Annotated in this window: 40 protein-coding genes and 1 tRNA gene (2 of these 41 cut by a window edge); 19 read left to right on the forward strand and 22 right to left on the reverse strand. The window is 56.9% G+C overall.

Translation table 11 applies throughout. The features are described 5' to 3' along the window. Together nadB and nadA are read right to left on the reverse strand one after the other, a co-directional pair. Positions 1-434, reverse strand: partial view of an L-aspartate oxidase gene (gene nadB, locus SPI05_RS08330; RefSeq protein WP_321077657.1) — the beginning only. The gene continues 1159 nt to the left of window position 1, outside the view; only the first 434 of its 1593 coding nucleotides appear in the window; it begins with the start codon at positions 432-434; its stop codon lies off the left edge, out of view. An 18-nt stretch (positions 435-452) separates the two neighbouring features. After that, positions 453-1442: a quinolinate synthase NadA gene (gene nadA / locus SPI05_RS08335; RefSeq protein ID WP_321077658.1), complete on the reverse strand. Its 990-nt coding sequence runs from the start codon at positions 1440-1442 to the stop codon at positions 453-455. A gap of 193 nt (positions 1443-1635) precedes the next feature. On the opposite strand from nadA, the gene SPI05_RS08340 reads away from it, so the two are divergent. Further along, positions 1636-1711 (forward strand) — tRNA-Thr (locus tag SPI05_RS08340). A 37-nt stretch (positions 1712-1748) separates the two neighbouring features. Here SPI05_RS08340 and SPI05_RS08345 read toward each other — a convergent pair. Continuing rightward, positions 1749-3341 (reverse strand): serine/threonine-protein kinase, encoded by a 1593-nt coding sequence (locus SPI05_RS08345; protein WP_321077659.1) that lies wholly within the window; start codon positions 3339-3341, stop codon positions 1749-1751. A 584-nt stretch (positions 3342-3925) separates the two neighbouring features. Between SPI05_RS08345 and SPI05_RS08350 the strand changes: the two genes are divergently transcribed. Together SPI05_RS08350 and SPI05_RS08355 are read left to right on the forward strand one after the other, a co-directional pair. After that, positions 3926-4912: a hypothetical protein gene (locus tag SPI05_RS08350; RefSeq protein WP_321077660.1), complete on the forward strand. Its 987-nt coding sequence runs from the start codon at positions 3926-3928 to the stop codon at positions 4910-4912. Then, positions 4905-5588: an ABC transporter ATP-binding protein gene (locus SPI05_RS08355; protein ID WP_321077661.1), complete on the forward strand. Its 684-nt coding sequence runs from the start codon at positions 4905-4907 to the stop codon at positions 5586-5588. The genes SPI05_RS08350 and SPI05_RS08355 overlap by 8 nt, the downstream gene beginning before the upstream one ends. 435 nt (positions 5589-6023) lie before the next feature. Here the strand turns inward: SPI05_RS08355 and SPI05_RS08360 are convergent, their stop codons facing one another. Further along, complete coding sequence (locus SPI05_RS08360; RefSeq protein ID WP_321077662.1) at positions 6024-7562, reverse strand: GntP family permease; 1539 nt, start codon at positions 7560-7562, stop codon at positions 6024-6026. A gap of 185 nt (positions 7563-7747) precedes the next feature. Here SPI05_RS08360 and tcuA point away from each other — a divergent pair, with 185 nt between their 5' ends. The 3 genes from tcuA (at position 7748) to SPI05_RS08375 (ending at position 11588) form a co-directional block, all read left to right on the forward strand. Continuing rightward, the gene (tcuA, locus tag SPI05_RS08365; RefSeq protein ID WP_321077663.1) at positions 7748-9178 is read left to right on the forward strand and encodes an FAD-dependent tricarballylate dehydrogenase TcuA; all 1431 of its coding nucleotides are present in this window, start codon (positions 7748-7750) and stop codon (positions 9176-9178) included. After that, positions 9165-10301: a tricarballylate utilization 4Fe-4S protein TcuB gene (tcuB, locus tag SPI05_RS08370; RefSeq protein ID WP_321077664.1), complete on the forward strand. Its 1137-nt coding sequence runs from the start codon at positions 9165-9167 to the stop codon at positions 10299-10301. Before tcuA ends, tcuB begins: the two co-directional genes overlap by 14 nt. A 168-nt stretch (positions 10302-10469) precedes the next feature. Then, on the forward strand, positions 10470-11588 hold the full coding sequence (locus SPI05_RS08375) for a sn-glycerol-3-phosphate ABC transporter ATP-binding protein UgpC (protein WP_321077665.1): 1119 nt from the start codon (positions 10470-10472) through the stop codon (positions 11586-11588). A 544-nt stretch (positions 11589-12132) separates the two neighbouring features. Here SPI05_RS08375 and SPI05_RS08380 read toward each other — a convergent pair. Next, entirely contained in the window at positions 12133-13635 is a 1503-nt protein-coding gene (locus tag SPI05_RS08380) for a helix-turn-helix domain-containing protein (RefSeq protein ID WP_321077666.1), read from the reverse strand. Between the two features lie 274 nt (positions 13636-13909). Here SPI05_RS08380 and aceA point away from each other — a divergent pair, with 274 nt between their 5' ends. Both aceA and aceB read left to right on the forward strand, forming a co-directional pair. Continuing rightward, a complete protein-coding gene (gene aceA / locus SPI05_RS08385; protein WP_321077667.1) occupies positions 13910-15199 on the forward strand; it encodes an isocitrate lyase in 1290 nt (429 codons plus the stop codon). Positions 15200-15301: 102 nt separating this feature from the next. After that, positions 15302-16933 (forward strand): malate synthase A, encoded by a 1632-nt coding sequence (gene aceB, locus SPI05_RS08390; protein ID WP_321077668.1) that lies wholly within the window; start codon positions 15302-15304, stop codon positions 16931-16933. Between the two features lie 95 nt (positions 16934-17028). Here the strand turns inward: aceB and SPI05_RS08395 are convergent, their stop codons facing one another. Both SPI05_RS08395 and SPI05_RS08400 read right to left on the reverse strand, forming a co-directional pair. Then, the gene (locus tag SPI05_RS08395) at positions 17029-29190 is read right to left on the reverse strand and encodes a cell wall-binding repeat-containing protein (protein ID WP_321077669.1); all 12162 of its coding nucleotides are present in this window, start codon (positions 29188-29190) and stop codon (positions 17029-17031) included. A 117-nt stretch (positions 29191-29307) separates the two neighbouring features. Beyond that, entirely contained in the window at positions 29308-30168 is an 861-nt protein-coding gene (locus tag SPI05_RS08400) for an exodeoxyribonuclease III (RefSeq protein WP_321077670.1), read from the reverse strand. Positions 30169-30246: 78 nt separating this feature from the next. On the opposite strand from SPI05_RS08400, the gene SPI05_RS08405 reads away from it, so the two are divergent. Both SPI05_RS08405 and SPI05_RS08410 read left to right on the forward strand, forming a co-directional pair. Beyond that, positions 30247-31731 (forward strand): glycoside hydrolase family 1 protein, encoded by a 1485-nt coding sequence (locus tag SPI05_RS08405; RefSeq protein WP_321077671.1) that lies wholly within the window; start codon positions 30247-30249, stop codon positions 31729-31731. Beyond that, a complete protein-coding gene (locus tag SPI05_RS08410; RefSeq protein WP_321077672.1) occupies positions 31728-33011 on the forward strand; it encodes an MFS transporter in 1284 nt (427 codons plus the stop codon). Before SPI05_RS08405 ends, SPI05_RS08410 begins: the two co-directional genes overlap by 4 nt. A 5-nt stretch (positions 33012-33016) precedes the next feature. On the opposite strand, the gene SPI05_RS08415 is transcribed toward SPI05_RS08410, so the two are convergent. Further along, a complete protein-coding gene (locus SPI05_RS08415; protein ID WP_321077751.1) occupies positions 33017-33844 on the reverse strand; it encodes an HAD-IIA family hydrolase in 828 nt (275 codons plus the stop codon). A gap of 198 nt (positions 33845-34042) precedes the next feature. Between SPI05_RS08415 and SPI05_RS08420 the strand changes: the two genes are divergently transcribed. After that, positions 34043-34921 (forward strand): SDR family NAD(P)-dependent oxidoreductase, encoded by an 879-nt coding sequence (locus SPI05_RS08420; protein ID WP_321077673.1) that lies wholly within the window; start codon positions 34043-34045, stop codon positions 34919-34921. Between the two features lie 50 nt (positions 34922-34971). Here SPI05_RS08420 and fbaA read toward each other — a convergent pair whose 3' ends face one another. Then, positions 34972-35997, reverse strand: a complete 1026-nt coding sequence (gene fbaA, locus SPI05_RS08425; protein WP_321077674.1) for a class II fructose-bisphosphate aldolase — start codon at positions 35995-35997, stop codon at positions 34972-34974. Positions 35998-36278: 281 nt separating this feature from the next. Here fbaA and SPI05_RS08430 point away from each other — a divergent pair, with 281 nt between their 5' ends. Continuing rightward, complete coding sequence (locus tag SPI05_RS08430) at positions 36279-37922, forward strand: methyl-accepting chemotaxis protein (RefSeq protein ID WP_321077675.1); 1644 nt, start codon at positions 36279-36281, stop codon at positions 37920-37922. A 145-nt stretch (positions 37923-38067) separates the two neighbouring features. Here the strand turns inward: SPI05_RS08430 and pyrE are convergent, their stop codons facing one another. Then, positions 38068-38637, reverse strand: a complete 570-nt coding sequence (pyrE, locus tag SPI05_RS08435) for an orotate phosphoribosyltransferase (RefSeq protein ID WP_295026191.1) — start codon at positions 38635-38637, stop codon at positions 38068-38070. 23 nt (positions 38638-38660) lie between these two features. On the opposite strand from pyrE, the gene SPI05_RS08440 reads away from it, so the two are divergent. Beyond that, complete coding sequence (locus SPI05_RS08440) at positions 38661-39353, forward strand: RNA methyltransferase (protein ID WP_321077676.1); 693 nt, start codon at positions 38661-38663, stop codon at positions 39351-39353. 48 nt (positions 39354-39401) lie between these two features. Here SPI05_RS08440 and SPI05_RS08445 read toward each other — a convergent pair whose 3' ends face one another. From SPI05_RS08445 to SPI05_RS08455, 3 genes are all read right to left on the reverse strand, one after another. Then, positions 39402-40352, reverse strand: coding sequence for a serine hydrolase domain-containing protein (locus SPI05_RS08445; protein ID WP_321077677.1), 951 nt, complete (start codon positions 40350-40352; stop codon positions 39402-39404). A gap of 24 nt (positions 40353-40376) precedes the next feature. Continuing rightward, complete coding sequence (locus SPI05_RS08450; protein ID WP_321077678.1) at positions 40377-41027, reverse strand: TetR/AcrR family transcriptional regulator; 651 nt, start codon at positions 41025-41027, stop codon at positions 40377-40379. A 186-nt stretch (positions 41028-41213) separates the two neighbouring features. Next, a complete protein-coding gene (locus tag SPI05_RS08455; protein WP_321077679.1) occupies positions 41214-43958 on the reverse strand; it encodes an ATP-dependent Clp protease ATP-binding subunit in 2745 nt (914 codons plus the stop codon). Positions 43959-44144: 186 nt separating this feature from the next. Between SPI05_RS08455 and SPI05_RS08460 the strand changes: the two genes are divergently transcribed. Beyond that, on the forward strand, positions 44145-44393 hold the full coding sequence (locus tag SPI05_RS08460; RefSeq protein ID WP_321077680.1) for an Rv0909 family putative TA system antitoxin: 249 nt from the start codon (positions 44145-44147) through the stop codon (positions 44391-44393). A 130-nt stretch (positions 44394-44523) separates the two neighbouring features. On the opposite strand, the gene SPI05_RS08465 is transcribed toward SPI05_RS08460, so the two are convergent. The 5 genes from SPI05_RS08465 to SPI05_RS08485 all read right to left on the reverse strand — a co-directional run bounded on the left by SPI05_RS08465 (position 44524) and on the right by SPI05_RS08485 (position 49603). After that, positions 44524-45087, reverse strand: coding sequence for a heat shock protein transcriptional repressor HspR (locus tag SPI05_RS08465; protein ID WP_282922299.1), 564 nt, complete (start codon positions 45085-45087; stop codon positions 44524-44526). An 8-nt stretch (positions 45088-45095) separates the two neighbouring features. Beyond that, the gene (locus tag SPI05_RS08470; RefSeq protein WP_321077681.1) at positions 45096-46199 is read right to left on the reverse strand and encodes a J domain-containing protein; all 1104 of its coding nucleotides are present in this window, start codon (positions 46197-46199) and stop codon (positions 45096-45098) included. 34 nt (positions 46200-46233) lie between these two features. Continuing rightward, positions 46234-47034 (reverse strand): nucleotide exchange factor GrpE, encoded by an 801-nt coding sequence (locus tag SPI05_RS08475; protein ID WP_321077682.1) that lies wholly within the window; start codon positions 47032-47034, stop codon positions 46234-46236. Beyond that, positions 47031-48905 (reverse strand): molecular chaperone DnaK, encoded by a 1875-nt coding sequence (gene dnaK, locus SPI05_RS08480; protein WP_321077683.1) that lies wholly within the window; start codon positions 48903-48905, stop codon positions 47031-47033. The genes SPI05_RS08475 and dnaK overlap by 4 nt, the downstream gene beginning before the upstream one ends. A gap of 407 nt (positions 48906-49312) precedes the next feature. After that, on the reverse strand, positions 49313-49603 hold the full coding sequence (locus tag SPI05_RS08485) for a hypothetical protein (RefSeq protein ID WP_321077684.1): 291 nt from the start codon (positions 49601-49603) through the stop codon (positions 49313-49315). 296 nt (positions 49604-49899) lie between these two features. Between SPI05_RS08485 and SPI05_RS08490 the strand changes: the two genes are divergently transcribed. Further along, complete coding sequence (locus SPI05_RS08490) at positions 49900-50562, forward strand: potassium channel family protein (protein ID WP_282922304.1); 663 nt, start codon at positions 49900-49902, stop codon at positions 50560-50562. 8 nt (positions 50563-50570) lie between these two features. Here the strand turns inward: SPI05_RS08490 and SPI05_RS08495 are convergent, their stop codons facing one another. Both SPI05_RS08495 and SPI05_RS08500 read right to left on the reverse strand, forming a co-directional pair. Beyond that, positions 50571-51746, reverse strand: a complete 1176-nt coding sequence (locus SPI05_RS08495; protein WP_321077685.1) for a DNA mismatch repair protein MutL — start codon at positions 51744-51746, stop codon at positions 50571-50573. A 22-nt stretch (positions 51747-51768) separates the two neighbouring features. Further along, entirely contained in the window at positions 51769-53139 is a 1371-nt protein-coding gene (locus SPI05_RS08500) for a TrkH family potassium uptake protein (RefSeq protein WP_321077686.1), read from the reverse strand. A gap of 314 nt (positions 53140-53453) precedes the next feature. Here SPI05_RS08500 and SPI05_RS08505 point away from each other — a divergent pair, with 314 nt between their 5' ends. The 4 genes from SPI05_RS08505 to SPI05_RS08520 all read left to right on the forward strand — a co-directional run bounded on the left by SPI05_RS08505 (position 53454) and on the right by SPI05_RS08520 (position 55526). Continuing rightward, on the forward strand, positions 53454-53675 hold the full coding sequence (locus SPI05_RS08505; protein WP_297589381.1) for a helix-turn-helix domain-containing protein: 222 nt from the start codon (positions 53454-53456) through the stop codon (positions 53673-53675). Positions 53676-53791: 116 nt separating this feature from the next. After that, entirely contained in the window at positions 53792-53890 is a 99-nt protein-coding gene (locus tag SPI05_RS08510) for a 30S ribosomal protein bS22 (protein WP_003792170.1), read from the forward strand. A gap of 79 nt (positions 53891-53969) precedes the next feature. After that, complete coding sequence (locus SPI05_RS08515; protein WP_321077687.1) at positions 53970-54797, forward strand: HAD-IB family hydrolase; 828 nt, start codon at positions 53970-53972, stop codon at positions 54795-54797. A gap of 51 nt (positions 54798-54848) precedes the next feature. Then, on the forward strand, positions 54849-55526 hold the full coding sequence (locus SPI05_RS08520; protein WP_321077688.1) for a histidine phosphatase family protein: 678 nt from the start codon (positions 54849-54851) through the stop codon (positions 55524-55526). A gap of 49 nt (positions 55527-55575) precedes the next feature. On the opposite strand, the gene SPI05_RS08525 is transcribed toward SPI05_RS08520, so the two are convergent. Together SPI05_RS08525 and SPI05_RS08530 are read right to left on the reverse strand one after the other, a co-directional pair. Continuing rightward, entirely contained in the window at positions 55576-57432 is a 1857-nt protein-coding gene (locus SPI05_RS08525; RefSeq protein ID WP_321077689.1) for an ABC transporter ATP-binding protein, read from the reverse strand. Next, positions 57432-57671, reverse strand: the end of a protein-coding gene (locus SPI05_RS08530) for an ABC transporter ATP-binding protein (protein WP_321077690.1). The gene runs 1506 nt beyond the window's last position; the window shows 240 of its 1746 coding nt (coding positions 1507-1746); the start codon falls outside the window, past its right edge; it ends in the stop codon at positions 57432-57434. The genes SPI05_RS08525 and SPI05_RS08530 overlap by 1 nt, the downstream gene beginning before the upstream one ends.

Here is a 57671-nt window from a genome sequence, read left to right on the forward strand (position 1 = left end):
TTTTTTGCCAGCGTAATCTCGATTTCATGGCCCGAAGCGTCTCCGTTGGAGTGCAGGATGCGCCGCGCGGAATGCCCCCCTTCCAGGTGCAGGTCGATTTCTCCGGCTGCGTTGCGGTCGAAGCGTGCTCCGATACGCATCATCCACTGCAGGGCTCGGGGGGCTTCCTGAACCAGGGTGCGCACCGCCGTCTGGCTACATAAGCCCGCCCCCGCCACGATGGTGTCTTCGTAGTGGGCTTCGGGAGTGTCTTGCCGGTCCCAAACCGCAGCCAACCCCCCTTGTGCCCAGTCAGTTGAGCTGGCGGTCAGGTCACTTTTCGTCACCAGTACGCAATCGACCCCGGCAAAAACCAGGTTGATGACGGCGCTCAAGCCCGCCGCTCCGGATCCGACTACCAGAACCGGGGTCGTCATTGTCCAGTTGACATCCATGGGAGTGCGTTCCGGCGTCTAGTGCTGCTGGGGTGAGGCGGTGTTGCCGATGGCAATCATGCGCTGCACGCTGGCTCGGGCGCGCGCGGCGATATCTTCGTCCACAAAGACTTCATCGCGGCCGTTTTCCAAGCAGCTGACTAAGTTTTCCAAAGTGGTTTGGTTCATATACGGGCAAGCAGCCTGGGGCATGACCGGTTCAAAAGTGACCTCTGGATTGGCTTTGCGCAGCGGGTGGAGCATCCCGACCTCGGTGGCGACCAGCACTCGCGAACCTTTCGGGGCCTTTTTCGCCTCCGAGAGCATTCCGCCGGTCGAAAGCACCTTCACTCGTTTCGCACTGAGTTTGCCGGCCTCGATGAGGTCCACCGCTGCCTGCGTACCGCCGCATTCGGGGTGAATGTAGACATCCGCGTCCCCCGCGGCGAGGATTCCTTGCATCAAAATGTCGGGGGTCATCGCGGCGTGGACATGGCAGGCCCCGTCCCAGGTCACCAGGTTTTTCCGGCCGGTCACGCGCCGCACGTGCGTCCCCAGGTTGCGGTCGGGACAGAACAGAATCTCGGTTTGCGCCGGAATCGAGTTCACCACGTCAATAGCATTGGCCGAGGTGCAGCACACATCGGTTTCCGCCTTCACCGCGGCGGTGGTGTTCACGTAACTGACCACGACCGCGCCGGGGTGTGCGGTTTTCCACTCCCGCAGCTGTTCGGCAGTAATGCAATCCGCCAGCGAACATCCCGCGGTGGCGTCAGGAATCAACACACGCTTTTGCGGGGAAAGGATCTTGGCAGTCTCCGCCATGAAGTGAACGCCGGCAAACACGATGGTGCCCTGCGGGGCTTCGGCAGCCAAACGTGACAAAGCCAGGGAATCCCCGGTGAAATCCGCCACGTCTTGAACTTCGCTCGATTGGTAGTTATGCGCCAAGATTACGGCGTCTTTTTCCTGAGCCAGCTGGCGAATACGTCGTTGGAGGGCTTGAGTTTCTGTGGCGTTTCGAGTCATGGTGATAGCTTTCCTTCCTCAAGTTTCCCGAATAGCTGGACGGGCACAGCTCCCGAAAAATTCGAGTCACTTTCGTATTAACATTGCTTCCGATTATAGAACCCTTTAAAACCGGCTTTTTCACCAGGGTGGGTGACCGGAAAAAAGAACTGGCTTTGTCGCGCGGGCGAATTTATGGGAAAATCGGAACACCGCCACTTTAGCTCAGTTGGTAGAGCACCCGCCTTGTAAGCGGACGGTCAACAGTTCGAGTCTGTTAAGTGGCTCCACTCTGTCGGCTCCTCTGGGGTAACTCTCAGTGACACCTCAGACCAGGATGAAAGCCGCGGTCGCTAGCCCCAACAGCAGCATCCCCAGGATGAGACGGCGCAACGGGGTGGGCAAGGCCGCCCGCAGCATTCTCCTGGCGCCAACCCGCAGCGGAGCGCTGAGCGGAATCCACCACGCCACCAGGAGCGCTACTCCGGACAGGACTTGTGCCACATACACCCTTTTTGGAACGATTGTTCCAAAGATGAGGATAGTGTCGGGCAGTTCGGTGGGCAGAGTAACCGTGTTATCGTACAGGATTTCCCCCGCCAGAAACAGCGCCGCCGCCACGATGACAGCAGCTGGTAGGGTGCTGGCCAGCCCTTTAATGAAGGCTGCTGGCAGGGACAGAATTATCCGGGTGGAACGCCAATGCCAGCCCGCCACCGCCGCTACCCAAAAGCCAATCACCGCGATGACTCCGGACACTGCTGGCTGCCCCGGAATCCATGCCGCCCAGGCCAGTGTGCCCGCCAATCCCAAAAAGGGCAACATGCCCGGAGCGGGCTTGGTTCCGGATTTCTCCTCCGTGACACCGGTGACGTCGGGCTCGGCAGTTGTTTGGGTAGCTGGTAAATCCGCGTCTCCCCAGGTATCGGCCACGCCGCCGGTTTCTTCCGCGGACCATTCCGGGGAGGATTCCACCCCGGCAGCGGGGATTTCTATCCCCGCAGGACTGTACCGACCATTCAACTCTTGAGGCATCACCGTGGTGTATCCCGATTCGTTCGGGATTGCCGGGGTCAAAAGCGCGGTCGCGGCGGTTTCCTCAGTGTCCACACCTACCTCTAGGGCGTGGAGTAGTTCGACAAAATCCGCGCTTCGCTGATTTTGCGGAGCCAAAACCCCACGAAAAACCTCCGCTAGGGGCTCCTCCAAACCACCCACGTCGGGATTTCCCGACAAAATCCGCGAGACAATGACCGTCGGCGAGCCGGTTCCAAAGGGGGGTCGTCCGGTCACCACAAACAGCAACAGTGCAGCTAAAGCCCACCAGTCGTCAGAGAAATCCGCTTTCTGACCCTCGATAATCTCCGGGGAGATAAACCCTGGGGTTCCCACCACCAAACCGGTTCGCGTCAGTCCGTCGGTGTTTTCCAAAACGGAAGAAATCCCGAAGTCAATGAGTACTGGACCATTCGGTCCAAGAATTACGTTAGCGGGCTTGATGTCACGGTGGCAAATGCCAGACTCATGAACCGCTCGCAAGGTGGAAGCCAACAAAGTCCCCAGTTCTAAAGCATCTTCACGCTGCCAAGCTCCGCCAGCTCGCACTTCCTCAGCCAAGGTCGGACCGGGGATATATTCGGTCACTATAAAAGCCTCAACCCCATCGACTTCCAAATCCATCACCGCAGCTACCCCAGGAACATTAACCCGCTGAAGAGCCAACGCCTCGGAACGCAGACGCTCTCGTGCATCCCCATCACGCTGCCCCAGGTCGGCGCCCGGTGCCAACAGTTTAAAAGCAACCGAGTTACCCCCACCGTCACGAGCCAGATAAACCGTGGCAGAGGCACCTGCCCCCAATTGACGCTCCAGGTAATAGCCGCCCAGCTCGCTTCCGCTCAAGTCCCGAGTGCTGCTCATGGTTCCAGCCTATCCAAACGAAGGAGCGCGAGAATTCACGAAACCACAAATCAGCCCGAAAGGCACATTCACAGAGACACTCGAACCGGCAACGGGGCGGCTCATGCTCGAGCTTGATTATTGCCCCGACTTGCAGAAAGGTTGGTTGAATGATTGTGAAAAGAAAGTGAAATGTTCTGCGTGGAAGGGGACAGGGTGGGTTAAACAGATCCTGGTGGACAACCTGGTGGAATGACAACTCGACGCCCACGTCCAGCTGCAGGGGAACAGACCAAATTGCAACCTGAAGTTGTATGATATGTTACACATCATCGCTCGCACAGCGTAAGGAGGTTTAATATGTGGTTTCTTCTCGGAGGTTTAGGCGGCATTATACTTTCGCTTATTAACCCAACACCCGCTTACTAAAGTGTTTGAGACACCTGCCGTAGAAGGAATTCTCACAGTATAATGTGTTTTAGGGGAGTATCTCCAGACCGGACTAGGTATTTATGCATGCTTTAGGTAGGTATATTAAGGCGCAAATATGTCTGCGACGATGGCTAGACCTACTTGGCAGGTCTAGCCTTGCTGCAGCTTTATTAGTGATGCTTTTAACTGCTATTATCCTGGTAATCAATGGTGTCAACCAGCTACAATTTCCAGATTCTTCATTTACGTTGCCGGTGGCGTATCTCATTTTTTTGTTTTTAGCTGTTGCTAATGTTTTTGGTTTTTGTGAAAATCTAGACACAAATGGTTTAAGAAGAACTCGTTTTTATAATTTCCGTTCTTGTGATTATTTAGGGCTGGCTTTATTGTATGGGTTTGTCCCATCTCTTACGGAGAGTGTTTGTTTGATAGTTCTTTTGTCTACGCCGTTTTCTTTTCAGCTAGTCTTTCTTTGTAGTTTTGTCCATGTATGGTTACTGTCAGCATTATTATTCTTGGTATACGTAAATATTTTTTACGGACGAAACTGGTTTTCAGTAGCGTTCATCCGTACGAGTTGCCCTATATATTTTTCAGGCGCCATCAGATTCTATCTGCTACGCAGCTTACGTCTACCCAGTCGACTCGGTTGGCTCCTGTTGGTTTGGGTTATTACGATTCCTCTCGGAGCTCTCTCAGTATATTTCCGTTTGCCTCACATATTTAGTTATTTACTGAGTCCGCTGATTACTGGAGGACTTTTGGAATATTTGCTACGTGCTGAATGGAGATTGTCGGCACGCCATACCTGGGATTTCTATGCCGTTACCTTTGCTACACGCGATCGAGAGAAGCTACGAATTATTCAGGGCGTGCTTGTATCCTATATGACCGCCACGCTTGTGGCTTCTTTGCTTGCTTTTCGTATCGGTTGGGTATCGACTGACACGATTCTGGCTTTAGCGTTGGTAGTGGCTTATGAGTTTTTTAACGCTTGGGCTTTGACACGTGTGCTAAGCAGTTTAGCGAGGCTGAAGCGCCGTAGCTTGAGCGATTTTCAGGTAGCATTGATGCTTGTTCTTGACTTGTTGCCGTTTTTAATTCTACTGCCGATGATTGTGCTCAAAATTCAGCGAAAGCCTTGGGAGAGCTATGCTTAAAGTTGCGAATCTTCAGTATCGTTATCCAAACGGTGCTGGGCTTGGACCAGTCAACTGCGAATTCAGCCAGGGAAGCATTTATGCTATTGTAGGACCCAATGGTGCCGGAAAGTCCACATTTTTCAGCATTCTGACAGGTCTTCTGCGTCCCCAGAATGGTGTCCTAACCGTGGATAATATATCTGGTTATCAGAGAATTCCCCTGCCACTGTTAGGATTTCTTCCGGAAAACAGTCTTCTGAACTCTCAGTTTACTTTGCGCCAATCACTACAATTTGATGCCGCCATGCGCAGTCAGCCTCTGAATGAGGCAGAGCTTGATAGTCGTTTGGAAATATTTAGCTGTCAGGATTTTGCTGATCAAAAAATCGGTTCACTTTCGCAAGGTATGGCTAAACGTGCAGCATTAACGCTCGCATTTCAATCCAAAGCGAAGATACTAGTTCTTGATGAGCCTCTCAATGGGATTGATACGCAAACATTGATTCAACTACGCCACCAGGTTCTCGCCGCTCGTCGAGCAGGCAAGACTTTGCTGATTTCCTCGCATATTCTGTCCTTTGTCGATGAAGTAGCCGACGAAATTCTGTTTCTCGGCAAAGGTAGCTTTGTGGCGAGAACGCAACCCCGCTACGGGGGAGCTGAACAGATTTATCGACAACTCTTTCTCAACTAGATCTTTAATGGTTGTTTAGCCTTGAAGAGGCTTCCTCCCAAGCCTGCATTTTCTCACGCAAAACATAAGGAGCAGAGTGATTACCAACTCCTGGAGCACAACTATGGCGAAAGATGGAACGAATCGTGTCCGTCGTGATGCGGGTGCTGACTTGCCTTGACTCTGCAGCCCCGTAACCATATGGCGCGAGAAACCCCAGCCGTGTATTTGCCGGGTCTTGAACGAGCACACGGTTGGCGGGTTTATTACTTCTGTGGCTATCGTCTGGTCAAAAAGCGACCGCCAAGTAGCCGAGCCTTGCATGACGAGGTTTTGGTTGGTGAGGTGCTCCGGGTTTCGAGGAAAATTATCAGGTTTGCAGGATACGCAAGATGTGGCACGCAGCTAGACGCTCCGACTGGAAGGTTGGCCGTGACCAGGCAACCACACCAAACTTCACACAAACAACAGGGACAGGAGGAAAGTAAAGATGAGGCCCAGCACCGACACGATGGTTTGGACGACCATATGGGTCTTGGTGGCTTGGGCAATCGTCATACCGAAGCATTCCTTAACAAACCAGAACCCCGAGTGATTCACCCAGTTCAACCCCACTGAACCAGAACCAATGGCGATGATAATCAAAGATACATAGGGTGCGGAATACCCGGTCACCAGCGGAGCCAGAATCCCGGTGGCAGAGACAATGCCGACCGTGGCCGAACCGGTACAGAAACTTAGTAGCAACCCCACAAACCAGCCCAAGAGTATCAAGTTGATGTGCAAGGCACTGGTGGCGTGGACGATAGCATCACCGATATCGGAATCTTTCAAAGCCTGGCTGAAGGCCCCGCCACCAGCGATAATCATCACGACGGTAGCCACTGCCGCCAGAGATTTCGTCACCGATTCACGCAGTCGATCCCCGTTCCACTTTTCTTGAATAGCCACCACCGCCCCAGTGAACAGCACCCCGATGAGCATGGCGATCACCGGCTGACCGACTACCCCCGCAAGGGTCTGAAAATGGCTGTTAGGCGCTACTATTTTCGTGATGGCTTCGATGAGCATCAACACCACGGGGAGCAAGACGCAGGTAATAGCCAGCGGTGTGGAAACTCCGGATTTTTTCGTCACGCTGGCCAAACCGCTATCAGCAGTCGCCGAAGTCTGCGACCAAGCACCCGGCCGTTGAGTAGGGGCATCTTTCGGAGCGCCGAAAGCATCAGGATTCGCGCCGTGATCAGTGGCCAGTTCCGCGAAAGAACCAGTACGTTTATAGACTTCCTCGGCCTGCTCGTAGGTGACACCGGCATATTGAGTCAGCAGGGAATCCGGCGGCTCCAGCTTGATACGAGGCGCAATGATGTTGGCATAAATCGGACCAGCCAAAATAACGGTGGGAATCGCACAAATTAAGCCCAGCACAATGGTCAGCCCCATATCCGCACCCAGGGCATTAACCCCGATAATCGGGCCGGGGTGAGGCGGCACCATCCCGTGCAAACAACACAGGGCGGCGATAGCGGGAATCAGAGTGCGCAAGTACCACTGCTGAGGTCGATTGTGCAAGACCTCCAGGCGAATCGCCACCGCATAAATAACCGGCATCAGCACTACCAGCCCGACTTCAAAAAACATGGGGATACCCAGAATGAACGCCACCAAGGTGATAATCCACGGAGCCATACGCGGCGAGGAATGCTCCAGCACAAAGTCGGCAATGTTCGAAACAGCTCCGGAATCGGCCAGGAGTTTACCGAGCATCGCCCCCAAGAACACCAGCACCCCCGTGTTGCCGAGAATGTGGCCCGACCCATCCATCAAAGTCTGGGGAATGTCTGCCACCGGCTCACCGGCCGCCAAGGCAGTGAGGAATGCCGTGATGTACAGCGCCAAAAAAGGGTGCATTTTCGTGCGCCAGTTAATCAGGAAAATCAGCAAGACGATAGCAGCGGCTAGAACACAGAGAAGGTAGATAGTGCGAGAATCCATATCAAGAGTATAGTCACGTCCAAATGAAAGTAAATAATCAGTAAGGTATACCTAAGTGATTGACAAACCATGATAATGAGCTTTATCCCAGGTCACGGATATTTTGACGCAATTAGTGTGAAATCAGAGTATAGTAAATGAAAATACTTGCTTAAGAAACTTAAAGCTCAACACGGGAGATGCGCATGGATAATCACTCCGGCACAGCCGCCACGCTACTGTCCGAGCCCTGGGACGTTATTGTTATCGGCGGGGGCAACGCTGCTGTAGTTTCCGCCATGTCCGCTCAGGATCAAGGCGCCAAAGTCCTCATCTTGGAACGCGCCGATATCCAGTTCCGAGGCGGCAATTCGCGCCACACCCGCAACATCCGCTGCATCCATTCCCAGGATTTCCCCTACAACACCGGCGCTTACACCCGGGACGAACTGTGGAAGGATCTCTGTTCGGTGGGAACCGGACCTTCCGATGAAGAAATCGCCTCCCTCACGGTGCAGGAAACCGAATCCGTCCCGGAATGGATGATGGCGCACGGGGCGCTGTTCCAACCACCGCTGGCGGGAACCCTGCATCTGGGACGTACCAACACGTTCTTCTTGGGGGGTGGAAAAGCCCTGCTCAACAACTATTATCGGGAACTGAAACGTCGCCGCATCCCCATCCTGTACGAAGCCAAGGTCGAGCGAATGCTATTTGACGGGCCGACCTGTACCGGACTGGTGGTGAACTGCGGCGGTAAGGAATACGAGACCAAAGCCGCGGCCTATGTGTGCGCAGCCGGAGGCTTCGAAGCCAACGTGGATTGGCTGGCAAAATACTGGGGTGAAGCCGCCTACAACTATCACATCCGCGGTCCGAAAACGAACGATGGCACTATTCTGCGCGCCCTACTGGATGCAGGAGCGGACCGAGCCGGACAGCCCAAAGGCTTTCACGCCGTAGCGGTAGATGCCCGCTCACCAATGTTTGACGGCGGAATCGCCACACGCCTGGACTGCATCCCCTTTGGCATGGTGCTTAACCGGGACTACCAGCGTTTCTACGATGAGGGCGAGGAAATCTGGCCGAAACGCTACGCGATTTGGGGACGCAATATTGCCGAACAACCCGGACAAGTCGCCTACGCCTTTTGGGATTCCAAGGCCAAGGGACTGTTCATGCCTCCCATGTACGGGGTTTTCAAAGCTGACACCGTGGCCGGGGTGGCCAAGCAGATGGGTCTGGACGGCGCTCGTGCCGCCGAGGCGGTGGCTCGGTTCAACTCCGGGATTGCCCCCGATGCCAATGAGCGTTTCAATCCCGCTGGCAAGGACGGAGTCGGCACCGCGGGACTGGAACCGAACAAGACCAACTGGGCCAGAGCCATCGACACCGGCCCGTTCTACGGAATAAAAATGGCCCCTGGAATTACCTTTACCTATATGGGTGTCAAGGTAAACACCTCTGGCAGAATCCAGATGGCCGACGGTTCCCAGTTCACAAACTTATTTGCGGCCGGGGAAATCATGTCGGGTAATGTTCTCTCCAGCGGCTACATGGCCGGATTCGGAATGGCAATAGGCACCGTATGGGGCCGGATTTCAGGTAGGGAGGCTGCACGCCATGACTTCAACTAACTCCACGAGTTCCGAACTGGAGGCTATTTTTGCTGATGGTCGCCGCCAACTCGCTATCTGTAACGCCTGCCGCTACTGTGCGGGCTACTGCCCGGTGTGGCCAGCAATGGAACGCCGCGGACAGTTTAGTGTCGGGGATCTGGAACAGCTCGCAAACCTCTGTCACGACTGCCGTGACTGCTACACAGCATGTATGTACACACCTCCCCACGAGTTCAACCTGAACCCGCCGAAACTGTTCACCCAAATCCGCGAGGACACCTACGACCGCTACATTTGGCCTCACCGGATTCCGGCGGCGTTGCGCGGTTTTACTGGACTATCCCTGGTATTCCTGGTTTCTGTGGCGGTATTAGTGGCTCTCGGCCTTCTGACCGGCGCCCCGGATTGGCTGACGACTTCCTCGGGCGATATCTATCATGTTTTCGGGCATTTGAGCCTGATTGCCGTGATGAGCTTCGCGCTGATCTATTCCCTGGCAGTCACCATCACCGGGCTGAGACGGTTCTGGAAAGCTATCCGCACCGAAGATTCGACATTCTCTAACGGGGTGGCCTGGGGCAAAACCGTGGCCGATATCTTGGCTCTGCGCAACATGACCGGCGGGGCTGAAGGATGTTCCTATATCGAAAACCACCCCACCTTGGCTCGCAAGGTTGGTCACCAGTTCCTCATGTTCGGGTTCCTGGGTACCTTCCTGGCGACTTGTTCGGCTGCGATTCAACAGTACTGCCTGGGGATGCTGCCGCCTTATCCCCCGCTGTCGGTGCCGTTTATTCTGGGTTGTCTGGGCGGGACCGCCGCGGTAATCGGAGCGGTGACGTTGCTGATTATCAAACCGAAGGCAGATGCCACCCTGAGTACCCGGGAGATGTCTAAAGCTGACCACGGGCTGCTGGGAGGACTGCTGGTACTAATGCTGACAGGTTTCCTGGTCACGATGCTGCGCTACACCCCGGCCTTCCCGGCGACGCTTATTTTGCACCTGTCGACAATCCTCACCGCTTTCCTGGTGTTCCCACGTACCAAGTTCGTTCACTTGTTCTTCCGAGCCATCGCCATTTACCAGGACAATGTGGAAGTTCAGGCTCACCTGAGCCGATTGCAGACTTCTGGCAAATAGCGGTGCGCGGTGCGCCCCGCCGGAAAACATAATCGAGATTCAATTCTGCCTGAAAAGAGCGTGTGAATCTGGAATAATGGTCGGGTCAGCATCGTTGCTGACAAATTTCATATCCAGCCTTTACAACGGATCGTCCGGCGCGTACCTGCCGGTGAAGGGATTATTATTATGGCAACTGTCACTTTTGACAAAGCAACACGTATCTATCCGGGCAACACTACCCCCTCGGTAGATGAACTCGACTTGGAAATTGCGGACGGCGAATTCCTGGTTTTAGTCGGTCCTTCCGGCTGCGGTAAATCCACCTCGCTGCGGATGCTGGCAGGTTTGGAGGAAGTCAACTCCGGGCGCATCCTGATTGGCGACAAAGACGTCACGGATGTACAGCCCAAAGACCGCGATATTGCGATGGTGTTCCAAAACTACGCTCTGTACCCGCATATGACAGTGCGGGACAATATGGGTTTTGCTCTGAAGATTGCGGGCACCCCGAAGGGCGAAATCGCTAAGCGCGTCGAGGAAGCCGCGAAAGTTTTGGACTTGACCGAATACCTGGATCGTAAGCCGAAGGCTCTGTCCGGTGGTCAGCGTCAGCGCGTGGCGATGGGCCGAGCTATCGTGCGTAAACCCCAAGTGTTCCTGATGGACGAACCGCTGTCGAACTTGGACGCGAAACTGCGTGTGCAAACCCGCACTCAGATTGCATCCCTGCAGCGCAAACTGGGGGTCACCACCCTGTACGTGACCCACGACCAAACCGAAGCCCTGACGATGGGCGACCGGATTGCCGTACTCAAGGACGGGATTTTGCAGCAGGTCGGTTCTCCGGATGAGCTCTATCAGCACCCCGAAAATGACTTCGTGGCTGGCTTCATCGGCTCACCTTCCATGAACTTGCGCAAGTTTAAGGTGGAAGGCGACAAGGCGGTTCTTTACGGCGCTTCCCTGCCGATTTCCGCAGAGCAGCGTAGCGCCCTGACTGAAGCTGACGGTGGCGAGGTCACGATTGGGTTCCGTCCCGAAGAGTTGGAAATCACTACCGATACCGGCGATGGTGTGATGCCCATTGTGGTGGACATCATCGAAGAACTCGGTTCGGACGGCTACGTGTACGGTCACCTCGATGGTGCGGAACAAGGGACTTCCGGTTCTGTCACGGAAGATCACCTGGTGGTGCGGGTACCTCCGCGTACTGCCCCGAAGCCGGGCAGTGTCATGAATGTGCGGATTACCCCGGGTCACCAGCACGTCTTTAGTGCCGCGACCGGCAAGCGCCTGCCCGACTAAGTTACCCGCCGGGTTACCCGGTCTGTGCCTCAGGCCGGGTCACGGTTCGGCGAATAACGCAAACTCATCCGGGTGGTTCCCGCTAACTGAGCGGGAACCACCCGTGTATTTCCGCCTGAAATCTTCGCGCCCGCCCTGTCCTGATTCGGATTTTTCCAACGATTTACGCAACAGCCCGAAATGTTAAATTTAGTTGCTGTTTATGAGTGAAACATGTAAATTTGAAAATAGTTCTGCTGGTGGTAGGCCGTTTTCAGTGTCACCCCATCACAACTGTGAAAGCTATTTGAATAAACCCCCTCAACTGGCAGGTAATCAACACCACCAAAACCCAACCACCTGCCGGTTGAAACTGGGCGATTCTGAATTCCAGAATCGCCCAGTTTTTTCTCAACTAACAGTTATCCACCGGCCGGTTACGCCCGCACCCAGAGCTCCGGGACACTCGCAATAAAACCTATTTAAACGCGCCGGTTGCCATATATGGCATACCGAGCCATTAAATAGGTTTAACGCCATAAATTTGCCGGCGGCGTGTTTACCCTCAGTCGTTGGCGTGTTTATCCAGAAATTCATAGACCTCGCGATCATCCACGCCGGGGAAAGTTCCCGGCGGGGTCGCCGCCAGCAAATGTGAGTGAACCTTGACGGAAGGCCAGGCGTAACGCGCCCATTTGGCCTGTAAATCCGCGGAAGGCTCCCGGCAGCAAGTCGCGGCGGGACAGCTGGATTGGAAACGCCGCTGGGTGTCCCGACCGCGAAAGAACTGGGCGTGTTCAAAGGGAGTACCCACCGAAATCGAAAAGTCCCCTGCTCGGTAGTGTTCCAGCTTGGACACCGACCAATAGGTGCCGGTAGGGGTGTCCGTGTATTGATAATACGGAGCTGCCGGGTCGATTTGTTCAAACAGCTGGCGAGCTCCAAATTTGCGGCACGCCAGCTGCCCTTCAATCGAACCGTCATTATGCGTGGGAAACACTACGCCATCGTTGGCATAGGCCTTATAGATAGTTCCGTCCGTGCCAACTCGCAAGAAGTGCGCCGTAATGCCCAGGTGTCGGGTCGCCAGGTTCGTGAACCGGTGGGCGGCTGTCTCATAGGTAACGGCGACTCGGTCAGACAGATCCAAGATGGACAAATCCCGGCGCCGCTTGTCCTCCATCAGCTGGGCGACAGTGGCGGTTTGAGGCATCAGCACAGCCGAAGCGAAATAGTTAGCCTCGACCCGTTGACGCAAGAACTCGTGGTAGGACGTGGGTTTGGGATGATTTAACGCCTGGTCACCCAGGGCGCGAAGAATCAGGTTGCGTTGGTCGCGATCGCGGGCTTCCAGAGAGTTCAGATAGATTCGCTGGTGTTTCAAGTCGGTGATGGAACGTGCCCCCCGCGGCAAGTCGGGCAGCTTGACTATGGAAAATCCCAGGTAGTTGGCAATTTCTTCGACTCCGGATTGCAGCAGCGGCCCGCCGGTGAAACCGGTCGCCTCGGTGATTTCCGTGGCGAGTTGCTCAATGTCAGCCAGGTAGTTGTCTTTGTGGTGCATCTCGATATGCAGCTGTTGATTGGCTTTGCGCGCCGCCTCGGGGGAATCCAGACTGATTTCCGTGATTTGCCGCAGTTTCCGATGGGATGCAACCAGCGCTTTCAACGCGTCGTGAGGCAACCGCGGACCAATATGCACCTGGGGAATGCCCATTTTGACCGCCTCCGCACTGGTCTGGCACTCGTTCAGTTCCAGTTCCAGCGCGGCTCTCTCGTTGGGGGGACTGGGCTGCATCAACGTTTCGACGCTGACCCCCAGCGCCGCCGCAATGGCAGTGAGCAGGCTCAGTCTCGGTTCGCGTTTGCCGTTCTCTATTTGGCTCAAAAGGGAGGTGGCGCGGTTGACCCGTTCCCCTAAGACGGTCAGGGTCATACCTTGGCTGGTGCGAGCGTAGCGAATCCGGGCTCCCAAGGTCGCTAAATCGATATCGTGGTGGCGTTTACCCGCTTCTGCCGGGGGCAAGGGGGCAGGGATTTCACCGCGGACGGGCTTTTTAGTGGTCATCGGCGCACCTCTAAATTCTTCCCCGCGAAGGGGACGCTCTTTCTCACTTATGTGAAAGTTTAGGATTTTTTCACATCCTAATTTTACGCATCCGGGGTCAAGTAAAGCATTTTTTTATCTTATTGTAAACATTTGCATTTTTTTACACTATTTTGCCTTGAAAACGCCGACAACCCAGCGCCACAATAAAACTAATAAAAGTTTTCACTCAATGGCGAGCCTACAACCCTCGTAAGTTCACACCCTGAGTGCCCGACAAGTTAGGAACCGCAAAATGACCGAAACTGCTGAACAACGCATTGCCCGCGTAGGCGCCGAAATCGACAAAGACTGGAAGACCAACCCTCGCTGGAAAGGGGTCGTGCGCGATTACACCGGTGAACAGGTCGCTCGCCTCCAGGGCTCCCTCACTCAGGAACACACTTTGGCACGGATGGGCGCTGAGAAACTCTGGAAGGCGCTGCACGAGAACGACTACGTGCACGCTTTGGGTGCCATTACCGGTAATCAGGCCGTAGAAATGGCCAAGGCCGGTTTGAAGGCTATCTACCTGTCCGGCTGGCAGGTCGCTGGCGACGGCAACTCCGCCGCTGAAACCTACCCCGACCAGTCCCTTTACCCCTACGATTCGGTACCGAAGATGGTCAAGCGGATCAACAACGCCCTGGTGCGCGCCGATCAGGTGGACTACTCCGAAGGCAAGTCCGATGTGGACTACTTCCTGCCAATCGTGGCTGACGCGGAAGCCGGTTTCGGCGGCCCGCTGAATGCTTACGAACTGGCCAAGCATCTGATTGAGGCCGGTGCTTCCGGGATGCACTACGAGGATCAGCTGTCCTCGGCAAAGAAGTGCGGTCACTTGGGCGGCAAGGTGTTGATTCCGACCCAGCAGCACATTCAAAACTTGAAGGCGGCCCGTTTGGCAGCTGACGTGGAAGGCGTGCCGACCTTGCTGGTGGCTCGTACCGACTCCTTGGGCGCGAACCTCATCACCTCCGACGTGGACGAAACCGACAAGCCGTTCTTGACCGGCGAGCGCTCCCCCGAAGGCCACTACTACACCACGGCAGGCGTGGACGTGGTTATCGCGCGTTTGCTCGCTTTTGCCCCCTACGCAGACTTGCTGTGGGTCGAGACCAACACCCCGGATCCCGATGTCGCCCGCAAAGTCGCCGAAGCGGTCAAGGGCAAGTACCCGGACAAGATGCTGGCCTACAACTGCTCGCCGTCCTTCAACTGGAAAGCCAACCTGTCCGACGATCAAATCGCTTCCTTCCAGAAGGACTTGGGCGCGATGGGTTACGCCTTCCAGGTCATCACTCTGGCGGGCTTCCACCAGATCAACTACGGCATGTTCGACCTGGCCTACGGCTATGCTCGCGAAGGCATGAGCGCTTACGTAAAGCTGCAGCAGGCCGAGTTCGCCTCCGAATCTCGCGGCTACACCGCCACCAAGCACCAGCGTGAGGTTGGTGCGGGCTACTTCGACTTGGTGTCCACCACCGTGAACCCCGAATCCTCCACCTTGGCGCTGAAGGGTTCTACCGAAGAAGCCCAGTTCTAATATCGTTGCGAATTCAACCCTCAAACCGGGCGGCGTCCTCGATTACGAGACCGTCGACGCCGCCCGGTCACCCATCTATTGAGACATAGAAAAGAGACACACATGGAACTCCGTCCTGTGAAAGTGGTTCATCCGGTTGTCGACGGCACAGAAGTTGTAGCTGAGCGCGAGGACGAAATCCTCACCCCGGAAGCCTTGACTTTCCTCAAAAAATTGCACGTGAATTTTTCCGGGCGTCGCGCCGAGTTGCTGCGTGACCGCCACGACCGCCGTCAGCAGCTGGTCAATGGGCGGCTGCCGCGCTTCTTGGTAGAGACCAAGGGCGTGCGCGAGGACGACTCGTGGAAAGTCGCCCCGCTGGGTCCCGGCCTGGAGGATCGCCGGGTCGAAATGACCGGCCCAACCGACCGTAAGATGACTATTAACGCCCTAAATTCCGGGGCTGCCGCGTGGATGGCGGACTTCGAGGATGCCAACACGCCCCACTGGGAAAACGTCATTGGCGGCCAGGTCAACCTGCGTGACGCGATTGCGGGCACCATCACTTTTGATTCCCCAGAAGGCAAGCACTACGAGCTAAAGGAACGCGACATCACCAAGCTACCAACCCTGCTGGTGCGTCCGCGCGGCTGGCACCTGGTGGAAAAGCACATCATGGCTGGTAGGGAGCCGATGGTGGGCGCTTTGGTGGACTTCGGTCTGTACTTTTTCCACAACGCCAAGACGTTGATTGAAAAAGGCCGCGGACCGTACTTTTACCTGCCAAAGATGGAGTCTCACCGTGAGGCGCGCCTGTGGGCTGACGTGTTTGCTTACGCCGAAGAGTACGTGGGGATTCCTCACGGCACGATTCGCGCCACCTGCTTGATTGAGACCATCATGGCTGCTTTCGAGATGGAAGAAATCCTCTATGAGCTACGCGATTACAGCGCCGGGCTAAACGCCGGGCGTTGGGACTACATTTTCTCAATCATTAAGAAGTTCCGGGATTCCGGCTCCAAGTACATTCTGCCGGATCGTGCTTTGGTCGGCATGACTGCCCCGATGATGCGCGCCTACACCGAGTTGTTGGTGAAAACGTGTCACAAGCGCGGGGCGTCGGCTATCGGGGGGATGTCTGCCTTTATTCCTTCCCGTGACGCGAGCGAAAACGCTGAGATTGAGCGGAAAGTCCGGGCGGATAAGTCCCGCGAGGCCGCCGATGGTTTCGACGGTTCGTGGTGTGCTCACCCCGGCATGGTGCCCTACATTCGCGACGAGTTCGACAAGGTTTTGGGCACGAACCCGAACCAAATCTCAAAGCAACGCCCCGAGGTGAACGTTACGGCAGAGGACCTGTTGAACGTGTCTGCTACCGAGGGCGCGGTGAGCGAAGCGGGTGTGCGCACAAACATTTCGGTTTCCCTGCGCTACCTGGAATCTTGGCTGGGCGGCAACGGCGCGGTCGGTATTTTCGGCCTGATGGAAGACGCCGCGACCGCCGAGATTTCCCGCGCCCAGATTTGGCAGTGGATTCACAACCGCGTCAAGCTCGACGACGGCCGCGAGGTCACTCGCGAACTGTGCCAGTCCCTCATGGATGAGGAATCCGCGAAGTTTAAGGCTGAAATCGGGGATGACCCGCAGCGTCAAGCCAACCTGACCCGCGCGGTCCAGATTTTTGGCGACATCTCGCTACAGGATGAGTTCCCGACCTTCCTGACCGTTCCGGTTTACGCCAACTACGTGGCCTAGCGCCGCGGATTGCGCAAAAAACGCTGACACACAGAGCCGGTTTTGTACTGTTTGGTACATAACCGGCTCTGTGCTATTTCGCACTAAACCCAGGATTAGCGCAGGGCGCTATAGATTTCGCCACGCACTTTCTCAGTGACCGCGGCTTTCCCTCCGACCACGTCAACCTTGCGGACACTAGCCCGATTACGGGTCAGGAACTGGGTAGTGGGTTTGGTTAAGGTGTCCGGCCTGGTCAGCACCAGAGGCGAACCGGTTCGGGCGGTTAGGGAAGCCGCCAAGGTCGCATCGGGGAAGTCCTTGCCGGTCGCAACGGCAATTCGACCCGGATTCGGCGGGAAGTACGCCGAGGCGACCTTTTCCGCGGTTTCGTAACGGTCGACACCAACTTGCTTCTCATCGAGATGCACCGACTTTTCGGCAGCCGCTACTGCCGGCCCGCCCACTGCAACGACCTTTGCCGCCTTGGCGGAGTTCATCCAGCCTTGGCTGGTTCCATCCACCGTGCGGCGCGGAGTGAGCAACACCACGCCAACATTCTTGATGGCCGCCGATGAAGCACTCAAAGCGTCCGGGTAGTCAACGCCGGTCGCCAGGTACACGTCGGATTTATCCCGGCCACGTGCCGCCAACAGGTGATCAGCGACGGCTCCCGCGGTACGGTAGCGGTCCTGACCACCCAGGCGCTGTACCTGGAATCCGGCATTTTGCAGCTGAGATGCCGCCCCGGCGCTGATGGCACCGGAATTACCGACCAGGATAACTTTCGTAAATCCGTAGGTCCGCAGAGCATCCACAACCCGATGCGGGACTTGTTTAGTCGGGGTCATCAGGATAGGCGCGTTGTAGTTAGCTGCCAAAGGACCGGCGACCAAAGCGTCAGGATAGTCATCGTCACGTACCAAGACCGCCGTATCTGACCACGGCAAGCTCACCTTGCCCGCGTAATCAGCGTAAGCCACCACCAGGTTGTTTGCTTCTGTCGGGGTCGAGGACTTAGCGCTAAAGAAGTCCAGCACTGCCAGAGACGTGCCGATTCGGTCATTCCCTCCGTGACGCACCACCAAGGTGTCGAGGTCGCGCGCCGGATACGTGATGCCAGTAGACGGGCTGAGGGGCGCCACACCGGGACGCGGTTCCGGGGTGGCGGAAGGGGTCGGGTTAGTTGGCTCTGGCACAGGCTTTTCCTTCACCGTAAAGGTCACGTTACGGTAGAACGGGATGGCCACGCCCGGCAGGGTGACGCGAATCACGGCCGTATAGGTGCCAGGACGCGCCGTGTCCTTGAGTGTTACCACACCCGAGTTCGGGTCGAAGGTGAATAGGTGCTCATTGCCGGGTGCTATGGTACCGGACAGTTCCGCCTTGCCGTTGCCGGTATAGACCGGTGAAGAGGAGGTACTGGTACCTTCCGTCACCTCCGGGACTGTGATGTCCGTGGTGACAGGGGCGGCGTGCAGGGGGATGTTGACCGTCTTGGTGACCTTGTAGAGGCAATCAGCCGGTCCCGGTTTGTTCTCGCCCGGGCCATTTGAATTCATCTGGCAGGCGGTCTTGTCCCACACGGTGATGGTGACCGGAATGTTTCCGCCCGAGGCTTTCGCTAGGTCGGCATCGGTGGGCTTCCACTGGAGTTTCACCTGGTTACCAGTGGTCACCAAGTCCATATCTCCGACCTTTGCCGTGTTGTTGGAGGCAGAGGCATCGTCTACCGGATGCTTCGGATCCCACAGTTGGAACCAGTAGCTCCGCGAGCCGCCCTGAGCCAGGACCGGCTTGGAAATTTGGAGATAATCCAGCCCCACGACCGCCGGGTTCATCGGTTCCAAACTCAACGCCAGGTCGTAGGGCGGAATATGCAGGGTGTGGGAAATAATCTGGGTTTGACCGTTGGGCAGGGTGATTCGGTAGGACAACTGATGATCTCCGGCAGCACTCGGAGTCGGGGTTCCCGAAACTGCAATAGAGCAGCTGCGCGGGTCATTGCCGGTACCGGTGCAGTTCAATCCCGTGACCGTGAGGCCGTCGATACTCTCATCGGTAAAGCTGGTGCCGGTAGAGGTGAACTTGCAGATAGTCCCCGTACAAGCAGTGCCGTCCGGGTTCAGTTTCGTAACCAAGGGTTTGGTGGGGCTGTTTACCAGGTCAGCTGGGATTCTAGCCTCCACCAGCGTAGCTGGGTCCGGGCTCACCGGTGCACCAATCTCGGCATCAGTAGTGTCGCCGTTTCCACCGTCGATAGTTACACGGCGCTGGTCGGTGACGTTCACACTGACCACAGCGGGTTTCGGGGCGTTGGCCCCGTTCGGACCTACATACCACACACAGAACTTGTGGGGTTCGCCAGCCGCGTTAACCGGGACTTTCTGGTTACTAGCCAGGGAGATCACCCCGTCGGTGCCAAGCGTCAACCAGCCGGGCATGGAATCCGTGACGGAACACTCATCCGGCGTGCCAAGTGCGCCGGTTGGCTTAATCGTAGAGAAGCCGTGCTTACCGGCGGCGGTCTGCTGTTCTGATGGCAAAGTGCTGGTGTTAACAGGCGGGTTTTGCGGATCCTCTGCTACCAGTTGGGTAGAACCGCTCAATGAAGTCGCCCCTACTGTTGTGTTAATTGTGAGGTCATAGACCTGCGGGGGACGCTTGTCGGCAATGTTCACCGTAATAGCAGCCTTCTTGGTTCGCGGGGTCGTGTCGGAGTCCGCGACCACGAAATTCCCTTCCGCGCTTCCGCCCGGATTCGGAGTACCGTGGATGTTACCTTCGGAGTCCAGCACCAGTCCGGTGGTGCCAATGGGATAGCACACAATCGGCTTGCTGGTCGTGCTTGTTACGCCAGCAGGGCAAGGTACGGGGGAAACCCGGTTTCCACCCTTGTCCTCGACGTAATAGGTGTATGAGTCTTCCCCTTCTGTAACCCCTCCTGTAACTTCCAGCTTCATCTTGGGTAAATCCTTGCCGTTAGCAGTGGTGTTTACCTCGATTTTTTGCGTGCCGTCCGGGTCAGTTTCCACCTTGACGTTGTCGCTGTTTTGGAAAATCAGGTCAGTTTCGATTAGCAGCGGCAGTGTCTTTTCCACGCTCTGACCCGCGCCACCGGTCAAGGTAACTTTGACAGTGGCATTGCCGTCATAAGTTTGGGTCGGGGCACCAGAAATCGTGACCGTACCTCCGGTACAGGTGACCGCAAGTCCGTCTACCGGCGGGATGAGTTCACAAGTCGCGGTAATATCATCGGGACCGTCATAGGTGCCGACCTCTTTACTTACGCTACAAGTCCCATTGTTAGGCTTTTCTCCTGTGGTGGAGCCGTAACAGATACCCCGCTTACCGTCAGGCAGCTTGTTATTGGGCAGGGTCAGGGTCAGTTTCTGTTCCACCGTAATAGAGAAAGTCTTTTTGATCAGCTGGCCGGAGCCGTCAATGACCAAAACCTGAGCAGGATAGGTGCCAGCCGTGACATTCTCAGGGATAGACCCGGAGAGTTTCCCATTAGAGAGCATAAACAGACCCTTGTAGTTTGCCGGCACCGGATTGTTCCAGGCATTAGCTGGAATAGTTCCGCCCAAGTCGGGAATGGGGAAACACTTCGGGCGAGTATCCGACTCGATAGTGCCTTGTGCGGCACAATACACCGGAGGAATGCCCTGATATCCGGTTCTACCATTGAACTTGGCTTTCGCGTCCGCCTCAACAGCAGTTGTAATGTTGGTGGTGGCATCGGCCAGCGAAGTGCTGAGGCTGCCATCCCCGCCCTTAGCTTCGGCATAGTAAGCCGGATAAGGCGCGCCTGGCACCCCGACCGTGCCCAACTTCACCGGATCAGCCGCACTGTTGAACGGCGGGCCAGCCCATTCCAGCTTTTGCACCACCGGAATGTTCACGGTGGCACTACGCACTATCCCATGTCCGTCAGTCAATTTCAGCTCGACCGCCAGGGACGTGGTGCCCTCCGGGATAGTCCCAGTGTTCGTGGATTTCAGCGTCAAGGTTTGTGCCTTCTTGGCCTGGTCCCCCTTCGGCATGGCCGCGGGGGAAGCAGGTGTGGCCGTGAGAGTCAGACCGTGACTGGCTACCTCTGCATTCGAGCCATCGCGGTTGTACGCCGTAACCTTCACAATCTGGTAGTCCGCATTGTTGTCCAGGGCGTAGGTGCCGTCCCAGGCACTATCGTTGTGGAGCAGAGCATCCCCCGCCTGTGTCGTTGACGTAATGGTTCCGCGGTAGTCAACCGTGCCGACTGTGGAAGTGTAGCTACCGTTGGTGGCACGAATCATGCCGTTAGGCGTGCTGGTGTTTAGCTGGAGCGGGGAAGCAAACACGCGCAGCGGTATCGATTTGCTGGCGGTGAGGTTAGTCGCTTGCCCCTCCGAGTTCTGGGTGTCTGCCGTAATCGTGAGGGTAAAGTCCTTTACCCCGGTGACGTCCTTAGCAGCGTAGCCCACAATGGTGCAGTCCGCTGGGGTGTCACACGTGTAAACCCCGTCGTTATCCTTGTCAGCTTCGTTGTTACCTAACATAACTTTGAACTTGTCGGGCAAGCCAGCAATCTTTACCGATTTCAGTGGTGCCGCCGTGGGGTCGGTGGCAGGGTCAACCAGCCATGTCATCACCGGAATGCCCGGTTCAGAGTTATTGCCCAAAGTGACGTGGGTGAAGTCCAGGCCTTGCCAGGCGTAGCGTTCCCGTTCGTTCGTATTGAACTTCGGCTGACGGCTATCGTTGACCGAAATTGTCAGGGTACTATTCACCGACTTGCCGTTATAATCCTTGACGGTAACCTGGCAGGTGACTCTTGTACCTTCACTGAAGGCATTTTCGGGAACGTGGATTTTGCCCTCTGCCACACTCAGGTTGTTACAGCCGCTCAAGCTCACCGTGTCAATCTTTCCAGAGCCGCCGGTCACCCCCATGCTGATGTCTGCCGCTTGCCCGACCTCGACAGTGGCGCTATTCACTGTAATCTGAGGGGTGCGGGTATCGGTCACGGTAAAGGCAACCGTCTTAGGACCAATCTGGCCACCACCAGCATTATCGTTCAGCACCACCGGGTAGTCACCCAGGTTAAACGTGCCGTTGGTGCCCGGTGTATTGGGCTGTCCGGGTTTGAGGGTGCCCACGAGTTTCCCGTCCGGGGTCAAAGCCAGACCGGACTTGCCCAGCGGATAGTTCCCCTGCGAATCAGGCTGGACGTTCTCAATGGAGTACTTCCCGGTCGCCACTGTGTCCCCGTTAGCGTTCTTTATTTCCGGGACGGGCAATACCTGGTTGCTGGAGTTATCAGTCTTAACCGTGCCGTTAGCGTCCAACTCCGGTACGGTGGTGCTTGGCGCCACATTGAAATCGTTATTCGGGTCGGAGAATGCCGAAGCCACCGTGAGCGAGAACGTCTTGGTAATCGGATTGCTGCCCGGCGCACTGGAAGCCACCGTCACGCTAATATCCCGGTTCTTCACCAGTTCTGTCGGCGTGCCGGAAATCTGTCCAGTCTGAGGATTAATGGACAACCCCGCGGGCAAACCAGACGCCGAATAAGTAATGTCAGCCTTCAGACAGCCCTCGGACGAATTCAGCCCATAGCAGCTGTCCCCACTACCCTCTGTCGGAGTAAAAGCAATAATTGCATTGCCAGCATAGAAGTTATGACTGCTCGGATTTGGCTCCGTTGCGGTGAACTTCTCATTCACCGGAATCTTGATAGTGACCGTTATACTGCCCGCCGGATTAGAGTTATCCGTCAGGGTAAATGTGGCCGTAGCCACATTCCCAGCCCCTGTTGTGGGCACACCCGACAGGCACACATCGTTATTCTCAACTTTGATGGTCATGCCAGTGGGCACGCCGGTTGGAGTTCCACTGATCCTATAGGGCTTAGTTCCGCCCGAAACACCCAAGCATTGTTGTTCGTATGCTTTGTCAATGGTGGCGGTGGGCATGGTGGTCTTGGCGACCGACAATCCCTTGCCAATATGCAGGGTGCGGGTGAGGGTTCGCTGAACCCCGTCAGAATCCTTGACGGTAATCGTCACGGAGTAGTCTTTATTCTCATCAGGTATTGTACCGGACAGTACAATATTGCCGCTACTATCGAGAGTGGCTGTGAGGGTATTCGGCAAACCGGTCACACTACCAACCAAGATGTAAGACCCGGTTCCGCCGCTCACGGTCGCTATAGTGGCTGAGTCGTTGCTCAAATCCCGGTCTTTGCTAAGATTCCCGGCATCGTGTTCCGCAACCTTCAGAGTGGACGCTGTCACGACCAGGTTTTTCACGATGGTGGTGGTTTTGCCGTTTTCAGCGGTGGCGGTAATGGTGATGGGGTAGGTCCCAGATTTCCCAGAAGCAATCTTATTGGGCGAAAGCGTGCCGCTTTCGGGGTCGAATTCTACCCCCTGGGGCAGCCCCTCGACGGTCCATGAGGTAATCTTCGGCCCGTATTTGGTCGTACCCTTTGGCAATTCTGTCCAGCCCTGAACGCTCTTACCTTCCGTCCCGGTCAGGTCCGTGCTGGAACTGTTCGTCAGGCTGCTCAAGTTCGGTACTCGGTTGTCCTTGACCGCGTAAGTAATGGTGGCCGGCTCGCTAGTGTTACCGTTCTTATCCGTCACCGTCACACTAAACGTACCGCCCTCCGCGCTGGTGACGTGGCCAGGGCCGGGCTTTCCTGTAACGGTCAGTACATTATTGGTCAGCGTGAGACTCATCCAGCTAGGTTTGCCAGAATCTGAGACGCTCGCGTATTGCCCGGAGCCATCGCTAACCGGTATGACCTGGTTCACAGCAGTGTCTACCTCGGCGTTTATCGTGGTCGCGGTAACCTTGGGCTTACGGGTGTCCGCGATAGAAAACACCAGGTTGGATTTCTTGGTTTGCGCCGGGGAATCCGAATCGGTAACGCTCACCACTACGGCGGCGCTGGTACCGGGCTTCGGGGTGCCCACGAGCTCACCGGTGGACTTGTCCAGGAACAATCCCGTGTCACCCAAGGCACAGTTGCCGGAGGCATCGGTATTGTCGCAGGGCACAGTCAGATAAGTGTACGGACTGACTCCGCCCGTAACCAAAGACGGGAGCGTCAATGAGTTGCCGGTAACGGCGTCCTTGTCCAAGCTAATCCCGATAGTGGGCAGATTACTGACAATCTTGCTCGAAACCTTATCCCAGGTCGTCTGGTCGATATTGTCAGGTTGCGTACTACCGGAAGTTTGTTTCAGGATTACGCCTGTAGGCACGCCGCTCGGATTATCGATAAATTTCAGGTCAGTGACTACCGGGATAAATGCTTCTACGGTGACGGTTCGTCCCGCCGCCCCAGTCACGTAAATGTTCAGGGAGGATCCGGGCACCATCGTCTTGGGCCAGGTTCCGGTCAGACAGATGTCTCCACCCGCGTTGGTGGTCGGGGCGGTACCGCACCAATCAGCTTTTAGTTGTTGGGCGGGATCGGTAACTCCGGCGTTATAGGCGTCCAGCCCTTCCACCCGCAGATTGCGGTAAGGTGCAGCGCCGCCGGACACGGTGGCAATCTTAAGTTTTCCGTTCGTCCCGACCGGCTGTTTCTTAATGCCCTGACACGGGTAATCGGCTCCGCTCTGCGGCTTTGCGCACAGATTAGTGAGCTGCAACTGCGGGTTAATGACCAGCGTTTCCTTTGCACCTGCGGGCAGGCCGGCTTTATGCTGGGCGCTGTCGGTGACCTCCAGTTTAGACAGGTCAATAGTGCCCGCCACCTTTGGGGTTCCGGTGATGCGCCCGTCACGTTCCAGGCACAGCCCCGACTCCACGCCTTGGTCGGTCTTTAAAATCCATCCGGTACAGCTGAACGGAGCTGTAGCTTTCTGATGTTTAGAGTCTGCCGGGAAGCTAAATCCGTAGCTACCACTACCTCCCGCAGCGGTGAACCGGAAAGTTGAGCCGTCCTTCTGCTGATATACCGCCCCAACGGCGGCGCTGGGCAGGATATAGCTTTCAAAGTTCAGCGGCGGATAAATCTCCGGGGTAAACACCCGGTCAATGCTGACCGCGGCAGTACCCGTTCCAGCACTCACCCGCAGGGTATAGGTTTCGCCGTTGGTTAGCGCACCGTCACGACAGGTGAGTTTCGGTTTGGAACCGCCGGTATTCACGCTGCAGCCGGTGACTGGCTGACCGTTCGAGCCGATAACCTGGTACGTCTTGGTGAGGCCCTCGGCACCGGTGGCGGGGTTAAAGGTCCACTCATAAGCCTGTCCGGTGGTTCCTCCCGGTGCGATACCCGGCTCGAATACCAAAGAGGTAGGCGACACTGTAATCTTGGCGCTAAATTCGGTGGACCATTTGCCGTTTACACCCAACGCTTTCAGGGGAACCTGATGTTCCCCGACGTCGCCCTTAACTGGGGTGCCGGTCAGCGTTCCGTCCGGATTGAGGCTAACCCCATCGAACCCGGGCAGTTTTTGAGCTGTGCTGGGGCACCCGGAGGTTTCAGTCGGTTTATAGTTAGAAGGCACAAAGCACTTGATAACTGGGGATTGAGTCGAGTCAATCGCCTCGGTTACTTTTGCCGTGTCGGGCACCCGAATGCCTTGTTCCAGAATAATTGCCACGTTATTGTTGGTTTTTGGAATGCGCTGGTCGGTAACGTGAATCAGGAGGGTGACGTTACCCTCTAACCCGTTAGCTCCCTTAACTTTCAGGGTGACAGAACCGCTATTGCCTGCCACCGCTTCATGAGTTGCAGTTAAGGTGTACTTCCCGGTGTCAGAGTCAATCGTGAGAGTGACTCCCTCCGGCAGCACTTTGGTGTCGATTTCATATTTTTGGGGCGTGCCCGAGGGGTCGTTTACCGGCAAGAACCCGGTGACGGTTTCCCCTACGTTTGCCGTGATGGAAGCACCCTCGGCCACACTCGGACGCCGTTCATCGACCCGTTTCAGGTTCAAGCCGACATTCACCGAACATCCACCTGTGCAAGAAACCATATCAGCATCGGTCACCACCACCCGCAGCTGAGGGAACGAGTCTTTGCCCATAGTCGCCCCCACCAGTTTGCCGTTGCTATCCAGCAACAGGCCGGAAGCGCTACCATCCGCATTGGGAACCTGGTAGCGACCCCCGGAAGGGGTGGCATCATGCCATGAACCGCTACCGTCCTGGTATTGCAGTTTGTAACTGTAGGGTGAAACCCCGCCGGAAATGCCAGCCGCAGAACTCACGTCCAGCAGCGGCTTGTTGGAAGTGTAGGTCGTTCCGCCCTGAGCAGTCGCGGACAGGGTATCTGTTGTCGCCTTCAGGTCAGTTTTGATGCGCAGCTGGAAAGTGACGGTAGTCGAGGAGCGTTCCGCCGCAGTGCCGTCTTTGCCCCGCAGGTAAACCTTGACGTTCACCCCGTCTGGCGTGGTGGTTTCCAAAGGCTTGCCAGTGATTACACCATTGGCGTCCATGGTCAAGCCGGCCGGCAAACCGGCAGCGCTGAAAGTGTAATTCGCGAAGTTCCCGGTACCGCCCGACAGATAGGGCTTTACGTCCTGCGGTCCGTAGCTCAATCCTTTCGTACCATCGGGCAGGTCCGCGCTGTTGCCCGCTCCGGGGTCGGTGTCAGCCACGATTTGGGGCAGCAGCGTCATCTTTAGCCAGCCCTCCGACCCGGTCAGGGTGGTCAGGGCTTTCACTTGGGGCAGGGTGTATTTGGCGCCGTTTAAGGTGCGGCCATTTTTGTCGGTGTATTTCACCTGCAGGTAATAGGTCGTAGCCTTGGACACGTTCGGGGTGCCGGAACAGAGAATAAATTGCCCACCGCCGGAATTATTATTCTGGATTTCACATTTCACCCCGCCAATGTTTCCCGCTTGTACCTCGTGATTGTCGCCGTCATAGACTTTGAGAATTTTGGCTTCGGTGTAGGTATTGCGAGGCAAAGTAGTACCGCTAACCGTCAATTCATTAGCCGTGGGTTCCCCACCGGAAACCCAAATCACAATGGGAGTTCCGTTCGCGTTCTGGTACTCACTGCCACCAGAGCCGGTGGGTAGCTGGGCGCGCTGCAAAATCATGGGCGAGCCGGGGTAGATCTCATACTTCACAGCGGGGGTGACCCCACCGTCCTCGTCGGTGGCTCTCACCCAGAAAACAGCAGATTTGTGCTCTTGGGTGGTGCCGGTGACTTGGCCGGTCGCTGGGTTAAACTTCAAGCCGCTCTCAGTGTTGCCGTTACGCAGGCTCACCATCCCGTCCGTGCCGGGCACGAGCGCGGCGCTGCTCTGTCCCGGGTCAGTGTCGAACACCTGATAGGTGAAGTGCCGGCCTTGCCAATCCGGGAAGGGCGAAACCAAACCGGAGTAGGGCACCCCGACGGCGGGGAACTTTTCCAGCGGGGAGTACTTGCTCACCTCAGAATCCGGAGTCCCCGGTTCTATCTGCGGTTTTAGACGCGGCTCGACTGTCCAAGGCAGATACTGCACTGACGTGTGCGATTTGCCCTCTTTGTCGGTGAAGGTGAATTTGACCCACAGCGAGTGAACCCCAGATTTTTCCGGCGTACCGCTAAGCGTGCAGCCGTTACCCGTGCTCTCCCGCTTCAAGCCGTAAGGTAGGGAATCTGTGGCGGCCGCGGTGTCAGTATTTGAAACCACCTGGCAACCGGTGAGCTTAACCAAGTTATCAGCCGGTGCCTTCTTGGTGATTGTGAAGGTTCCCGGTGTGTTCGCCGCTCCCTTGCTGATTTCAAGTTGAATCGGTTTGTACAGGAAACTTTGCGAGGCCAGCACCTGCCATTCGGGATGTTGAGAGATGTTTTTAGGAACGACATCGACCCAATATTGCTTAAAAGTGTCGCCAGTCAGTTCCGTGTCAAAGGTCACCGACCCGCTGCCTTGATTACCTTGTGCTGTAAATGTTTTGGACTCGATGGGTTCTCCCGAACCGTTATCGCTCAACGTTCCGGCGTACAGATGAGCCACCAGCGGGGTGTTCAGCGGCAATCGGCTGTAATCCACTGTGACTTTATCCCCATAGAAGGATTGGGTACCCGAATCTGTTCCCAAACTTTCCCCGTGGGGCAGCAGTTGCATTTGCAGCGGCCGCAACAGTACCCGAACGTTATCCTCCCAGCGGGTGCCGGTCCAACCCTGGTTGGCGCTGCCGAGGATACCGTTAAGCGTAGTTCCCCAGCTATCAACCGCGGTGGGGAACGGACTCCAGTAGGCCATCCGCTTGGGCAACGGTTGCAGACTTACGGTGTCTTGCGTACAGGTCCCTTTGAACACCTGGAACTTCATGTTTTTAAGATCAACATCGTTGTTAAAGTAAATCGTCCAGTTAGGGGTTTTACCGTCATCATTTGATAGGTTCTTGGTAGTGGTGCAGCGAGCCTCGACACTGTTGTCTTTATTTTTCACTGCCGCGACCACCACATAGCCTTCGACCGGGGTGTTCACTGGGTAATCTTCAATGTTCGCTCGCCCCACGTAAGCATTGCCGCCGCCCCTGTTAAGGGTTTGGTTTTCCCAACGCACATAGCCCTGCAAAGTCTTTTTCTTTGCTGCCCAACCGGTTGCGGGTGGTGCAGCAAGGGAAGGCTCGATAGTTACCCCGTTTCCAAGCAGTTCCTCTTGCGACTCCGCGACTTTAATGAGCCCGATATTCATCTGGGATACCTGGGTAGAGTTCCTGCCTACGGAAAGGAAACCCCACTGCATCATCTGGCTGGCAGTCCAGTTGAAATCTTTCCTGGTGGAGTAACCCTGGATGACCCCGCCGGTGCGCTCCGAGAAAGTCAGACGGTATCCAGGAACCTGTTCGGGGTTAATCCACACCTGGAGACGCTGTACCTTGCCTTCGCCGGGGCGGAATTGTCCCAGTTCCCCGTTGTAATCAACGAAGTCGCGCATTTTGATGGCATAGTTCGAGGACCGCCCAGTTTTTGAATTTGTTTCGACAGAGGTGGTGGTGGTTTTGAAAATCGGCGACCACGCCCCATTATTGGCCTGGTAGCGGGCAAATACATGGATACCAGCAACGAGCTCCTCACCATTGTCATCAGTCGCACCAGCGCGTTCCCCCGAGAGATAGGTAACGACTTTCCCGGTCACCACCCAGTTATCCTGCGGGGAAGCATTGGATTCAATCGGTTCGCGTCCCCCGATAATCCAAGTCGGCAGGTCAATCACACCGGGGAACGCGGCACGTTCCTGCGCCACCGCCATAGTTGGAAAAACCAGCCCCAACAGGGTCAAAGCCAACGCGGTGCCCGCGACAGTCAAACGCCGCAAGATGCTCATCGTTCCCGCCCCCTTTTTTCTTTAAAACTTAACTACTTCTCACACTACAAGAATCATATCGGCACTACGGGGAGAAATCTTAGGGAAAAGTGAAGTCGTTTTGGGACTGACCAGGATTTATTCAAAATCCACGACCACCGGAGCGTGGTCGGAGGGCTGTTCCCCATCACGCTCCGCAGTATCAATAAACGCGCCGGTCACACGGGAAACCAGGCGCGGAGTAGCCAAGGCAAAGTCGATTTTCATGCCTTGGTTACGCCGCCAGCGGGCACGTTGATAATCCCAGTAGGTCCAGCCGGGAGCGAATTGCCGGGTAATTTCGGTCAGATTTCCTGGCAAACCCGCGATGAGGTCATCGTGGAGGGTGACCGCGTCACCGACCGTGTCGGGGTCCAGGAGCTTGGCAAACACTTGCCGCTCCGGTTCGGAGACATGGGTCGCCTCGACAAAGTCCGCCACGTCCCACACGTCCTCGTCACGCGGAGCCACGTTGAAGTCCCCCAGGTAAAGCCCCAAACTCTCCGGATCTGTGTCCAGAGTGCGAATCACGTGGGAACGCAGGGAATCGAGCCATTTTAACTTGTACTGGTAGTGAGGGTGGCCGACTTCGCGCCCATTGGGAACATAGAGCGACCAGCACTCCACCCCGGCCACGCGCACCCCCAACACTCGTGGTTCCAGCTGGGGCGGTTTGGGCGGGACAGAAAAGTACGGTTGGGCGATGGCACCGTAAAACTCGGTACCCAGCAGGTGAGCGCTAATCCCCTGGCGCACCGCCACCGCGACCCCGTTCCACTGATTCAAACCGTTGACAAATACTTGGTAACCTGCGGTTTCAAAGGCGGCAGTAGGGAACTGATCGTTGCGGCACTTGATTTCTTGCATCGCCAAAACGTCAATGTTTTCACGTTCCAGGAACGCCGTCACTCGATTCAAGCGAGTGCGAATCGAGTTCACGTTCCAAGTCGCTATACGCACCGTTACCTCCCTAAGAACCAGCGTTTCCAGTCTACCGAATTCCCATTTTCCCTGGGCAAGGATGACTATAATTGCCTTATGGAGAGCAAATTTGAAAAGGTCTGTGACCTGGCACGTGAACTCGCATTTCCCCCAGACTTTGCCTTCGGCACTTCCACGGCTTCATATCAGATTGAAGGAGCCGTCAACGCCGACGGACGCCAAGAGAGCATCTGGGATACTTTTGTCCACACCCCCGGCAAAGTCATTGATAACACAACCGGCGACACCTCTTGTGACCACTACCACCTGTTCAACCGCGATGTGGAACTGATGCGACAAGCTGGCCTGAAACACTATCGCCTATCCCTGGCTTGGCCGCGTATCTTGACCGCGGCGGGGACACCGAACCAGGCTGGAATCGATTTCTACAACCGCGTCCTAGATGCCCTAGCTGAGGCAGACATCGAAGTCATGGCGACGCTGTATCACTGGGATTTGCCCCAAGCCATGCAGGAAAAGGGCGGCTGGCTCAATCCCGAAACCACCGCCATGTTCCTGCGCTACGCCAAGGTCGCCTACGAAGCATTCCATGACCGGGTGAGGCACTGGATTCCCATTAACGAGCCGAACGTCCACACCCTGCTCGGCCACGCTATCGGGATTCACGCCCCCGGTCTGACGCTTGGCTACCAGGCGCTTGGCGTCGGACATGCCTTGAACTTGGCTCACGGGGAAACGGTGCGGCTACTGCACGGTTTGGGTGCCTCGTCAGTGGGTTGCGCCTCCAACCACACCCCGGTCTATCCAGCCGACACCAAAAACCCGGTGGACGTACAGATGGCCGGTCTCTATGACGCGATTTACAACGACTTCTTCGCTTCGGCCATGTTGAAAGGATCTTACCCGCAGGCGGTTCTGGACCTCATCGCCCAGGAGGTCAACCCCGAGACTGCTGCAACCATGAGCGAGCAGGTCAAAGGCGCATGCGAGCCCCTGGAGTTTTATGGAATCAACTACTATGAACCGGCCGTAGTGGTCTCACGACTGCCCGGCGACGAGACGCCTCCAACAGCCGCACCCGCGGCCGCACCCCCCTTGCAGGCCGACAACGCCAATCTGTACGTGATGCCGGACGATATCCCCTTCACGATTGAATCCCTAAAGATGGAGGACCGCACCAGCTTCGACTGGGCGATTTATCCTGAAGGACTGACCGAAATCCTGGTACAGCTCCGGGAACGCTACGGGTCGGCCTTGCCCCCAATCATTGTGACCGAGGGCGGCGCGGCGTTTACGGAAACGGTCACCACCGACGACTCCGGTCAAGCGCGGGTTCATGACCCGCGGCGTATCGACTACCTGGCCCGGCACTTCCAGGCTGTCGCGGCGGCTCGCCAAGCCGGGGTAAACGTGGCCGGATACTATGTTTGGTCTCTGCTGGACAACTTTGAATGGGCCGACGGCGAAACCCAGCGGTTCGGACTGATCTACACGGACTTCGCCACCGCCGATAAGACCCGGATTCCCAAAGATTCCTATTACTGGTATCGAGACTTGATTGCGCAGGTACGCCAGCAATGAGCGCCGACCCCGCCAGCTCCGCGCGCTCGGGACGCTTTCACGCCCAAGTTCCCGCCGACGCACCTCTGGAAAAACCTCGGCTAAGGTGGCGCGTCAGCGTTTCCGCAGCGAACCTAGCCGTCTACACGGCCTGGTTCGGACCTATCCAGGTGCTGCTGGGGTTGCAAGCGGCCGCTGTCGCCCCGGACTATAAGGAATACGTACTTTCGCTGGTCACCGGTGTCGGAGCTTTCGTCTCTGCCCTGGGTAACCCGTTTTTTGGGGCGCTCTCTGACCGCACGACTTCCCGCTTCGGACGCCGTTTGCCCTGGGTATTTTGGGGAACAATTCTGGGGGCGCTGGCCTTGACTTGGCTGGCATTTTCCCATTCGGTGTGGGCCATGGTGGTCGCTTGGGCGCTGGTGCAAGCCTGCCTAAACGCTATGTACGCAGCCATCACCGCCACCGTGAATGACCAGGTGAAAGTGGAATACCGCGGTCAAATGGGCGGCTGGTTGGGAATGGGGCAAACCTTCGGGGTGGTCGCGGGAACGGGAATGGCCTCCGCTTTCGGCAACCTGACCTGGGGATACCTGGCCTGCATTGCCCTCCTCATCGCTCTGGTGATTCCCTACCTGTTCACAGCCCACGACCGTTACCTCGTCGAGAAACCCGCGCCCTTCAATCTTTGGGCCTTCCTGAAACGATTTTGGGTATCCCCCCGGCGTTACCCCGACTTTGCCTGGACCTGGGTCAGTCGTTTCCTCATCAACCTATCTAACTCCCTCTGCACGCTTTACCTGCTGTTTTACCTAATGGATGCGGTGGGCTACGCACATCCCGACTTCGGAGTTTTTGTGCTCTCCGGCCTGTACGCGCTGATGACCGTGGCGACGACCCTCGCCGGTGGAACTATCTCTGACCGGATGGGGAAACGCAAGCCCTTGGTGGCGTTCTCTGGCCTGACCATGGCGCTATCGGGTCTCAGTCTGGCGTTCATCCAGACTTGGGAAGGCGCGCTCCTGGGGGCGTTTTTACTCGGGATAGGCTACGGTATCTATGTTTCCGTAGACTTTGCGCTGGTCACTCAGGTGCTGCCGCCAACCAATGACGCGGCGCGCGACCTCGGAGTTATCAACATCGCGGCCGCTTTGCCTCAGGCCCTGGCTCCCCTGCTGGCCGCACCGCTGGTAAAAGCGTTTCCGGATTACACCAGCGGTTATATGGCGCTATACATCTTCGCGGCCCTCATCGTGCTGGTCGGGGCCGCGCTGGTGTATAAGGTCAAGAGTGTGCGCTAAACAGTTCACACCCTGGCAATGATGTCGGCAATCGAATCCACGACTTCGTTAGGCCGATAAGAAAAATTAGTGATTTCTTCGCGTTCTGTGGAACCGGTCAACACCAGGAACGTATACAGGCCGGACTCTACCCCCGCCAACATATCCGTATCCATCCGGTCGCCAATCATGGCAGTTTCCTCGGAGTGGGCGCCAATCTTGTTCAATCCCGTGCGGAACATGACCGGGTTGGGTTTGCCGATAAAGTACGGATTCTTGCCGGTAGCGGCCGTAATCATGGCGGCGATTGCGCCGGTGGCAGGAATGGGGCCGTCCTTGGTGGGGCCGGTCATGTCAGGATTCGTGGCGATAAACTTGGCACCCTTGTTGATGAGTTGCACCGCCGTGGCAATCTGGTCGAAAGAATACGAGCGCGTCTCGCCCAACACCACGTACTCCGGATCTGTGGAAGTCATAACATAGCCCGCCTGGTACAGGGCGGTGGTCAAACCGGCTTCGCCCACCACATAAGCGCTGGATTTCGGGGACTGGGTTTTCAGGAAAGACGCGGTGGCCAGCGCGGAAGTCCAGATGCGTTCTTCGGGAACCTCCAGGCCGGAAGCCGCCAGACGTGCGGAGAGGTCGCGAGGCGTAAAGATGGAGTTGTTGGTCAAAACCAGGTATTCCCGACCCTTGTCCCGCAGGGCTTGCAGGAAATCAGCCGCACCTGGAATCGCCTTGGTTTCATGCACCAGGACGCCGTCCATGTCGGTCAGCCAGTACTTGATGGGTTTCATGACCGGGGTGATTTCCTTTTCCCGGTCCTCTTTCGTGCCGAAAGTCGCGTCCATCATCGCTTCAAGTTTGTCAGCTGTTTGGCTTTTCAATGTGTTCCCCTCAATTATCTTCGGTCCCCAGATTCTGGGGAGGCGACAGAACCCCAACGCCGGAACACCGGCAAAGACTACCGGACGCGCCGGCTTTGGCAACTCAAACGTTCACTTATAAGGTTATGCAATAGAAGAATTTATTGCAATGATTGGGTGATTTTTGTGGCGAAATGGGCGCTGATTACGGGGGCTTCCAGCGGTTTAGGTGAGGAGTTTGCCTGGCAATTGGCTGCCGAGCCGCTCAACGTCGTACTGGTCGCCAGGCGTCAAGACCGTTTGGAGGCTTTGGCGCAGCGGATTCACACCACTCTAGGCGTCGAAACGGAAGTTTTGGTCGAAGATTTGTCCACCAAGGCCGGTCAGTATGCGGTCATTCGCCGCCTGCGCGACGACTCCCGCCCGGTCGCGGTGCTGGTCAACAACGCGGGTTTTGGTTTGGGGCAAACTTTTGTGGGCGGAAAGTGGGACCGCGAGGACGAAGCTCTAGAGGTGATGGTGCGGGCCTTGTGCCGGCTGACGTTTGAGGGAGCACAAGCGATGGGGTCGCGTACCCATCGCCGCACACCCGACAAAGTGGAACGGTTGTTACAAAAATTGACCGGCCAGCCCGCGCTGGGGAAAGCCTCGGGCGGCGGGGTTATCATCAATGTTTCCTCCGCTACTGCCTACACCGCTATGGGCACCTACGCGGCGATGAAGACGTGGGTGCGGTTCTTTAGCGAGGCTGTTTCTACCGAGCTGCGCGGCACCGGCGTATCCATCACCGCCGTGGCGCCGGGACTAATGAAAACCGAGTTCCACCAATCAGCCCAGATGAACGCCTCGGTCTGGCCCGAATACGGCTTTGTCGACCCCGAAACAGTCGTCAGAGCCGCCATCGAAGCAGCTCGCCACCGCCGCGTCCTGGTCACCCCGACCGTTCGGTACAAAATCGCGATGGCGGGCGCGCGCCTGGCTCCCCGCTGGCTGATGCGCGCCCTGTTCAACTCCCGCCTATTCTCCCGGGCGCTGAACCCCGAACCCAAACGAAACGCAAACTAAAAAAACGGAGGGGAACCCAGGCGGGCTCCCCTCCGTAAGACAGACGCGGTTTACTTCATCTTGGTTCCGACCGAACCCAGACGCTCGCAAGCCTCGACGACGCGCGCGGCCATCCCGGCTTCTGCCGCCTTGCCCCAAGCACGCGGGTCGTACTGCTTCTTAATGCCGACTTCGCCGTCAACCTTCAGCACGCCCTCGTAGTTCTTCATCATGAAGTCCACGACCGGACGAGTGAACGCATACTGGGTATCGGTGTCAACGTTCATCTTGATGACGCCATTGGCCACAGCGGTGGCGATTTCCTCGGCAGAGGAGCCGGAGCCGCCGTGCATCACTAGGTCGAACGGGCGGTTGCCGGCGTTGAAGTGCGCGCCGACTTCCTCCTGAATGGTGCCCAAGAGTTCGGGACGCAGCTTGACGTGGCCCGGCTTGTACACACCGTGGACGTTGCCGAAGGTCAAAGCGGTCAGGTACTGGCCGTTTTCGCCCAAGCCCAGCGCTTCGACAGTCTTAATGCCGTCCTCGGTGGTGGTGTAGAGCTTTTCGTTGATTTCCCCGACAACGCCGTCTTCTTCGCCACCGACGACGCCGATTTCCACCTCGAGGATGGTCTTGGCCGCAGCCGCCTTGGGCAGCAGACGCTTGGCGACCTCAAGGTTCTTTTCCAGAGGAATGGAGGAACCGTCGAACATGTGGGACTGATAGAACGGCAGGCGGCCAGCCTTGACTTCCTCAATCTCCAGGTCGATGAGCGCTTCGGTCCAAGAGGCCAGCTTGTCCTCAGTGCAGTGGTCGGTGTGAATCGCCACGTTAACCGGGTAATTCTGAGCAACTTCACGAACATAAGCCGCCATAGCCAGCGAACCCGCCACGCGATCCTTAATCGTTGAGCCAGACCAGTATTCCGCACCGCCCACGGACACCTGAATGATGCCGTCAGATTCGGCCTCAGCAAAACCGCGCAGGGCCGCTGTCAGGGTCTGGGATGAAGTGACGTTGACGGCAGGATAAGCGAACTTGTTTTCCTTGGCGCGCTTGAGCATTTCCTTGTAAACATCAGGGGTTGCGAGTGGCACTGTTATCTCCTTCTCGGGTTATGATTTGAGTCGTTTTTGACGCTTATATTCTTTCACTTTTTCTCACGTTTTTCCGTTAGTTTCAGGATTTTGTATTTTCAATAGTCTCCCCGGGTTGCGCTTGTCGTTCACGTCGACTTGCCCTAAGGCGAGCTAAGGCACAGATAAGTTACAGTTAAAAACTTCTCCAAAACGACCGCAGCTCAACATTTGCGGAACTAGACTGGATTCGCGCGATTGCACAGCTAAACCCGCACATTAGGAGAGAAGGTTATACAAAGATGAGCGAGACTACAGCAGCTCCAGTCCCCGCCGAGGGCACCCCAAGTGATTTCAAGCCCGGCATGGGGCTGAAATTTAAGTTCCTTTTAATCGTGATTATCGTTGCCCTGGGCGGCTTGCTCGTTTCTGGCATCACCGCGATAGGGGTCAATTCTTACCGTAACGCTTCGGTTTCCTTGACCGAGACGACCCTGCGCGGCACCGGGTTCGAAGACCAACTCCGCTATTCACAGGAATGGGCCCGGATCCTGTTCTCGATGGTGGGCACGGCTCAAAACCAGGAACAGTTGGACAACCTAATCGCCCAGCTGCAACAGGCCAACGCCGACCGGGACAAGTTGATTAGCGAGGCTGAGGCGCGCGGGGTTCCGCAGCAACTGCCGTCTTGGGAGAAATACAAGGCGGACTATAACACCTGGATTAATCACGTCATGAACAAGATGATTCCGGTCGCAGACCCGAACGACATGACGGCCTATACCACGATGCTGTGGGATACCTCGGATACAGGTTCGCGTACCTTGATTAAGAACTTCGTTCAGGATTACAACCAGTTGCGCGCAGATTTTGACTCAATGGTACAAAAAAAGACCGCCGACATTTCCGCCCAAGGAACCATAGTAATTATTTCCTCAATCCTGATTGCCCTGGTGGTAGCCATTATCGGTGTCATTATCGGCTGGATTTACGCCGGCAAGACCGAGCATGTAGTCAAGCGCATCCAGGAAGCCCTGCAGGTTGTGGCCCAAGGCGACCTCACCCAGGAAGACCAGGTGCTCAGCCGCGATGAGCTGGGAGCAGCCACCATGGAGCTTCGCTCCGCTAAGGCATCCTTGCGTAAACTCATCGGTGCCGCTGATAATGCAGCTGACTCGGTGGTTGAAAAAGCTGATGCCTTGGGTAAGGATTCGGTCGAGGTTTCAAGCGCTGCTCAAAAAGCGGCCGAGGATGCCGGCACCGTAGCTGCCCAGGCAGCCCAGGTTTCCAGCTCGATTGATTCCGTTGCTGCCGGAGCTGAGGAAATGGGTGCTTCCATCCGCGAAATTTCCTCCAACGCCAACGAAGCCGCCCGGGTTGCCCAGGATGCCACCAAGGCTGCCGCCCGCACGAACGAGGTTGTCTCCCGTTTGGGCGTGTCCTCCCAGGAAATCGGTGAAGTCATCAAGTCCATCACCTCGATTGCTGAGCAAACGAACTTGCTGGCCCTAAACGCTACTATTGAGGCCGCCCGCGCCGGAGATGCCGGTAAGGGATTCGCGGTCGTGGCCGGTGAGGTCAAGGATTTGGCCAGCGAAACAGGTGCCGCCACTGAGGAAATCGGCAAACGCATCGAAACAATTCAAAGTGATGTCAACGATGCAGTCCAGGCGATTCAGGAAATCAGCGACATTGTTTCCTCCATCAACGATTACCAGACGACGATTGCGGCCGCCGTCGAGGAACAGACCGCGACCACGAACGAAATGTCTCGTTCCGTAGCCGAGGCTGCTCACGGCGCTCAGGAAATCGCCGGTTCGATTCAAAACATCGCCGAGGGATCCTCACAAGCCGGCGTAATGGTCGGCAAGATGTCCGAGCGGATGCGCGACATAGCCGGCAGCGCCGAGGACCTGCGCGCTCAAATCGAAACCTTTAAATACTGAGGTTTCGCCTTTTAGTGCCTGAATTTCAAAGGCGGGGGAATCGGTTTTCCGGTTCCCCCGCCGTTATTTATCGCTTGTTTTTTCGTTCAATAGCAGCCCCGGTCAATAGTTCCCCCGGGTTACCTTCTCGAGTGGGTTACGCTGGTCAGGCTAAGCCCAGGTCGGCAAGGCCGAGCGCGGCAAAGTAGGGATATCCAGCGGCTTCGATTTTTTCTTTCGCCCCGGTGGCGCGATCGACCACTACCGCCACAGCGACGATTTCAGCGCCCGCATCCTTCAAGGCTTGGGCAGCTTGAAGGGGCGAACCGCCGGTGGTCGAGGTGTCCTCCAGGACGACGACACGCTTACCCGCCACTTCCGGGCCTTCAATCTGGCGTTTCATGCCGTGGTCTTTCGCTTCTTTACGCACCACGAAGGCATCGAGGCTCAAGCCTCGGGCCGCCGCCGCGTGCAGCATCGCCGTGGCGACCGGGTCAGCGCCCATCGTCAACCCGCCCACCGCGTCGATTTCCGAAACGGGGAACCCATTTTCTTCCAGCAAATCCAGCATGACATGGCCAATCAGCGGGGCGGCCTCGTGGTGCAAGGTAGCGCGGCGCATATCGACATAAAAGTCCGATTCTTTGCCCGATGCCAGAGTAACTTTCCCGTGGACCACGGAAAGGGTTTTCACAAGTTCAGCGAGTTTTGTCAGCTGCGGATCATTCTTTTTCACGCTTTAAGCATAAAGTGTAAAGCGTGGATGAGAGCAATAAACCGGTGGATAGTCCTTCAGACCCGGCAGAGTTAGCGCCTGGAACGGTGGGGGTTGGTCCTTGGCCGACTAATCAGCCTCTGCCGGTCGGTCCCCAATATGACCCGGAGTTGCTGCGGGACGGCGACGCGCGCAATGTGCCGGACCACTACCGGTATTGGAGGCAGGAAGCCATCAGGGACGATTTGGACCGATTGTTACAGTCTGGACCGGGGGAACCCACGCTGGAAATCGCGATTGAGAACGTGGGTCACGATTTCAATACCGGATCCATCATCCGCACCGCGAACGGCCTGGGAGTGCGCCACGTCCATATCGTGGGCAGGCGGCGGTTTAACCGGCGCGGAGCAATGGTTACGGACCGCTACCTGCACCTGCACTACCACCCGGAGGTACGGAATCTGGTGGCGTACGCCGACCAGCAGGAATTCACGTTAGTGGGGATGGATAATTTCCCCGGCGCCGAACCGCTAGAAACCGTCGTGCTGCCTCCGCGCACCCTGATGGTTTTCGGCGAGGAATCACAGGGCCTGACCCCTGCCATGCAAAACGTTTTGGAACGATTAGTACAGATTACGCAGTATGGTTCGACCCGGTCACTAAACGTGGGCCACGCGGCCGCCATCAGTATCTGGGCTTGGCGGCGCACCTATCCGCCACGTCCCACCAGGTCGTAACCCCGCAGACTCGTAGTCCGCCAGGATGCACCCCGAGAATCCCGCACCTCACTGTTGCGCCAAGAGAGCAAGCTCGCGAATCTGGGCGTTAAGGTCGGGCCACAGCGCCTTGTGAACCGGACCGAACTTTTGCGCACCCAGGAACGCGCCTGCCGTCCCGGCCACGCGGTCCACCCAAATGAACGACCCCGACTGCCCGAAGTGGCCGATGACCTCCGGGTGGAAAGACACCGGCAAATAGTGTGGTGACTTCACGCCGTGCAACTCCACCCCGGTCGCCCAGAGATTGTCCTTCTGCGGTCCGTATCCCGGCAGCAGTCCGCGCAGTCCGGGATGCTGCGGAGCGCAAAACCCGTCGAGGTCACTCTCGGTAAAGCCGAGAATCCCCGCCTCGGGACTTAACAGTTCCCCCGCCAGGCGCGCCAAGTCGCTCACCGGGCCCACCGCACCCCACGCCGGAGAGTGCGATAAAACTGTACCGTTCATTCCGAGAGGTTCCAAGACCATTTCTCGCACCCAGTCCGCCCACGGTTTCCCCACGGCCTTTTCCGCTGTCGCCCCGGCCAATTCGAAGTTGTAGTTCGAGTAGATTCGCTTGGTAAACGGCGCAATTGCGCGCGCATCGGGACGAGCAATCCCGAACTCTACCCCCAGGCGAGGTTGGTCAGGCGCGGCCATCGGCGCATCAAAAGGCAGACCGGAACAGTGCGAGAGCAAGTCCACCAGCTTCACTTCCGGAGCCGCCGGGGAGCCGACCAAGGTATGTAAAGACAGCGCGGGCGCAGCCAGGGATTGACGCCAAAATGCCACTGCGACCAAGAACTTGGTGACCGACATCCAGGGAAAAGGCCGGTTGAGGTCCGCCGGGTCGGAAGCGGCTGTCCACACGTAGACATTCCCGCTGGATTGACGCGACAAAACCGCTAAGGCATAAGGAAAGTTAAAACCCCGGCGTGCCGGCAGGTGCGCCACCTCGAGAGACCCGAATGCTACACTCATCAGTTTTTGACCGACCGATACAAATTATTGAATCCAGCCGGACTCCCGGTAGTGCAACAGCAGTTCCTCCTGATACTCAGGCAGGAACACCGAGAGGAAATAACGCGCCAGTTCCTCCGCCGCATCGAATTCCCTGTAATAAAGCCAATGAATCATGATTCCGCTATAGACGGCGGCGTGAATTTCCGCTAAATGAGTCGGATCCTCGGTGGCGGCGACTTTGCCGTCCTGCTGTAGGCGAGACCAAACCCGCTTTAAAACGCTAAGCAAACGTTCGGAGCGGCGCATGTAATGATCATGGGCGGGATGAATCTCAGACGAGGCTTCCACCATCATCATGCATTCCACTTCGATAATCATGGGATTTTCGTTCAGGCGTGAGGTGACCTCTAACAGGGTGTCCAAAACCGGCAACGCGTCTAACTTTTCAAGATTATCCAGGTCAAAACCAACCTGCGTTTCGTAGCGCTGCACCACGCTCATTAAGAGAGCCTCTTTGGAGGGAAAGTGGTAGATGACCCCGGGATGCGAAATGCCTACGTGACGGGCGACGTCACGCAGAGACATACCGTGATAACCGACCTCAGCGAGTAAATCAACAGCCGCGTCCAGGATTGCTTCACGCCTTGCTAAGCCCGATTGATAGGGGCCGCGCTCCCGTTTTTCCGCAACCATAACCTCTCCCGCTGGTAAACCAACACTTCAAATAGATATTCCCAGTAAAATGCCAGGAAACTCACATCTAATCCTAACTTACCACCCGGTAAACTTCCACGTTTTGAGACGCGGTCTCCAGGTAAAAATTACCTCAAGGCGGCGCAAAATCGCATCTGCACCGCCTTGAACAGGTAATTTATCGGATTATTGGGGGTTTTTCACCCGCAACTCCAGCCGATATTGATCTGACATTGGTCCTGTCAATTCACTCAGATCCCCAGATTGTATTAAATCGGTGGGGCTGAAATCGGGAATATCCACGACCACTGTAGAACCGGGCGCGACATCGCCCGCCAGCAGCTTTTCCGCCAGCTGGTCGCCGATTTCACGCTGTATCAGACGGCGCAGCGGACGCGCTCCGTAAGTCGGGTCGTAGCCGGTTACCGCCAGCCATGACCGCGCCGCCTCGGTGACCTCGAGGGTCAGCTGCGTTTCCGCCAAGCGCGCCGTCAGCTGGTGAATCTGAATGTCGACAATCTGTTCCAGGTCCTCGGTGGAAAGCGCCTCAAACATGATGGTTTCGTCCAGACGATTTAAGAACTCCGGCTTGAAAGCGGCTCGCACCAAATCCAAGACCTGGCGGCGCGCCTCAGCATGGTCAGCCGCGCGATCCATCAGGAACTGGGACCCCAGATTCGAGGTCAGCACCAGAATCACGTTGCGGAAATCAACCGTGCGACCCTGGCCGTCAGTCAAACGACCATCGTCCAAGACCTGCAGCAAAATGTCGTACACATCCGGGTGTGCCTTTTCGACCTCATCGAGCAGCACCACCCCGTAGGGGCGCCGCCGCACGGCTTCGGTCAGCTGGCCGCCTTCCTCGTAACCGACATAGCCCGGAGGGGCTCCAATCAGGCGCGCGACCGAGTGCTTCTCACCGTATTCACTCATATCAATGCGGGTCAAAGCCTTTTCGTCGTCAAATAGGAACTCGGCCAGGGCTTTAGCCAGCTCGGTCTTGCCCACACCGGTGGGGCCGAGGAACAGGAAAGAACCCGTGGGACGATTCGGATCAGACACGCCGGCACGCGCCCGGCGCACCGCGTTCGCCACCGCCCTCACCGCGGCCTTTTGCCCGATGAGACGCTGTCCCAGGTATTCCTCCATGTGCAGCAGCTTTTCAGATTCGCCCCGCAGCAGCTTACCGACCGGAATCCCCGTCCAAGCCGCAACCACTTCCGCGATTTCGGCAGCATCGACTTTCTCGGCAATCATGGGACCGTCCTCAGCTCCATTGACGTCCGCAGAACCCAGTTTTGTACTGTCCGTTACAGAATCTGGGGAATCTACGGAGGATTGCCCCGCCGAGCCCTCACTCGGCGAGTCACCTTCCGCGGCCGCAATCTGGGCTTGAATCGCTGGAATTTCGCCATTTTGCAGACGGCCTGCGTCCTCCCAACGCCCCTCGCGCATGGCTTGTTCCAAAGCCGTATTCAGTTCGTCCAACTTCACACGCAGTTCACCGACCCGGTTGTGACCGGCCTTTTCGGCTTCCCACCGCAGGTTCAGCCGGTCCAGATGAGCCTGCTTCTCATCCAAGCTGGCCTGCAGTTGCGCCACCCGCCCCGCGGTCGCCGGATCGGAGCGATCCGGGTCGGAGGCGTTCAAATAAGACAGTTCCATATTGACCCGCTCAACTTCGCGGCGCAGAGAATCGATTTCCTCCGGGGAGGAATCCAGTTCCATCCGCAGCCTCGACGCCGCCTCGTCAATCAAGTCGATAGCCTTATCAGGCAGCTGACGCCCGGAAATATAGCGATTAGAAAGCTGCGCGGCCGCCACCAATGCCCCGTCCGCGATAGTCACCTTGTGATGGGCTTCATATTTCGGGGCAATGCCGCGCAAAATCGCGACGGTGTCCTCCACGCTGGGCTCCCCCACGAACACGGTTTGGAACCGGCGTTCCAAAGCCGGATCCTTTTCGATGTGTTCGCGGTATTCGTCCAAAGTTGTGGCCCCCACCAGGCGCAACTCACCGCGCGCCAACATGGGTTTCAGCATATTCGAGGCATCCATCGAACCTCCGCTGGCTCCCGCCCCGACCACGGTGTGAAGCTCGTCAATGAAGGTCACCACTTCGCCCTCGGCGTTCTTAATTTCTTCCAGTACCGCCTTAAGGCGTTCCTCAAACTGGCCACGGTATTGCGCCCCCGCCACCATCGCCGCCAAATCGAGGGCAATGAGGTGCTTGTGCTTTAAGGAATCCGGCACATCTCCCGCCACGATACGCTGCGCTAAGCCTTCCACCACGGCGGTTTTACCCACGCCGGGTTCCCCGATGAGCACCGGGTTGTTCTTCGTGCGCCGGCTCAATACCTGGATAACGCGTCGAATTTCGGCGTCGCGCCCAATGACCGGGTCGAGTTTACCGTCCATAGCCCGCTGGGTCAGGTCGTCACCGTATTTTTCCAGCGCCTTAAACGTGGCTTCGGGGTTCGGGGAGGTCACTTTGGCGTCTCCGCGAACCTTTTTAATGGCTTGGCGCAGTTTTTTGTCGCTCGCTCCCGCATCGCGCAGAATCTTGCCGGCTTTGCCTTCGTTGTCCGCCAACCCCAACAGCAAGTGTTCGGTAGAAACGTAATCATCGCCCCGCTCTTGGGCTTTCGTGCCAGCCGCACTGATAACATTTAACATAGCCTGGGAAGGCTGCGGTTCCGCCACGGATTCGCCGGTCGCTCCCGGCAAAGACACAAGTTCACGGCGCACTTCCCGGCCGATTGCGTCGGCATCGGCCACACTGCTGAGGACCTCGAAAGCAATCCCCTCGCGGTCCTCCAGCAACGCAGACAACAGGTGTATCGGTTCCAGCATGGCGTTGCCAGCCGCCCCCGCGGTACGCAGTGCCGTCGCCAGAGCCTCCTGAGACTTGGTCGTAAATTTTTGGTCCATAGATATCATTCCCTTTCGCCATTCGGCACTTATATAAACAGCAGTTGCGGGCGTCGCATTCCGCGATAAAAAAGTAAAATCTGGGTTTTCACTCTCTGCGTAATTAGGTAAATTCCCTTCCGTGCTCCGGTGAAGTCTGATAGAAAAGAATTACCAATTTCAATTTTTAAACAAGAAGGAGTTCTCATGGGTTTGGAAGATTTGACTGGTAAAGCTAAGGACTTGGGCGACAAGGCCAAGGGTATTGCCGCGGATTTGGGCGATAAGGCCAAAGACGCGGTGGACGCCGCCAAGGACGCGGTAACTTCCGAGGAAAAGACCGACAAGGTTTTGGACGACATTGCCGGCGCTGCCAATAAGGCGACCGGCGGCAAGTTCGCGGACAAGATTGATGCTGCCCGCAATGCTGCTGATGACAAGTTGGGCGGCAAGTAAGGCCTCGAATGTTGGCTTTGTAATCCCTGATTAAGAGGATTATTCCGGGGGACGCTGGGGATACCGGCGCCCCCGCGGTATTTAACCAAAAGTGCGGGATAACCAAGCAAAGCCATTCACTCCCACGCCCCTATTGACCCCACACCACCAGGGCACCCGACTGGGAGGACATTTCCAGAGGGAAACCGAGTGATTGGGTTTTTTCGGGACGCTGCCCGCGGTTCAGTTTGGTGACTTCACCGCTGGAGGAGGCGGCAAAGACCCGGTTCTGCCGGTTGGCCGCCAGAGCGAGCGCCGCGTTTTCCGCTTCGAGTTCATCCACGCGCCGTTGCAGAGCCATGATGCGCCGAACCCCCTCCAGGTTCACACCCTCCCCTTGAGACAAGGTTTGCACCTGGTGAAGCCGAGCCAAGTCCCGCAGCGAGTAGCGCCGCCCACCCCCGCCGGTGCGTCCCGGAACCACCAGACCCATCCGGTCATATTGACGCAGGGTCTGCGGGTGGATACTCATCAGTTCGGCGGCCTGAGACACCCGGAATCGGGGTTTAACCCAAACCTGCTGAGCCTCCACCTCGCTGAGGCCCCCAGCGCCTCGAGCCCCACCGAATTCTTTGGTCAGAATCGTCTCGACCAGCCGCCGATTGTTGGAATACAGTAGCGACAGAGCCGCGTTCATCTCATCGATTAGGCTCATGACACCTCCTAAAGCGCGACCTTCCGATCCAACTCGGCACGCGGATCAGCGCTGCGAGTCGCCGCCGCGAAATCATCGACGGCTTTCTTGGCAGCTCGCGAGAGCTTTTGCGGAACGGCGACCTGCACCGTCAGGCGCAGACTCCCCCGGCCTTTCTTCGTGTGCAGGCCATATCCGGGAATACGGATTTCCTCACCCGATTGTGTACCACTCGGTACATTAACTTTGACAGTCGTGCCGTCCGGCAGCGGCACTTCAATGAGCGCCCCGTTGACGGCCTCCGCAAAGGTAATCGGCAGGGTAAACAGCAAATCCGTCCCGTCCAACTGCAGGAAAGGATGCGGGGAAACGCTGCAGGTCACCACCAGGTTGCCCGGTTTACCACCGTTGACGCCCGGCTTGCCCTTGCCTTTCAGACGAATCTTTTGCCCGTCCCGAACCCCCGGAGGAATCCGCACACTAATTACCTCACCGTGCAACTTGAGGCGAATGGTGGCGCCGTTATAAGCCTGTTTAAAGGTCAGCTTCGTGGAAGCCGTGAGGTCAGCACCGTCTTGCGCGCGGAAGGCGAACTTACGTGCCCCCGCATTGGGCGCCCCGGCACCATAACTAGGCTCAGCCGCGGGCCGGGCTCCTCCCGGATAACCGGAAAAACCCTGCCCAAAACCGGTGTAGGACGCACCCGGACCCGCTCCGTCAGCGCTATCCGCGTAGCGGGTGAACGTGTTGAGGATATCGCTCAAATCCGGCCCGGTTGCACCACCATAAGTGGTACTGCCCCCGCCGTAGCCGCCGGAAAACATCGCCGAAAACACGTCCTCGAAATCGGAGGCGGAACCGTGACGGGAACCCCCGGCCCGAAACCGGGGACCGCCAGAGGCCATAGCCCGCAAGGCATCGTACTTCTGACGCTGTTCAGAATCGGAGAGAACCGAGTATGCCTCACCGATTTCTTTGAATTTTTCCTCGGCAGCTTTATCGCCGGGATTCTGGTCTGGGTGATATTGACGCGCGAGCTTGCGATAGGCCTTTTTCAGGTCTTTATCCGTCACGCCCTTCGATACTCCCAGGACCGCGTAATAATCCTTATCAATCCAATCATTGGTGCCCATCGCTTACCCCCTTTCCATTTTCTTGGTTCACGATTCACGCCTCAGAAGGTTGGTCGGGAGAGGAGCTTTTCTCAACTCCCACCACCACCATGGCAGCGCGCAGGACCCGTTCACCCATCAGGTAGCCCGGCTGCGCCACCGCGTCGATGACGTGTTCCCCATCGTCCTCTGAACCCGGTGCCATTTGAATGGCCTGGTGCAGATTTGGATCGAAGGTGTCCCCGACCGCCCCGTAGCGCTTGACTTTAAACCGGGTCTGTAACGCGGATTCCAATTTCGTCGCCACCGCACCAAATGGACCTTCCAGATCCCCGTGCTGGCGAGCCAAATCGATGTCATCCAACACGCCCATCAGGGCATTGACCACCGAGGCAACCCCGGCTTCCTGCTGTTGGGGAATCTCCGCCTTGGTTCGTTTGGCGTAGTTGCTGTACTCCTGCTGGAGGTTATACAAATCCGCCCGCGCCCGCGCCAAATCGTCCTTGACCTGAGCCAGCTCCTGGTTCAGAACCGCGATGCGGTCCTCTTGAGCCTGAGCCAGCTCGCTGGTCAGTTCATCCGCTTCGCCCGAGGCGGGTTTGTCGCCCGCCTGAGCTGCCCCCCCGGCCTCGTGACCAGCAGAGTCACCGGGGGAAGCGTGGCTTGGCGCGGAATGGTCCGCTGCGGATTTCGCCTTCTTGCCTTTCTTGGAGCCCGACTTGGCTTTGGCCTCAGTCTCCGCAGACTTCTGTGCCTCACTGGCCTTTTCGGCTTCGTGAGCAGCGGCTTTATCGAAGTCCTTTTGGGCTTCGGCATAAGCCTTGCGGGCTTCTTGACTGAGTTTATCTTCGCTCACTTGTTACCGCCCTCATCGTCTTCATCGATAACTTCGGCGTCAATCACGTCGTCATCATCGTTGGAGGCGGTGTTGGCGTCAGCCGCGGCCCCATCCGCCGGTGCCGACTCGTTTTCCTGCGCGTGGGCGTAGAGAGCCTGACCGATAGCCTGGGCCTTTTCCTCCAGTTCGCTCATCGCTGTCTTGATAGCCTCGATGTCCTCACCTTCGTTAGCCTTCTTAAGGTGTTCCAAAGATTCCTTCACCGGAGCCACCACGTCCTCAGGCAGCTTTTCAGCGTTATCCTTCAGCAGTTTCTCAATGCGGTAAACGGCCTGTTCAGCGTCGTTACGCACCTCGGCTTCGTCGCGGCGCTGCTTATCTTCGGCAGCGTGAGCTTCGGCTTCCTTAATCATGCGGTCGATTTCGTCCTTCGGCAGGGACGATCCGCCGGTGATGGTCATGGACTGCTCCTGACCGGTGCCGCGGTCCTTTGCCGAGACATGAACGATACCGTTGGCATCAATGTCGAAGGTAACCTCGATTTGCGGCAATCCGCGCGGTGCCGGAGCAATCCCGGTCAGTTCAAAAGTTCCCAGCGGCTTGTTGTCGCGGGCGAACTGACGTTCCCCTTGGTAGACCTGAATCAGCACGGAAGGCTGATTGTCCTCAGCGGTCGAAAAGACCTCGGAGTGCTTGGTCGGAATGGCGGTGTTGCGCTCAATCAGCGGAGTCATAATGCCGCCCTTGGTTTCGATACCCAGGCTCAAGGGGGTCACGTCAATGAGCAGAACGTCCTTGCGGTCGCCTTCAATCACGCCCGCCTGGAGAGCTGCCCCCACCGCCACGACCTCGTCGGGGTTCACACCCTTGTTCGGCTCGCGGCCGCCGGTCAGCTCCTTGACCAGCTCGGTTACGGCGGGCATCCGGGTGGAGCCACCGACCATCACCACGTGGTCGATTTCGCTGAGCTTGATGCCGGCGTCCTTGACGACCGCGTTGAACGGGTTTTTGCAGCGATTGAGCAGGTCCTCGGTCATTTCCTCGAACTTGGCTCGCGTGAGCTTTTCGTCCAGGTGAATCGGGCCGTTTTCACTCATGGACAGGTACTGCAGGTTGATGTTCGTGCTCATCGCGCTGGACAGTTCCTTTTTGGCCTGTTCAGCGGCGTCACGCAGACGCTGCAGCGCGATTTTATCCTTGGACAAATCCACGCCATCCTTAGTCTTAACCTGGTCAACCAGCCAATCTACGACGCGCTGGTCCCAGTCGTCACCACCCAGCTTGTTATCGCCGTTGGTGGCGCGCACCTGAATGGTGGAAAACCCATCATCGTCCTTGCCGACTTCCAGCAGGGACACGTCGAAGGTACCGCCACCCAGGTCGAATACCAGGATTAGCTCGTCCTCCCGGCCCTTTTCCAGGCCGTAGGCCAGCGCCGCCGCGGTCGGTTCGTTGATGATGCGCAGCACCTTTAGTCCCGCAATCTGACCAGCTTCCTGAGTCGCGGTACGCTGCGAGTCGTTGAAGTATGCCGGAACGGTAATGACCGCGGATTCCACGCTTTCACCCAGGTAGGCTTCGGCGTCCTGCTTTAGCTTGCTCAGGATACGAGCCGAAATCTCCTGCGGAGTGTATTCCTTGTCGTCGATGGCGACCTTCCAGTCGGTGCCCATATGGCGCTTCACCGAAGAAACGGTGCGGTCCACATTCGTGACTGCCTGGCGCTTGGCGACTTCGCCCACCAGGACTTCGCCCGTCTTTGAGAACGCCACCACGGAAGGCGTGGTGCGCATCCCCTCAGCGTTGGCGATAATCGTGGGTTCACCACCTTCCAAAACTGCCAGAGCCGAGTTTGTGGTTCCCAAGTCGATGCCTACTGCTTTCGCCATTGTGTTTCTTCCCTTTTTCTTTGTGTGTGTTCGTATTCTTTACATTTCAAACCCAAGAACTAGGAATCTTGAGTTCTAACGACTCAATTTTAGCTCAGGTGATTTTCCTTGTCTACCTGAGACTGTAAAACTTGAGTCTATCTAACTCAACTTCTGAAAGAGCGGTTTTATTCCCGGAACACAATAAGGGACTGCGCGATCCAAATTTGCGATTAAATCGGGGTTGCTGGTCTATATGGCCACCTACCCCGATTTAATCGCGAATTAGCAACACACCACTCGCAACACGGCCGGCAGAAAGCGCCACCAAACCCAGAAAAGGCAAGGCGTCCGGAAAAAATCCCGGACGCCTTGCCCCGAAAGGAGAACATCATGAAGAAAAAAGAATGATTTCCAAACCCCGCAAACTAGGCAGCAAAGCCCTGGTTAGCCACCGTGCGGGAGCTGAGAATCCCCACGATTCCCGAAGCGGGAACATTAAAGGAAGGGCGACCGACCAGCCTGTTTACCGCTTCAGCGAGGGTGCCAGATTTAAAGGCCCGAGCCTCGCCATCCGCCCGATTCACGTTGCTGGGAGCGACAACCTTGGGGAAAACGGGGACATTATCGTAGGCACTGCGACCAGCCGTGGAAGCCACAGCTACCGCAAACATCTGAGGTGTCTGCAGCTTGTCTGTATCGCTGAGTTGCTCGCTCATTTTCATCCCATCCTTGGATTGTCATCGTCTCTGACCCAGTGACGCCGTCGCCGGCGACCTTGGTGACAACCGTAACTATCGGCCGGTTTTGGACTTCATTAGGTTCTTTACGGATTTCTTTGCCTAAACGGGTCTTGGGTAGGTCCACAGTGTCCACAACGGGCGACTTTGTCATGACAAAAGACCGCATGGGAGCGGTCCACCACCTCGCCATCGCGGCGACAAAAATTCCTCAAATCCCGCCAAATTCCCGCTAGAAAACCAACTGGAAGGCTTGGAACAGGTAAACTTTGAGGGTGGCTGAAAAGGAAAAATCCTCGGGAACATTGGTAATCGGCTTGGGCCGTTTCGGATCCGCGGTCGCGATGACGCTGAATTCTTTGGATCGCGAAATTCTGGCAGTCGAAAGCGACCCGGCTCAAGTCGAGCGTTTTTCCCCGCTCTTTCCCGTGGTGGAAGCGGACGCGACCCGCCTGGACGCTATGGAACAGTTGGGTGCCAAAGATTTCTCGTCCACCGTAGTGGGGGTTGGCGCTCTGGAAGCCTCGGTGCTGATTACGGCCAACCTGGTCGATTTGGGGATGGAACAAATCTGGGCCAAAGCCATCAGCCGAGAACAGGGCAAAATCCTGCGCCGTATTGGCGCCCACCACGTCATTTACCCCGAATTTGACGCCGGAAGGCGTACCGCGCACCTGGTTGATGGCAGGATGCTGGACTACGTAGAGATGGATCGGGAAGGCTTCTCGATTGTTAAGATGCGCCCGCCGGCAGAAATCCAGGGATTTACCCTGTTGGAATCCGATGTGCGCCGCCGCTACGGGGTCAATATCCTCGGCGTTATCTCACCAGGACAACACTTTGAATATGCCGGCCCGGACACGGTAGTGGCAGCCAATGACCTGATTATCGTGTCAGGGGACGGAAAACTGCTCGAAGATTTCGCGAATCGCCCCTGAGGGGAACTTTAGAGGTTCAGCCAATAGGTCGAACCCGGCACCACCCGATACATGACCGCAGTGAGGCGCACCCCCGAACATGATTGCGCCAGCTCCCCCAGTTCACTCGCCTCGATGTCCACACCCACATCAGCACAGTCCAAAACCGCCGTGAACCCGAAAAACACCACGTCATAATCCTGTCGAACCCGCTCCCAATCGACCCCCAGGAACACCGCGTCTTTGCCGCTCAAGCGTTGGAACTCCTGGCGCACCTCCAGGTTAGTGAACTCCAACGGGTAGCGTCTGACCAGTTCACGCCAGTTTTCTAGGGTGTTCACTTGATAGACCCGGTCAAAGCTGAGGGTCGGAATCTGATCAAAGTGGAACGGAATCTCGCGCGCCTGTTCCGAACTGGCCGCCCACACCGGGTCAAACAGGTCACGCGTACAGGCAAACTGGAGCAGCGGTGCTTGTGGGAAGTGCAAGCCGGAAGTCGGATCGGGAATCGGGGGAACCGGACCGATGAAACTCGTCACGTAAGGAAAAGTGTGGGGATTCGTCCCCCCGTGAGGTGCCCCGTAACGCGGCAGATGTCCGGCAGTCCGCTGCACGGCGCTGGAATCGGAAGGCTGGCGCAGCGTCACGGCATCCAAAGAATCAAACCGCAAATGATGCGCTAGGGGGTGAAAACGCTGTTTGAGGTACTTTAACAGGGGAAACTCCAGCCACTGCTGCGCCAGATTATCCGCATCATTTCGGCCGCTCGGCCCGATGACTCGGTCCGCGATTCGCGGGTGCATATCCTCGCAAAATGTGTAGTCACACACAGCAGCGGAGAGCCGTTCGACCAGCAGGGGCAGCTTTTGCTCTGACAGGCCCTGAGCATTTTCCTGATTGAGCTCATCAAACCGGGTTTTAAACGCTTCAATGGCCTTGTCAGCACCGGGAATATCGCGCACATCAGTACCGTTTTGCAACGCCTTAAGGGCATGCTTTTCCTTCCGAGCCCGCGCCCGCATATAGGAGTCCAGCAGTTTGCGGCGCAAAGGGTCGTCGGCCATCCCTAAACAAAATGATTCCAGGGTCGAACCCGCGAAGATTTCCCGATACAGATTGGGGAAAGCCACCAGCACCACCCAGTACCGGCGCCACGCCCCCGGTTTCGCCTCCAGATTGGGGAAGGCCCAATTCGTTACCGCCATTTCGTTGAACTCCCGCTATGAACTATCCGATATTGGGGGCTTCTTCGGGGAAACGTATCACCCGGCGGCGGTTTCGCATGGCGAGGGCGGCACCGAAAGTCATGGAACCCACCCTGCCGGTAAACATCAGCAGGGAGAGCAAAAATTTTCCTGAATCCGGTAAGGAACCGGTGATGCCGGTAGACAGACCGACAGTCCCGAATGCACTGTTGACTTCAAAAAGGGCTTCTGACAATGGCAAGTCCGTCAACAGCAGCAGTCCGGCGGTGGACAAACCTATGACCAGAGAACTCATGGCGACAACCGCCACCGCTAGACGCACCGTCGAGGGACCGATACGCCTCCCGAATGCCTCGATGTCACGATTGCCGCGCACTTCTGCCGCAATCGCCAGAACCATGACCGCGAAAGTCGTAACCTTGATGCCTCCGGCAGTGGAAGCCGAACCGCCTCCGATAAACATCATGATGGAGGAAACGAACCAGGACGCCTCGTGCATAGAACCCACATCAACCGTGGAAATCCCTAATGACCTGGTATTAAACGCACCCAGTAGAGCTGCCAGTAGCTTGCCCGGCAAGTCCAAAGCCCCCAGAGTCCGCGGATTATCCCACTCGATAGCCCCGGTGATGCCGCCGCCGACCACGGCCAGCGCCAGGTAGGTGGTGATGGTCAGTTTCGAGTGCAAACTCAAGTGCTTCGGCCTCCGCCAGTTGCGGGCTAAGTCCAAGGAAACCGGGAAACCGATGGCTCCGATGAAAACTCCCAGACACATCGGGCCGATGATGCCGAAGTCGCTAACGAACTGTTCCACTCCGCCCGGCACTATGACGAAACCTGCGTTGTTGAACACACTGACCGCCATGAACACCGCATACCAGGCCGACATGCCGACACCGTAGTCTTGCCGGATGAACTCGGGGAAAAGCATCAGGGCAATGACCGATTCGACCGAAACCGACACCAAAAGCGCCATTTTCCCCAACGAACCGACCTCCCCAAGGGAGGATTTCTTTTCCCCCGCAGCCAGGATGCGGGCGGTCAGGCCGATGTGGCGCGAAACAGCCAGGGACAGCATAGAGGCCAGGGTCATGACCCCGAGCCCCCCAATTTCTACGCCGAGCATGATGACCACCAGACCGAACGGCGACCAGTAGGTATCGGTAGGCACCACCGTCAAACCGGTCACGCACACTGCTGAAGTACTGGTGAACAGCGCGTCCACGAAGCGGGCGCGACTCGGATCGCGGGTGGAAATCGGCAGGCACAGGATGGCGGTGTGAACGACGATGATGGAGAGGAACACCGCCAGAGTCAGGCGAGCGGGGGCGCGGCGGGCTAGTTCATCAAACCACTTCCCGCTTTTCTCGCGCAGGTTCGCAAAAAACTTCAAGGTCGCCCGTTCCTTTTTCCCGACAGAGATGTTCCGGCTGTTTTCTGGCGGAGCTTTCGCCGCCCCGGTGGAATCCTGGCGGAAACCACGTGAGGAAAACTCGGTTACAACGTTACCCTCTGGCAGGCTAAAACCGGAATACTAACCCCTCAAAAAGGAGGAATTTCGGCGAAATTCGGGGATTTAGAGAAAATTGAGAGCTGAGAACTAACACTTTTATGCAAATTACCGCTATATTTCTGTATGTAACGCGTGTTAAGTGTGAGACTAAAGTGGCTCCAGTAGCGCGTCTAGGCAAATTTAGGATGACGGGAATGACTCAGAACCAGGCACCACGGTTCCTCACCGTAGCGGAAGTCGCGGATTTGTTGAGGGTCTCAAAGATGACTGTTTATCGTATGGTTCATGCTGGCGACCTTCCCGCCGTTCGTGTCAAGCGTTCGTTTCGAGTGCCTTTGAAAGCTGTCGAAGAGCTTTCCGCGTCAAACCTGGAAAACTGGATGGTTGGCAACGACGACGAAGCCGTCGCGCAATAGTTTGTGACGTTGCCACGGGCGAAGTTCTTTCATTTTGGCTAGGTTGTCTGAAAAAGGTAAACTTGTGTGGTTATTTGCTGCGTGTTAGGCGGCAGCAGTTATTTTAGGAGGTCGGCGTGGGTTCCGTTATTAAGAAGCGTCGCAAGCGGATGGCGAAAAAGAAGCACCGCAAGTTGCTTCGTAAGACGCGTCATCAGCGTCGCAACAAGAAGTAGACGTCGGCGGGCTCGGGTTGTATCCGGGCCCGCGCACGTTTTTCTGGGCGTCTGAACAACACTTCAGTAAGATTGATTCGTGGCGAAAATCGCAGCTTTCTTTGATGTCGATGGCACCTTGATTCGCGGTGCCTCGACCTGGTATCTGGCGCGGGACTTGTATTCCCGCGGCTACTTCGGGCTGGATTTTTTTGTTTTTGCTGCTCACCAAGCCTTGCTTTATGTCATTTTCGGGGAAAACATCCGCCGCGTGGAGCAGGTGAAAAAGCGGTCCCTGCAGATTATCGAAGGCAAACTGGAGTCGGATCTGGTGCTGGTCGGCGAGGAACTCTACGACCGGTTCCTGCAGGAACGGCTCTTTCCGGGAGCTTTGGACATTATCCAAAAGCACCTCGATGCCGGGCACGATGTCTGGCTGGTGTCCGCCACCCCGCGAGAAATCGCCCAATCTATGGCGCACCGCTTGGGCTTGACCGGGGCTCTAGGCACGGTGGTGGAAGTCGATGAGTGGGGACGCTACACCGGAAATATGCCGCAGTCTTTGATGCACGGCACGATGAAAGCCAAAGCGGTGTTGGAAATGTCTTGGGAACACGACTACGACCTGAAACAGTGCTATGCCTATTCCGATTCCATGTCCGACGAAAAGCTCCTTAACCTGGTCGGACACCCCCGCGTGGTCAATCCCGAACCGAAGTTACGCCGGATTGCCAAACGTCGGCACTGGCCGGTTTATGATTTCGCGTACCGCCGCTTGGATATTGCTATCAAGGTGCGCAGCCGCTACCTGCCCGCCATCATGGTAGGTTTCCTGTGGACTGTGCGGGTTCTCTGGAGATACGTAATTCGCCGGATTTTGCGCACCCTGGGGCGGGTATGGCATTTCCTATTTCCCCGGCACCACTAACGGCCTAAAACCTGATAATCGCTGACCGTCAACCCTGAAAAGTGAGGAATCATGGCTCTGACCACCGTCCACCTGATGCGCCACGGCGAAGTCGATAATCCCGAAGGGGTGCTATACGAACGGCTTGACGGCTTTGGGCTGACCGAACGAGGACGGGAAATGACGGCCCTGACGGCTCGCTGGCTGGCCACGGAAAACCGCGATATTGCCATGATTATGTCCTCCCCGCTGCAGCGCGCCCGGGAAAGCGCTGCCCCCGCGGCCGAAATTTTCCAGCTGCCCATTTTCACCGATTCACGCCTGACCGAGGCGGGAAATAAGCTACGTGGGCAAAAGATTCACCGTTCCTCGCTGACCTTGGCCCACCCGCGATACTGGCCGCTCTATGTGGCACCCTGGCTGCCGTCCTGGGGGGAACACTACCGAGACATCGCCCAGCGGATGTTTCGCGCGGTCGCTCACGCCAGAGCCTTGACTCCCCCCGGCCGGGAATCGCTGGTAGTTTCCCACCAACTGCCGATTTGGACCCTGCGGCGTTTCGTGGAGGGAAAGTCCTTAGTGCACGACCCGCGGAAACGCGAGTGCGCCCTGGCCTCCGTGACCTCGTTTTATTTCGATAACGCCACCTTAATTGGCTTGGATTACGCCTCACCAGCGGAATCACTGGTAGCTCAGTCTCAGGACGTGACGCCGGGTAGTTCCAGTGCCGCGGTCAATACCGGTCGCTGATTCGCGAGATTGCGCGATTTCTGACGCGCGGGTCGACGGGCCGCACCGCTCACGCCTGCTTAAACTGGCTGTGATACAGCTGGTAGTAAGCGCCGCGTTGAGCAAGCAATTGTTCATGGTTGCCAGATTCCACCAAGCGGCCCTCGTCAATGACCAGGATAATGTCCGCGCCGCGAATCGTGGAGAGCCGATGCGCGATGGTGAAGGTCGTTTTCCCATGCCCCAGGCGCGACATTGCCTTGGCTAGCTGCAGTTCAGTGCGGGTATCAACCGCGGAAGTCGCTTCGTCCAGAATGAGGATATACCGGTCGGCGTAAAACGCTCGCGCGATGGTGAGGAGCTGCTTTTCCCCGGCTGACAGCGCCGTGGAATCGTTGTCAATCAACGTGTCGTATCCGGCGGGCAGGGCTTTCACCAGGAAGTCCAGTCCGGATTGAGTCGCTGCCAGTTCCACCGCGGCTGGGTCCGGCGCGAGTTCACCAAAAGCAATGTTGGCGCGAATCGTGTCGTCTATGAGCCAGGGGTCTTGCGCCACCATGCCGATTTCGGCCCGCAGCCGTTCAATAGGAATCCGGCGGATATCGAGGCCGCCCATAGTGATGGTGCCGCTATCAGGGTCAACGTAGCGTTCCAACAGGTTAACCAGGGTGGTTTTGCCCGCTCCGGTGGGGCCCACGATGGCAATGGATTGGCCCTTTTCTACGGTCAGGTTCAGGTCTCGGATGACGGGTTTGCCAGGCACATAAGAGAACGTCACGTTGTCGAACACGATGCGACCGTCCTGTAGCGCCGCACCGCAGTCGGCCGTCCCTTCGTCCTGGTCAGAAGTGGGGTCGGGCCCGCAGATGAGCGGGGCCACCCGATCGGTTTCGATTTCGGAATCGGTTTCGTCAATGAATCCGAACAGGCGCTCGGCGCTGGCCAGCGCGCTTTGCATCAGGTTCAAAATCTGCATGACCGCGGCCAGCGGCATAGAAAAGTTGCGCGAATATTGGATAAACGCCTGAACTCCCCCGATGGTCATCATGCCGGATAGCACGAACCAGGCACCGATTACCGCAACCAAAACAAAGGACAGGTTAGACACCAAAATCAGCATTGGCTGCATCAGCATGGAGATGAACTGCGCTTTGAAACTGGCTTGGGTGAACGTCTCATTTTCCCCCGCGAAACGTTGGGAATAGGTCGGTGTCAAACCGTGTAAAGTGAGGATTTGTTGACCGGAGAAGGATTCCTCGACTAGGGTCGAGACCACTCCGGTTTGGTCCCATTGTTGTTTAAAGTAGGGTTGGGATTTTTTCATGATGAACCCGGCTCCCGCCCCGACGATGGGCAAAATCAGCAAGGTCAGCAACGCCAGCCACGGGGAGATTACGAACATCATCACCGTGACCGCCACAATGGAAATGAGCGAGTCTAAGGCCCGCCCCAGAACTTGCTGCAGGGTCTGGGTGATGTTGTCGACATCGTTAGTGGTGCGAGACACCAGGTCGCCCCGGTCGTGAGACTCCAGGTAAGACACGGACAGCCGGTTGACCTTATCGTTGGCGGCGTTTCGTAGCCGGTAGCCCAAACGTTGCACCACCAGCCGGTTAATCCGCTGCCCAAGGTAGCCCAAGATTGCGGCGACCACACTGAGGCTCAACGCCACCACAAGGTTTTGTACCAGCCGGTCCACTTTTCCGGCCAGAATGTTATCGGTGGCGAAACCGAGAATCGCGGGAACCAGGCTCATCGAGATGGTTCCCGCCAGAATCATGAAAAATTCCAGCCCGATTAATCCCAGGAAAGGCTTAAGCTCAACGAATAGCCGGCGCCAAGCCGCGCGGGCGTTGCGGGGCTTATCGTGCGGGTTGGGTGCCCCGTGCGGGCCACGCCGAACAGAGCGTCTCTGATTTGGAGGCATTATGGCACCTCCTCCAAGGACAGCTGGGACTCCACGATTTCTTGGTAAGCTCCGCAGTCAGCCAACAGCTGCTCATGGGTTCCCAGACCCACCATCCGACCCTCATCGAGCACGATGATTTGATCCGCGTGACGCACCGAAGCGATACGCTGCGCCACAAAAATCCGGCTGACCGGCCCCTCCAAACTGTTGAGCTCCGCGCGCAGCTTCGCCTCGGTAGCAAAATCCAGAGCCGAGAA

Origin of the sequence: Mobiluncus sp., assembly GCF_034180645.1 — a bacterium.
GTDB lineage: Bacteria > Actinomycetota > Actinomycetes > Actinomycetales > Actinomycetaceae > Mobiluncus.

Bases quoted from the DNA above. Each gene is read 5' to 3' on its own strand.
- SPI05_RS08395 (WP_321077669.1), bottom strand. From the start codon at position 29,190: ATGAGCATCTTGCGGCGTTTGACTGTCGCGGGCACCGCGTTGGCTTTG.
- aceA (WP_321077667.1), top strand. From the start codon at position 13,910: ATGACCGAAACTGCTGAACAACGCATTGCCCGCGTAGGCGCCGAAATC.
- SPI05_RS08465 (WP_282922299.1), bottom strand. From the start codon at position 45,087: ATGAGCCTAATCGATGAGATGAACGCGGCTCTGTCGCTACTGTATTCC.
- SPI05_RS08485 (WP_321077684.1), bottom strand. From the start codon at position 49,603: ATGAGCGAGCAACTCAGCGATACAGACAAGCTGCAGACACCTCAGATG.
- tcuA (WP_321077663.1), top strand. From the start codon at position 7,748: ATGGATAATCACTCCGGCACAGCCGCCACGCTACTGTCCGAGCCCTGG.
- SPI05_RS08380 (WP_321077666.1), bottom strand. From the start codon at position 13,635: ATGACCACTAAAAAGCCCGTCCGCGGTGAAATCCCTGCCCCCTTGCCC.
- SPI05_RS08445 (WP_321077677.1), bottom strand. From the start codon at position 40,352: ATGAGTGTAGCATTCGGGTCTCTCGAGGTGGCGCACCTGCCGGCACGC.
- SPI05_RS08405 (WP_321077671.1), top strand. From the start codon at position 30,247: ATGGAGAGCAAATTTGAAAAGGTCTGTGACCTGGCACGTGAACTCGCA.
- SPI05_RS08360 (WP_321077662.1), bottom strand. From the start codon at position 7,562: ATGGATTCTCGCACTATCTACCTTCTCTGTGTTCTAGCCGCTGCTATC.
- aceB (WP_321077668.1), top strand. From the start codon at position 15,302: ATGGAACTCCGTCCTGTGAAAGTGGTTCATCCGGTTGTCGACGGCACA.
- SPI05_RS08430 (WP_321077675.1), top strand. From the start codon at position 36,279: ATGAGCGAGACTACAGCAGCTCCAGTCCCCGCCGAGGGCACCCCAAGT.
- SPI05_RS08450 (WP_321077678.1), bottom strand. From the start codon at position 41,027: ATGGTTGCGGAAAAACGGGAGCGCGGCCCCTATCAATCGGGCTTAGCA.
- SPI05_RS08505 (WP_297589381.1), top strand. From the start codon at position 53,454: ATGACTCAGAACCAGGCACCACGGTTCCTCACCGTAGCGGAAGTCGCG.
- SPI05_RS08345 (WP_321077659.1), bottom strand. From the start codon at position 3,341: ATGAGCAGCACTCGGGACTTGAGCGGAAGCGAGCTGGGCGGCTATTAC.
- SPI05_RS08410 (WP_321077672.1), top strand. From the start codon at position 31,728: ATGAGCGCCGACCCCGCCAGCTCCGCGCGCTCGGGACGCTTTCACGCC.
- SPI05_RS08355 (WP_321077661.1), top strand. From the start codon at position 4,905: ATGCTTAAAGTTGCGAATCTTCAGTATCGTTATCCAAACGGTGCTGGG.
- SPI05_RS08470 (WP_321077681.1), bottom strand. From the start codon at position 46,199: ATGGGCACCAATGATTGGATTGATAAGGATTATTACGCGGTCCTGGGA.
- SPI05_RS08495 (WP_321077685.1), bottom strand. From the start codon at position 51,746: ATGGCGGTAACGAATTGGGCCTTCCCCAATCTGGAGGCGAAACCGGGG.
- tcuB (WP_321077664.1), top strand. From the start codon at position 9,165: ATGACTTCAACTAACTCCACGAGTTCCGAACTGGAGGCTATTTTTGCT.
- SPI05_RS08520 (WP_321077688.1), top strand. From the start codon at position 54,849: ATGGCTCTGACCACCGTCCACCTGATGCGCCACGGCGAAGTCGATAAT.
- dnaK (WP_321077683.1), bottom strand. From the start codon at position 48,905: ATGGCGAAAGCAGTAGGCATCGACTTGGGAACCACAAACTCGGCTCTG.
- SPI05_RS08455 (WP_321077679.1), bottom strand. From the start codon at position 43,958: ATGGACCAAAAATTTACGACCAAGTCTCAGGAGGCTCTGGCGACGGCA.
- SPI05_RS08375 (WP_321077665.1), top strand. From the start codon at position 10,470: ATGGCAACTGTCACTTTTGACAAAGCAACACGTATCTATCCGGGCAAC.
- SPI05_RS08525 (WP_321077689.1), bottom strand. From the start codon at position 57,432: ATGCCTCCAAATCAGAGACGCTCTGTTCGGCGTGGCCCGCACGGGGCA.
- nadA (WP_321077658.1), bottom strand. From the start codon at position 1,442: ATGACTCGAAACGCCACAGAAACTCAAGCCCTCCAACGACGTATTCGC.
- SPI05_RS08415 (WP_321077751.1), bottom strand. From the start codon at position 33,844: ATGATGGACGCGACTTTCGGCACGAAAGAGGACCGGGAAAAGGAAATC.
- SPI05_RS08460 (WP_321077680.1), top strand. From the start codon at position 44,145: ATGGGTTTGGAAGATTTGACTGGTAAAGCTAAGGACTTGGGCGACAAG.